Here is a 57671-nt window from a genome sequence, read left to right as displayed (position 1 = left end):
CAACGGACCGGGATGCGGTTTGATTGCCGGTAAGGATTGACCGCCCAGCACTTCATCGAACAAGTCTTCAATGCCGAACGCCTTTAACACGGGACGGGTGTGTTGGGTCGGTTTATTGGTGACCACCGCCAAGCGGTAGCCTTTGGCTTTGAGTTTTTGCAGGGTGTCTTTGACGTTAGGAAATAAACGGCTACGGTTACAAATATTTTCGCCGTAAAACACATTAAAACGTTCTTTTAGCGTGGCAATCTGCGCTTCCGTCAAAGTTTTACCCGATTGCGCCGTCGCCCATTCCAAGGCGCGGGCGATTAAAATCTGCGCGCCATTGCCAATCCAGGTCAGCACCAACGCTTCCGGCGCTTGCGGCAAATCGAATTCCGCCAACGCCGAATTCACCGATAACGTCAAATCCGGCAGGCTGTCCACCAGCGTGCCGTCCAAATCAAAACCGATTAATTTAAATTGTCCTGTCATGCTTATTTCCCTACTGTGGCTAATTGTTGACGCATTTCATCAATGACTTTTTGATAATCCGGCTGGTCGAAAATCGCCGAACCGGCAACAAACATATCCGCCCCGGCGCGTGCCACCTCGGCGATGTTGGAGACTTTCACGCCGCCATCCACTTCCAAACGAATATCAAAGCCGCTGTCATCAATGCGTTTTCTCGCCTGTTTGAGTTTATCCAATGTCGCCGGAATGAAAGATTGTCCGCCAAAACCCGGGTTCACCGACATCAGCAGAATAATATCCACTTTATCCATCACATAATCCAAATAGCTTAACGGCGTGGCGGGGTTGAAAACCAAACCGGATTTGCAACCGCAGTCGCGAATGAGCTGTAAAGTGCGGTCGATATGTTCGGATGCTTCGGGGTGGAAAGTAATGTAGCTGGCGCCGGCTTTGGCGAAATCGGGAATAATGCGATCCACCGGTTTCACCATCAAATGCACATCAATGGGTGCTGTGATGCCGTAATCGCGTAAGGCTTTGCACACGGCGGGACCGAAGGTTAAATTCGGCACATAATGGTTATCCATCACATCAAAATGAATCACATCGCCACCGCACTTTAATACCTTTTCCACGTCTTCACCCAAGCGGGCAAGGTCGGCGGAAAGAATGGACGGCGCAATTAAATAGGGTTTCATGGTCTCACCTCTCAGGCTGTCAAAATTGCCTTATCTTACTACGATATAACCCAATTTTTAAGAAATTATTCCGCACCGGGCGGGCAATGTCGCATTTTGATACGATTCAAGGTAAACTAGGCGCAATTTTTTTTCGATTTAGCGGTTTTTTATGCGTTTATTTATTTCTCTTTTAATAGCGGTTTTATTGCTGTTTCAGTACGATTTTTGGTTCGGTAAGAATGGGTATACGGACTACAAAAACACCACCAAAGAAATCGCCGTACACCAGCAGGAAAATGAAAAACTTTCCCAGCGCAATCAAATTATTGCAGCGGAAATCAAAGATTTAAAAGAAGGTGTGGATGCCATCGAAGAGCGCGCCCGTCTGCAGCATGAAATGGTAAAACCGAACGAAACCTTTTATCACATCGTCAAAGAACACAAATAATGACCTCAACCCGCAAGATTATCGCCGTCGTTCCCGCCGCCGGCATCGGCAGTCGAATGCAGGCGGACAAACCGAAACAATATCTTCACATTCACGGACAGCCGATTTTACAGCACACCTTAAACGTACTGTTGGCTTATCCGCACATCAGCCGAATCGTGCTGGCGGTCGCCGCCGATGATCCTTATATTGACCAACTTAAGCTCAGCCAAAACCCGAAAATTCAGTTGGTGGAAGGCGGTGAAACCCGTGCCGATTCCGTACTCAACGGTTTAAATGCCGTGCAGGACGCGGGCGCCGACGTTTGGGTGATGGTGCACGACGCGGCGCGCCCTTGTTTAACTCACGGCGATTTAGAAAAATTACTTGAAATTCAAGATGATAACGGCGCTATTCTCGCCATTCCGGCAACGGACACCATTAAGCGCGCCCTGCCTTCGCAACAAATTGCCCACACGGAAGATCGTAGCCAATTATGGTTGGCACAAACCCCGCAGTTTTTCCGTGCAGATTTATTACGCGACGCTTTAACCCGCGCCAAACAGCAGCAGTTTGCCGTCACCGACGAAGCTTCCGCCATGGAACTCGCGGGATTTCGACCGCACTTGGTGGCGGGGCGTAGTGATAACATTAAAGTCACCCGCCCGGAAGATTTGGCGCTGGCGGAATTTTACTTAACGAGGAAGACAATATGATACGAATCGGCCATGGTTTTGACGTGCACGCTTTCGGCACCAACAACCCGCTCATTATCGGCGGTGTCACCATTCCCTTTGATAAAGGCTTTATCGCCCATTCCGACGGCGATGTGGCATTGCACGCGCTAACCGATGCGTTGCTCGGCGCGGCGGCATTGGGCGACATCGGCAAACTGTTCCCCGACACGGATATGCAATACAAAGGCGCGGACAGTCGCGTATTGTTGCGCGAAGCCTACCGTCAGGTTCAGGAAAAGGGCTATTGCGTAGGCAACGTAGATGTCACCATCATCGCCCAAGCGCCGAAAATGCGCCCACATATTGACGCCATGCGCGCGCTGATTGCGCAGGATTTGGCGTGCGATATAGAACAGGTGAATGTCAAAGCCACCACCACTGAAAAACTCGGGTTTACCGGTCGCGGTGAAGGCATTGCCTGCGAAGCGGTGGCGTTGCTGGTGCGTAAACCATGATGGAACTCGCCTATTTGCAAAAAACGCCGCCAAAACAGACCGCACTTTTAAAAGCGGAATGCGCGGATTTTGTCGTCAAAGAGCAACTGGGCTACGACATGAGCGGCGACGGCGAATTCGTGGCGGTGAAAATACGCAAAACCGATTGCAACACCTTGTTTGTAGGCGAGCAACTGGCGAAATTCGCCGGCATTTCGGCACGCAACATGAGTTATGCCGGTTTGAAAGATCGCAAAGCTGTCACCGAACAATGGTTCAGCCTGCAAATGCCCGGGCAACCGACGCCGGATTTCAGCCAATTTCACCTTGACGGCGTGGATATTCTTGAAGTGACCCGCCACCAACGCAAAATCCGTATCGGCAGCCTGCAAGGCAATCATTTTGAGATTTTGCTGCGCCACGCGGAAGAAACCGACGAGCTCAAAGTGCGGTTGGATTTTCTGGCAAAAAACGGCTTCCCCAATTATTTCACCGAACAGCGTTTCGGGCGCGACGGCAACAATCTCACCCAAGCCCTACGCTGGGCGGCGGGCGAAATCAAAGTGAAAGATCGCAACAAGCGCAGTTTCTATATTTCCGCCGCCCGCAGTGAGATTTTCAATTTAATCGTTGCCAAACGTATTGAACTCAGTCTGGCGCAGCAGGTCTTAAATGGAGACGTTTTGCAACTGAACGGTTCGCACAGTTGGTTTGTGGCGGACGCATCGGAAGATTTGACGCAACTGCAACAACGCTTGGCACAACGGGATATTTTGCTTACCGCACCGCTTATCGGCGAAGAGGACAAAAGTGCGGTGGATTTTGAGAATGAAATTTTTGTCGCGCACCAAGCCTTGTTCCATTTGATGCGGCAAGAACGCGTGAAAGCCGCCCGCCGTCCGATTTTAATGCAGGCGCAACAGTTTCAATGGCAATTTGAACCGAACGGTTTGCGCCTTAAATTTTATTTGCCGGCAGGCAGTTACGCCACGGCGTTGGTACGCGAGCTGGTGAATGTTGAAAACTGAAAAACGAGAAGAAAAACAGGAATAACAAGAACATGAATATTTTATTAAGTAACGATGACGGCATTCACGCGCCGGGCATTCGTGTGATGGCAGAAGCATTGCGTAAGATTGCCAATGTGACCATCGTCGCGCCGGACAGCAACCGCAGCGCCGCCTCCAGTTCCTTAACCTTGGTGAAGCCGTTGTATCCGTTACATTTGGAAAGCGGTGATTATTGCGTCAACGGCACGCCGGCGGATTGCGTGCATATTGCGCTGAACGGTTTTCTTTCCGGGCGCATCGATTTGGTGATTTCCGGCATCAACGCCGGGGCGAATCTGGGCGATGATGTGCTATATTCCGGCACGGTCGCGGCAGCATTTGAAGGGCGTCATCTGGGCTTGCCGTCTATTGCGGTATCGCTCGATGGTCGTCAACATTTTGAAACGGCGGCGCGCGTGGTATGCGATTTGGTGCCGAAATTACACGCCCAATTATTAGGCAAACACGAAATTCTGAATATTAACGTGCCCGATGTGCCTTACGAAGAACTGAAAGGCATTAAAGTGTGCCATTTGGGCTACCGTTCTTCCGCTTCTGAAGTGATTAAACAGCAAAGCCCGCGTGGCGAAGACATGTATTGGATCGGGCTCAGCGGCTTGCCGGAATATGAAAGCGAAGGCACCGATTTCCACGCGGTGAAAAACGGCTATGTTTCCATTACGCCGATTCAGGTGGACATGACCGCGCACCACTCAATCAACGCTTTACAACGTTGGTTAGAAAGTGAATAATGCAATCTTTTAGGACAGGAATGCAAGATGAAGCTATTTGGCGCCATGTACGACAAAACCATGCAATGGTCGAAACACCGTTTCGCGCCTTTCTGGTTGTCTTTCGTGAGTTTTATTGAGGCGATTTTCTTCCCAATTCCGCCGGATGTGATGTTAATTCCGATGTCCATGTCAAAACCGCAAAGTGCGGTGAAATTTGCCATGTTTACCGCCACAGCCTCCGTACTCGGCGGGATGATAGGTTACGCGTTAGGCTATTATGCTTTTAATTTGGTCGAACATTACATTACCCAATGGGGCTATCAGGCATCATGGCAAACCACCATTCACTGGTTTGAACGCTGGGGCATGTTGGTGGTGTTCGTGGCAGGCTTTTCGCCGATTCCGTACAAAGTGTTTACCATTTGCGCCGGCGTGATGCAAATGGCGTTTATACCATTCGTAATTACTGCGTTTATTTCCCGTACGGCGCGGTTCTTACTGGTCGCCAAATTAGCCGCCTGGGGTGGTGAAAAATTTGCCGCCAAATTACGTAAATCTATCGAATTCATCGGTTGGTCGGTGGTGGCATTAGCCGCCGTCGTGTATTTAATTTTACGTTAAATAAGGTCACGAAAATGAAGAAACTGATTCTGTTACTATCTATGTCGTTAACGTTAGCGGCTTGTTCTTCACATGATGAGATACCGAAAGACGAAAACGATCTGCCGCCGGGCATTATGCAACCGGTGGAAGGCACCGGCGCCATCGCAGGCGGCAGCTGGGTGCCTGAAATTCAACAACAAAGTATGCCAATCAATATGCAATAATTAAGGAATCCGACAAATGAAAAGCTCTTTTTTACTGTTACCGATCAGCATTGCCGTGTTAGCGGCCTGTACTTCGAATACACCGGCACCGGTGGAAAACGCCGACGGTACCTTATCCCCGGGACTCATGCAACCGGTGGACGGTTCAACCGATGGCGGCAATAGCACATGGGAACCGCAAATCCAACAAGGCAATGTACCCGCTTCGATGAACGGTCCGATTGCCCAGTCGAACAATCTACAGGCGACCGGCGCACAATCTACTCCGCAGCCGAATTTTCAACCGATGTATCAACAGTCTGCACTGCAAGCACAGCCGGTTCAGCAAACCCAACCTGCCGCGCAAAATCAACCGCAACAGGCATCCCAGGATTTCACCATTCCACGTAACCCGACCACTAACGCACCGGATTACAGCCAAATCAACAAAGGTTTCTACAAAGGTGAAACCTATACCGTACGCAAAGGTGACACCATGTTCCTTATCGCCTACATTTCTGGTTTGGATGTGAAAGAATTGGCGGCGTTGAATAATATGTCCGAACCTTACAGCTTAAGCGTCGGACAAACCTTAAAGGTGAGCCGCGGCACAACGGCTACGGTGCAAACGAAAGCTGCACCGCAAATGCAACCGACGGTCACCCAACCGGCTACGCAAGGTGGTGAACCGACCGTAACTTACACCCCGGGCGCAAACGGCACACAATATGGTTCCGACGGCACGATTACCGGCCCGATTAAAGCCGGCGTAGGTACTGCTGCACCGGCAACCAATCAGCCGATAACCCAAGCGGGCACCGCACCGGCAGTATCCAACGTGGCATGGCGCTGGCCGACCAACGGCAATGTGATTCAAGGTTTCTCTAACGCCGACGGCGGTAACAAAGGCATCGACATCAGTGGTTCTCGCAGACAAGCAGTCAATGCCGCCGCCGCAGGTCGAGTGGTTTACGCGGGTAACGCCTTACGCGGTTACGGCAACCTGATCATCATCAAACACAATGATGATTTCCTCAGCGCCTACGCCCACAACGACAGTATTTTGGTAAAAGACCAGCAGGAAATCAAAGCCGGTCAGCAAATCGCAAAAATGGGCAGCACCGGCACCAACGGCGTGAAACTGCACTTTGAAATTCGTTACAAAGGCAAATCCGTGGATCCGTTGCGTTATCTCCCACGTCGTTAATCGACAAAACACAACAAAAAGTGCGGTCAGAAATTTAGGTGTTTTTCGGACCGCACTTTGATCTGCCTCCCAAAAGTTGGACAGGTTAGTTAACTTAAGTATTGAGCTCGGTACTGTACCGGGCTCAATACTTTTAAATCGGGTTTAATTCGTTTTGGTTGTAATACACCAAATTTACCCGGCTGTAATCCTGCCCTGTTGATAATAAAAGGTTGAACTAGGTATTTCGGACACTTGCAGCAGGTCATTTAAGGCATGTTTTTCCTTTAACTTTTCGATGACTTTTCTTTTTCTGCCGTCGTTTTTGATTGTCTAATTCCACTAACTTTTTTAGATAATCAATCTCCTCTTTTGCAAGGGCAGGTTCCCGTTTCAGTTTTTTAAAGGCTTGTGGTGAAAAGTCGCTTGTTTCAAGCCACTTCAATCTGCGTTTTTTTCATTTTGGGTTTCAGAATTTTGGAGGTTTTAGGTTTGTGTAAGGTGATTTTACGCCATCAAGCCTTCTTTCACGAAAGGCTTTAACCACAATAAATGACTTGAGAATGAGGAATCTGATGAAGTTCAGCCACCTCACGGATACCAAAATCCTGCTAGGTGACCTGTTTGATAATTTCTAAACGAAATTGATAAGAGTAAGACATAATCTGCACCTCAAATTAGGTGTCCAGGTTTTGGGGTGCAGATCACTTTTTCACTCTATTTCCCTCTCGTCCGCACCCACAAATCCGCATATTTTATAAACGTTGAATGCGCCGAGAGAATTGCCAGCAGTAACCCTGCTTTGCCGTCTAAAAATCCCAATCGGATAAAATACATTTTCACAAAACAGCCGATGGCGTGGCTGATGCCCTGCCATAAGGTGGTTTTTTTACCGGATTTTTCCCGTTGTTCCGCCCAGGCTTTGGCGTAGCCGGCGGATTTCACTAAATAATGATGAATATCCTGATAAGTGTAGTGCAACAGATCTCCGTTTAATTTTTGAATGTCGGCATTGGCGGGCAATTCCACTTTTTCGTGGACCAGTTGATCGCCGTAGCGTGCGAAATCCGTGCGATACAGGCGAATGACATAATCGGGATACCAGCCGGAATGGCGAATTTGGCTGCCGAACACTTCACTTAAGCGCGGGATTTTGTATGCCGTATTCGGCGCGTCCTGCGCGATGGCATTTTGAATGGATTGACGCAATTCCGGCGTGACCCGTTCGTCCGCGTCCAGCCACAATACATAATCGCCGGTGACATAGCGTTGGGCTAATTGCCGTTGTTTGCCGAAGCCCGGCCAGTCGGTGTTTTGATAAAATTTGGCGTGATATTGTTCGGCGATGCGTTGCGTGTCGTCCGTGCTGCCGGAATCTAAAATGACGATTTCATCCACCCAATCTTTCACCGTATCCAGGCACGATGCGAGGTGGTGCGCCTCGTTTTTGACAATCATTGCAACGCTGATGGTAGGCATATTTTTATCCTTTGTGAATCTGCTGCAAACGCTTATACTAAGCGCTTGTTTATCATTATGAAATGTTCGCAATTCTAACATAAGCCGGCGTATTTTCTATGTTACGTTTTTTTTATACCTGTTTAATGTATCTTGTGCAGCCTTTTTTGTGGCTTTCGGTGCTGTTTCGAGGCTTCAAAGCGCCTAATTACCGCAAACGTTTAGGCGAACGTTACGCGTTTTACGGCGAATTGTCCACACCGAAACCCAACGGCGTGCTTATTCATGCCGCGTCTGTGGGCGAGGTGATCGCCGCTGTGCCGTTAATTAAACGTATTCAGCAAGATTACCCGCATTTGGCGATCACCGTGACGACCATGACGCCCACCGGCTCCGATCGTGTCAAGGCGGTTTTCGGCGAGAGCGTCACCCACGTTTATTTGCCTTATGATTTACCTGATGCTGTCGCCCGTTTTATTCGCTTTGTGCAACCACGCGTGGTACTCGTCATTGAAACGGAACTGTGGTTTAACCTGATTCATCACTTATCGCAAAGAAAAATTCCGTTTATTATCGTGAATGCCCGCTTATCGGCGCGTTCTGCCAAGCGTTACGGCTGGTTTAAACATCAGCTAAAACCATTGTTGGATAACATCACCATGATTGCACCGCAAGATGACGTGAGTCTGGCGCGTTATGCCCAATTAGGCATTGCACCCGAACGTTTAACGCTGATGGGCAATATTAAATATGATTTAAATTTAACGGACGATTTGCTGAATAACATCACTGCGTTAAAAGTGCAATGGAATACCCGACGCCCTATTTGGATTGCCGCCAGTACTCATGAAGGTGAAGATGAAATCATCTTAAAAAGTCACCGCACTTTATTGGTGCATTATCCCGATTTATTGCTGATTCTGGTGCCGCGCCACCCCGAGCGTTTTAATTCGGTGGCGCAGCTCATTGAACAGCAGGGCTTTCATTATATTCGGCGTAGTAGCCATGCCGTGCCACAGGCGGAAACGCAAGTGTTGCTTGGCGATACCATGGGCGAGTTGATGTTGTTATATGGTATGGCGAACGTGGCATTGGTGGGCGGCAGTTTGGTGGCGCACGGCGGGCATAACCCGTTGGAACCCCTGGCATTTAAATTGCCGGTGATCAGCGGCAAACATGCCTTTAATTTCCCTGAAGTTTTCGGCAAATTAATTGAACGCCAAGGTGTCGTGATAACGGAAGATAGCCCGCAGGCAGTGGCGGAGGCGGTGGCGCAGTTTTTATCATCGCCGACATTGGGCGAATGCTACGGCAATGCCGGTTATGCGGTATTAAATGAGAATCGCGGCGCATTGCAACGCGTCATGGATTTGTTAAAACCTTATTTAGACGAGGCGAATTAGATGATCACGGTAATTTATCCCGGCACTTTTGACCCGTTAACCAACGGGCATTTGAACATTATCGAACGAAGTGCGGTGCTTTTTCCGCGCGTTTTAGTGGCGGTGGCGGAAAGCCCGAGCAAAAAGCCGTTATTCAGCTTGACGGAACGGGTGGAACTGGTGCGCCAAGCCGCTGCCCATTTGCCGAACGTGGAAGTCATCGGTTTCGATAATTTACTGGCGCACACCATCGCCCAATATGACGTTAAAGCCATTATTCGCGGCGTGCGCAGCACCACGGACTTTGAATACGAAGTTCAGTTAGCCCATCTTAACCGCCTGCTCACCCACGGCGTCGAAAGCCTGTTTTTCCCGCCGGTAGAACAATGGTCGTACGTCTCCTCCACTATGATCCGCGAAATTTATCTACACAACGGCGACATGAGCCAACTGGTTCCGCCTGCGGTATTGAAGGCGTTGCAGGCAAAGCGTGAGTTGCGTGGGGAGGGTACGTAAATTTTAATGAGATGAGTAGGGTGCGTGTAAACGCACCATTTGGCGCCTTTACCCCGAATACCCCTCCAACAAATCCTGCCAATTCTGCTCGGTAAAGTGAATGTGCATACGCGCCGCTTCTTTGTTGAATGAGCGATGTAGCCGTTGCAGGTTGGCTTCCTTCCAAAAATGCCCGGATTTTTCACCGCACTTATCGAAGTCAATAAGCCAGAATGGATTGCCGTTGTCTGTTTGTTGGCACAGAATATTGTGAGCGTTGAGATCCGTGTGGCAGATTTGTAAATCGTGCAAGCGGCGGATTAGCGCGCCGATTTGTCGCCATTGGGTTGATTCAAGGTTTTGTGTTTGTAAAAGTGCGGTCAGATCGCGGGCATTTTCGACTTTTTCGCTTAATAAATCCGCCTGATAACACATGCCTAAATTGCCTTTGCACACCCGCGCGCCGATAGGTCTGGGAACCGGTAAGCCTGCCTGATACAATTGATTTAACAAATTAAATTCGGCAACACTACGGGTGTTTTTCAGTTCGCTGAAAGGATAACGATCTTTGTTGATTTTGCCCCACAAGCCGCCGCGATAATAATGACGTAGCGCCGTGTTCACGCCGAATAAATCCGCCGTTTGCAGAAACCACGTGGTGCCACGACCTTTTGCCGAGCCGATAACGCGGTTTTGTTGCTGCCAGAAAGCCACCTCGAAAAATTGCACTTGGTTTGCCAAAGGTTGGTCGAAATTAAACAGAAAAAAATCGTTTTTGAGTTGAAATTCAAGCATTTTGAGTGATGAAAATGAGATAGCGAATAGGCGCATTCTACTTTAAAATACGCCAATTCCCAAATTTAACCGAAATCAGCGGAAACCCATGGCTCTTTTCACTCAAGCTCCAAAATCCCTTTGCATTCTGCGTTTATCCGCCATCGGCGATGTTTGCCATGCGTTGGCGGCGGTGCAACATATTCAACGCTATTGGAAAGACACGAAAATTACCTGGATTATCGGCAAAACCGAAGCACAATTGTTGCGCACTGTGCCGGGCATTGAGTTTATCGTGTATGACAAAAAGTGCGGTTGGCGTGGCGTGTGGAATTTATGGCGGCAGCTGAAACATCGCCGATTTGATGCGCTGCTCAATATGCAAACGGCGTTTCGCGCATCGATTTTGTCCCTCGGGATTCATGCCGACTATCGTATCGGTTTCGGTAAACAGCGGGCGCGTGAAGGGCAGTGGCTGTTTACGAATCGTCGAATTCAGGATCCGACCAACCCGCATGTGCTGGACGGTTTTATGGCATTTGCCGATGAGCTCGGTGTACCACCTGCGCCGGCGCAATGGGATTTGTCGGTGACGGAAGCGGATCTGGCGACAGTGCTGTGCTACCTTGATCCGAATCGCAAAAATTTGCTGATTTCCCCGTGTTCCAGCAAAAAAGAAAAAGATTGGCTGGCGGAACGTTATGCCGAAGTCGCAAATATTGCCCACCAACATGATGTGAACGTGATTTTATGCAGTTCGCCCGCACTACGCGAATTGGCGATGATTGAGGAAATCAAAGCGCTATGTGATTTTGAACCGACAGATGCGTCGGGCAAGTTAACCTTGACCAAACTTACCGCTTTAATTCGCGAAGTGGATTTGGTGATTTCGCCGGATTCCGGCCCTGCGCACATCGCTACCACACAAGACACGCCAATTATCGGTTTATACGCCTATCACAACCCGCTGCGTACCGGCCCTTACCGTAACCTCGCCAACGTGGTTTCCGTGTATGAACAAAATGTGCAACAAGAATATGGTAAGCCGTCCTCCCAACTGCCGTGGGCGACGAAGCTGAAAGGGAAGAATCTGATGGCGCAAATTGACGTGCAGGATGTGATCGCGCAGATGAAAGCGTTGAATTTACTGTAAAAGTGCGGTTAAAAAATCCGGTGGATCCTGACGACATTTTCCATAAAAAATCGGCACCGAAAAGGTGCCGACTGTATTTGATCTTAACTAAATCAATTAGTCTTTTTGTGTATTGTAAGCTTCTAATGCGCGTAATGAATAAGTGTAAGCGGCGCCTGCGTTTAACGCGATGGACATAGCAAGTGCGGCGGCGACCTCTTCTTCCGTTGCGCCGGCTTTGACCGCTTCGGCGGCGTGTACGCCGATACAGCTTTCACAGCGGGTGGTAACTGCCACGGCGAGGGCAATTAATTCACGGGTTTTAGCATCTAACACATTGCCTTCACCGGCAGCTGCGTCTAATGCACCGTAGGCTTGTAACATTTTCGGATAATTTTTACCTAATTCGCCGAATGATTTTTTCACATGGGCAACATCATTTTTCCAATCTGCAAACATAATTTTCTCCTTGAATATGTGTTTAAATTTCGAGACAAATTATAGGCAAATTCTTGTATCATACTTGCCAATTCGTCTTAACTTTTATATTTAAAATCTCATTATGGATTGCTTAGATAAACTTATTCAATTAGCGCAGGTGAGCGGTGAAGTGAATATTCGCTGTTTGTTTCAAGGCGAGTGGCAGGTGCGACATGATGCCGACGAAAACCAATATGTGGGCGCTTTTCACTTAATTGAACAAGGTGATTGCTGGCTGACCTTAGAAAATCAACAGATTCATTTACAAGCCGGCGAGCTCTTTTTTCTCCCGCAAAATCGACCGCACTTTATTGCCAGTAAGGCGCAGGACAATGTTATTCAAACCCGAATTACGCCGTCTGATGCACAGGAAGATCAGCAGGATTTATTTAAGGTTTACCATATCGGTCAGAATTCGCCGGATTTAAAGATGTTCTGTGGGATGCTGTACTACAACAAACCATCACTGTTAATTGATGCATTGCCGTCGTATTTGCATTTATCTTTGCGCGATACGCCGTTGTTGCCACTTATTCAGGTGTTACAACAGGAAGCGGATAAAACGCGTAGTGGCGCGAAATCCTTGATTGATTCGCTGGTCACTGTGTTATTTATTTATATTCTGCGTCATGGATTGCAAAACGAACAACTAAATCAAGGCGTACTCGCCGGTTTTCAGGATAAGCGTTTGAACCCGGTGTTGACACAATTGTTAAACGCACCGCAACAGGCGTGGAATATGGACACCTTGGCGGCACTGGCGGCAATGTCACGAGCGAATTTTATGCGCGTATTTCAACACACTATCGGCATGGCACCGGGCAAGTTTCTGACTCAACTGCGTTTGCAGCAGGCAGCATTATTATTAAATAAAACGCAGAAAAGCATATTGGCGATTGCGCTGGAGGTGGGCTATCAATCGGAGGCGCATTTCAGTAAGGCTTTTAAAATTGCTTACGGTATGACGCCAAGTCAATATCGAAAGCGAGAAGCCCTTTAGTATCTGTTAGGGGGAAATTACGTTATAATGCGTTGCAATCTGCAAGGCAACAAATTGGTTGTCTTTTGTGTTTAGGGAAAGAAAGAGATGTTTGAAAAAATTTTTAGTTGGTTTGAAAATCGACTGAATCCGTATCCCGACCAAGCACCGAAAACGCCGGAGAAAGGCTTATTCCACTTTATTTGGTCCGGTATCGACGGCATGAAACGATGGATTTTACTTTTGGCGATACTCACCATCGGCGGCGGCATTATGGAAGCGTTGCTATTCCAATTTATGGGCTTGCTGGTTGATTGGCTAACGGCTTACACGCCGGCAACTTTATGGCAGGAAAAAGGAGATTTGCTCATGGGAATGGCGGGCTTGCTGATCCTCAGCATTCTCTTGCTGTTTTTAGCCACTGCCGTGCGCCTGCAAACCCTACAGGGAGTATTTCCGATGCGCTTGCGTTGGAATTTCCACCGCTTAATGTTGGGACAGAGTCTGAGTTTCTATCAGGATGAATTTGCCGGACGGGTGTCCGCCAAAGTGATGCAAACTGCCCTTGCCGTACGCGATACTGTGCTGACCATCGCTGATGTTTTAGTGTATGTAGTAGTGTATTTCGTCACATCAGGTCTGGTTCTTGCTTCATTAGATAGTTGGTTCCTCCTGCCTTTTATCGTCTGGATTGTGTTGTTCGTCACGATTTTGCGTTTATTGATCCCGCGCCTTGCCAAAACAGCAGAACGGCAGGCAGATGCGCGCTCGCTTATGACCGGACGCATCACCGACGCGTATTCCAACATTGCCACGGTGAAACTGTTCTCCCATGGTTCCCGTGAAGCAGGTTATGCCAAGCGTTCTATGGAAGAATTTATGGTAACGGTACACGACCAGATGCGTTTGGCGACCTCGCTGGATACCTTGACCTATATTACCAATGTGATGCTTATTTTAAGTACCGCCGTCATCGGCGTATTGTTATGGCAACAAGGGCTGGTGGGTGTCGGTGCCATTGCCACCGCTACCGCCATGGCGTTGCGCGTACATGGATTATCACGCTGGATTATGTGGGAGTCTGCACGCCTGTTTGAAAATATCGGTACGGTGAATGACGGCATGAATACGTTAACCAAACAGCAAACCATTTTGGATAAGCCGAATTGTCCGCCGTTAAAGGTTACCTATGGTGAAATTAAATTCGACGACGTGAGCTTTGCCTATGATCCGGTTAAACCGTTGTTGACGCACTTTAATTTAACCATTAAACCGGGCGAAAAAGTGGGCTTAATCGGACGTTCCGGCGCCGGTAAATCCACTATTGTGAATTTGCTTTTGCGCTTCTACGAAGCCCAGCAGGGCGCCATTACTATTGACGGGCAAAATATCATCGACGTGCAACAGGAAAGTTTGCGCAGTCAAATTGGCTTGGTGACGCAGGATACGTCATTGTTGCATCGTTCCGTGCGCGATAACATTGTGTACGGCAGACCAACCGCCACCGAGCAGGAAATGTTGGATGCGGCGGAACGTGCCGAAGCGGCGGATTTCATTCCGTATCTGAGCGACGCACAAGGCCGTCATGGCTACGACGCCCACGTGGGCGAGCGCGGGGTGAAATTGTCCGGCGGACAACGGCAAAGAATTGCCATCGCCCGCGTGATGCTCAAAGATGCGCCAATTCTGTTATTGGACGAAGCCACCAGCGCACTGGATTCCGAAGTGGAAGCGGCAATTCAGGAAAGCCTGGATAAAATGATGGAAAATAAAACCGTGATTGCCATCGCTCACCGTTTGTCCACCATCGCCGCCATGGATCGTCTGATTGTGCTGGATCACGGACAAATCGTGGAACAAGGCACCCACGCCGAATTGCTGGCACAAAACGGCTTATACGCTAAATTATGGCAACACCAAAGCGGCGGTTTCCTGAGTGAACACGTGGATTAAAAAACGTTTTTTAAAATGACCGCACTTTTATCGGATTTAACTAATTTTCCTCGTGCTCCTTTTCTTCCGCTTTGGTCACGGCGCCGTTGATGGTTAAGCAAATTTCGGTGGAAATGAGATGAGTGAGAATGTCCGCCAATTCCTGTAATTTTTCCGTGTTGGCTGTGCCGCTTTCGTTGAAATAACCCTGTTCTTTCAAGCTGTTGGTAAACGCAGAGAAAACGGCTTTATCAAAAAATTCCGGTGCATTAATGCCGTGTAGGACGGAAAGGCGTTGTGCCACAGATTGACTTTCTTTTTCCAGATTCGCACGGGAAATCAATGGGTTATTTTGCAGTAAATTCACGGTGATGTAATAGCGCTGTAGGATTTCACGCACACCTGCCGACCAAAGTTGCAACATCCGAATGTTCGGTTTATTAATCGCCAACATATTTTCACTGCACTTGATGATATTTTGACGTTGTAATTCGGCAATAATGTGCTCTACCCGTTCCGCCAGCTGTTCTTGGGTAAAATGCAGGAACAGCTCGCTACGCAGGAATGGATAAATTTTCAGCATTGCTATCAACACCAAATTTTTCTGAATGGCTTCATAATGCAACACGATATTAGCCACGAGCGACGGCAGTACAAATAAATGCTGAATATTGTTGCGGTAATAGGTCATCAACACCGCAGAAGAACGCTCTAAACGAACGATTTCGCCGAAATTGTCTTTTTCTGGCAAAATGCCCACGCGATCCAAGCTCAACACATGGTCGAGCATAATTTCCGCTTTTTCCGTCGGCACCACCACATCATTGGAATAAGGCACGTTTTGCAGGAATTGTTGATAACTGGAAAGTTGCTCCAACAGTTGCTCGCGGGATAAAGCACGTTGGCGGGAGGACAATAACGCCGTGCCGGTTAAGTTCATGGCGTTCACGGCGGCGGCTTTGTTAATATTCACCATCACCTGATTGGAAACGGCATCCACCGCTTTGTTAAACCATTGCGGACGGTCTTCCAAAGGCTCTTTCCATTCCGGGAAATGCTGATTTAAATAGTTGCTCAAAGTAATCGGCTCGCCGAAGTTCACATAGCCTTTGCCTAAGTTGCGCAATTTTTTAATCACGCGCAGTACCAAGCCGGCATTCTCTTTTTCTTTTGCCGCACCACGCAATTCTTTCGCGTAAGTATCTACTTCCAACACGTGTTCATAACCCACATACACCGGCACAACGGTAATCGAACGGCTTTGTTGCTGTTGTAACGCCTGTAAGGTCATGGACATCATGCCGGTTTTCGGTGCAAGCAATCTACCGGTACGGGAACGTCCGCCCTCAATAAAATATTCCACGGAATAACCACGATGGAACAATTCCGCCAGATATTCGCGGAAAATGGTGGAATACAGACGATTGCCTTTAAACGTGCGACGGATAAAAAACGCCCCGCCACGGCGGAACATACCGCCCACCGGCCAGAAATTCAGGTTAATCCCTGCGGCGATATGAGGCGGCACTAAGCCTTGATGGTACAAAACATAGGAAAGCAATAAATAGTCGATATGGCTGCGATGGCAAGGCACATAGACGATTTCATGTCCTTCCAACGCCAGTTTACGCACACGATCGGCATTTTCCACTTCGATGCCCTGATACAATTTATTCCACAACCAACGTAGGAAACGATCTGCCACGCGCAAACCTTCGTAACTGACGTTTGCGGCAATTTCATCAAGAATTTTTTCCGCTTCTTTGCGCGCTTTCTCCACGCTGATACTTTTGCTTTTCGCCTCGTCTTCAATAGCGGCTAGAATCACCGGCTGTTGTAATAATTTATTAAACATTGCCTGACGATTCGGCAGGCGCGGGCCCGTGGCGGAGATACGCTGTTTGGCAAAGTGCATTTTTGCTACGCGGGCTAATTTTTGTGCGATTTTCTGGTCAAAACCATGTTCACGCGCCATATAACGCAACGATACCGCCTGTGAAAAACGCACGAAGGTGTCCCGCCCGAACCATAAGGCGGCAATGGTTTTTTGCAGCCCGTTTAACAAACGTAAATTCGGCAGGCCCGATTTATCTTCACGCCCCGGTGCACGCCCCCACAACACGGAAACAGGGATCAGTTGCACATCTAACTGAGGAGAAGTGCGGTGCAATTCCAGGTATTTATTGAAAATCGCTGTAGTTTCTTTTTTCGCGCCTTTGGATTTAAAAAAGCGCCGACCCTCATCCAGAAACACAAAGCGCGGTAAGAAATTGCCGTTGATTTCATTTTGCTCTAACGGATCCGGCAGTCCTATACTTAAACAATTTTTTCGGAAAATCAAAAAGTCGGTTTCAGAGGTGTAAGGCAAGACATAAACGATAGGTTGGGAGGTATTCAGTTCCAATTCTTCAATGGGATTATGGGGAATCGGATTGTTCTTTACTAAGATCGATAACGGCAACTCAAGCAATTTTCGATAAGCATTCAGAAAAGCAGCCATAATAAATTTCCTTTTATATCGTTATTTCGCTGACTACGGGTAAATTTTGCGCTATTTTAGCATAAAAATCCAGCCCAATTAGTGATAAGCCGCACAATTCTGAGAGAAAGGAAAGTTCGTGTTATATTTTAACAAAAGAAAAGTTGCACCCTATTGGTTTCTGTATATAATACCAGTTATTTATGTATAAAATAACAGGTTAATTTTATGAAACCACTTACAGCACGACAACAAGAAGTCTATGATTTTCTTAAACACCATCTTGAAACCACCGGTATGCCGCCAACCCGTGCGGAAATTTCCAAAGAGCTGGGATTCCGCTCTCCTAATGCGGCAGAAGAACACCTAAAAGCCCTGGCAAAAAAAGGTGTCATTGAAATCGTTTCCGGCACCTCGCGCGGCATTCGTTTATTGCTGGAAGATCATTCACAAGAAGAAGCCGGTTTGCCATTAATCGGACGCGTTGCAGCGGGTGAACCGATTTTAGCCGAACAGCATATTGAGGGCACTTATCATGTGGATCCCAATATGTTTAAACCGCAAGCAGATTTTCTGCTGAAAGTGTATGGTCAATCCATGAAAGATGTCGGCATTCTGGACGGTGACTTGTTGGCGGTGCACAGCACCAAAGACGTGCGTAACGGGCAAATTGTGGTAGCGCGCATTGAAGATGAAGTGACGGTAAAACGTTTGGAACGTAAAGGTTCCGTGGTTTATTTGCACGCAGAAAACGAAGAATTTTCCCCGATTGTCGTGGATCTCACCCAACCGACGCATTTTGAAATTGAGGGCATTGCCGTGGGGATTATTCGCAATAACGCGTGGATGTAAAAACATCGGAAAAATCCACCGCACTTTTATTGCAAACGCCCTGATTCAGTGTATAATTTGCGCCCTCAGTCACATCCGAATTAGTTCCTTGCTTCCACAAGATTGGTGACTGGTCTTACGTTGGAGGCTGATTAACCCGTAAGGAGCAGTAATGCGTCACTACGAAATCGTGTTTATGGTTCATCCGGACCAAAGCGAGCAAGTACCGGGCATGATTGAACGTTACACCGGTTCTGTAAAAGAAGCCGGCGGTCAAGTTCATCGCCTAGAAGATTGGGGTCGCCGTCAATTAGCATACCCAATTAACAAATTACATAAAGCACACTATGTGCTTATGAATGTAGAAGCGCCTCAACAAGTAATCGACGAGCTAGAAAAGACTTTCCGTTATAACGATGCTGTGTTGCGCAGCCTTGTTATTCACACTAAGCACGCCGTAACCGAAGCGTCCCCAATGGTTAAAGCAAAAGACGATCGTAAAGCTTTAACTGAAGTTGAATCCAACGATTTTGAGGATGCTGAAGAGTAATTTAAACATTGATAACCGTTTATCCATTATCGGTATCGTTGCCGGTAATCTTAAACGGCGCAGAAGCCCGAGCGGAATCGAGCATTGCCAATTTTTATTGGAACATCGTTCAAACCGGGTAGAAGCGAATTTAACGCGGCAAGCCTGGTGTAAAATTCCGATTCAGGTGAGCGGCAATCAATTAGTAGAAAGAACTCAAGGCATTACGGTCGGCAGTAAAGTATTAATTCAAGGTTTTTTAACCACCCATCAGTTAAATAATGGGTCAGTACAATTAGTTTTACACGCCGAGCAAATCGAATTTATAGATTAGGAGACCAGCCAAATGGCACGTTATTTCCGTCGTCGTAAGTTCTGCCGTTTTACAGCGGAAAATGTTGTTGAAATCGATTACAAAGATATCGCTACATTAAAGAACTACATTTCAGAAAGCGGCAAAATTGTACCAAGCCGCATTACCGGTACTCGTGCGAAGTACCAACGCCAATTAGCCCGCGCAATCAAACGCGCACGTTATTTAGCGTTATTACCTTACTCTGACACGCATCATCACTAAGAAGGGGAAGGTCAAATGCAAGTAATTCTTTTAGATAAAATTGCACACTTAGGTAAAGTGGGCGATCAAGTAAATGTTAAATCCGGCTATGCCCGTAACTACTTAATCCCACAAGGAAAAGCGGTTATGGCAACCAAGGCTAACATTGAACACTTCGAAGCACGTCGTGCCGAATTAGAAGAAAAAGCAGCCAAAGTATTAGCCGCCGCTGTTGACCGCGCAGAACGTTTAGAAGCCTTAGGTTCCGTAACCATCGCCTCTAAAGCCGGTGATGAAGGTCGTTTATTCGGTTCTATCGGTACCCGAGACATCGCTGATGCAATCACTGCAAAAGGCGTTGAAGTGGCGAAAAGTGAAGTTCGTTTACCAAACGGTTTAATCCGTACTTTAGGCGAACATGAAGTAACTTTCCAATTCCATGGCGAAGTTCTCTCTCACTTAAACGTGATTATCGTTGCCGAATAATTCCATTCTCGACGAAAAGCCCGGTCATCGCACCGGGTTTTTTATTTGCCGAGGAAAGTGCGGTCGTTTTATAGTGCGTTTTTAATCCTCATCTCACCACCGATATTTCTTTCTATTTTTTTACTAAATTACGATCCGGATCACAAATTCCACCTTTATTTCTTCAGTTTCTTTTTTCTCTGCCTATAATTGCCCCTTTAAAAAAGAGCAAGGAAAAATATGAACAAACATTTAGCACTTTTACTGCGCCTATTACAAATTCCCAAACTGGGTCCTACCACAATTCATAAAATCCTTGCGCAAATCAATTTATTCGAATTGCAATATTACGACGCGGCTGCATTTACGCAAATGGGCTGGAACGCACAGCAAATTCAAGCATGGTTTCATCCGGAACAGCGCTACATTGAACCGGCACTCTTGTGGGGAGAAAAAGAAGGGAATCATATTCTTGATTATTTTCACCCTGATTATCCCGAATTATTAAAACAAATCGAAAGCGCACCGCCGGTATTATTCGTCAAAGGTACGACAAGTGTGCTATCACAGCAACAAATCGCTATTGTCGGCAGCCGTCAATGTTCAAGTTACGGTGAATATTGGGCGAAATATTTTGCCACGGAATTAACCACCAACGGCTTCATCATTACCAGCGGGTTGGCGTTAGGCATTGATGGTTTCTGTCATCAGGCTGCGGTCGATTTAAAACAACCGACCATCGCCGTTTTAGGCAGCGGATTGGAAGAAGTGTATCCCGCCAAACATAGCAAATTAGCGCAGAATATTATTGAACATGGCGGTGCGTTGGTTTCTGAATTTTTTCCGTTACAACCACCGATTGCCGAAAATTTTCCTCGCCGCAATCGCATTATCAGTGGGTTATCATTAGCAACCTTAATTATTGAAGCCACCGAACGTAGCGGATCATTAATTACAGCACGCTATGCATTAGAACAAAACAGAGAAATTTTTGCACTACCAGGCAATATTCAAAGTCAGTTCAGCCAAGGTTGCCATAAGCTTATTAAACAGGGCGCAATGCTGGTCGAAAACGTGGAAGATATTTTAGAAAATCTTGAGCCACAAATGACATGGAAAAAACGCCCGCAAAATCGACCGCACTTTCCCGCTATAACGAAAACGACGTCCGCCTCATTACCACCCCCGGTCACACCGTCTCATCCTGAGTTATATAATTTGATCGGTTATAATCCGATAAGCGCGGATAACTTATCAACCACCCTTAATTTGTCTATTGATCAAATTCTCATTCAACTGTTGGAGCTGGAATTACAGGATTTGATTATCAGTGAGAACGGGTTATATCGGCGGGTTTGACAAAAAAAGAACGGATCATAACGCTCCGTTCTGCATATAACTATCCTGAAAACAATCTATTTTTGTTTTTTCAAAAATTGCACGCCGGTATCCGGAAAGTCGGTAAACACGCCGGTGGCGCCGGATTTATTCAACAACGCATCATACATTTGGTTCACATCGGTGAAGAAGTCTGGCAAGGCATCTTTACGCACGGTGTATGGGTGTAATTCAACCTTGTACTGCGCTAATTCTTTGACTAAAGGCGTATATTCGATTTTGCCCGGTTTGGATTTTTCTTTGTCGATCAACATATACCAACCCGGCCCCACACCATCGGCATATTTCACCACTTCCGCCATGGCGCCCGGTTTGAACATCCAATCGTAATCGTAGTTCACCCATTTGCCTTTGGCATCTTTTTCTTCGGTTTCATGCCAATCGGTGTATGCCACTAATTGAACCAATTTCAAATCCATGCCCATTTTTGGCAACAATTCGGTTTTAATGCGTTTTAACTCATTAAAGTCGAAAGTTTGCAAGTAAACCCTGTCGGTTTTCTTGTCATAACCGTATTTTTTCAACACTTTGAGCGTTTCAACAGCAATGTCTTTACCGTTTTTGTGGTGGAACCAAGGTGCTTTGATTTCAGGATAAATCCCCACTTTCTTACCGGTCGATTTTTCTAAACCTTGGATAAATTCAAGTTCATCTTCAAAGGTATGAATTTTGAAATGAGATTTCCAAAGCGGGAAACGTCCCGGATAAACGGCAACTTGTTTGCCATCTTTGGTTTCAAAATTTTCCGTCATATTCAAACTTTGAATTTCTTTCAGCGTGAAATCGATCACATAGTAACGACCATCTTTACGGTGACGATTCGGGAATTTTCTCGCCACATCGGTTAATCCGTCTAAGAAGTGATCATGAATCACTACTAAACGACCATCCTTCGTCATTGCCAAATCCTGCTCTAAATAATCCGCGTGTTGCGCGAAGGCAAGAGCTTTTGCTTCCAGTGTATGCTCCGGCAAATAGCCGCTGGCACCACGGTGAGCAATAATAATTTTATCCATATCATAACCTTTGTGATAATTTGCGCTACAACCGGCTAAAACGGTTGCTGCAATTAAGCTAAGGGTTAACGTTTTAAGTTTCATAAGCATTTCTCCTTGAAAGTGCGGTTGATTTTGGGCTTGTTTTTTATATCCCTCCCTCCGTTTACGGAGGGAAGTGTCGAAGGGGATGTGGTCCCCTTCCGGCGCTTCGCACCACCTTCCCCCGCAAGCAGGGGAAGGCAAGTTAATTTGGTAGGTTTAAGACTCCTGTAGTTGAATTTTAGTTACAAAAAAGGCGACCAAGCATGATCTGCCTGCCGCCTTTTTTACGCTAATTATTTGGTACCGTAAGTATCTCCTAATTTCGCTTTGTGTTTGCCTTCTTCAATCATCACGATGAAGAGCAAGATGACCGCTAAGATACCACCGCCGATCATCACGTAAAAACCGCCGTCCCAGCCGTAGTGTTGGGCTGCCCAACCGATAACTGCTGATGCAGACACGGTACCGCCTAAGTAACCGAATAAACCGGTGAAACCTGCTGCGGTACCTGCCGCTTTTTTCGGTGCAAGTTCAAGAGCGTGCAAGCCGATTAGCATCACAGGGCCGTAGATTAAGAAACCGATTAAGGTCATCAAAATAAAGTCGGTTAATTGGTATGGGTTTTCATACCATGCGCTGTAGTTTGCAAGCTCAGCTTCCGGTGTTGCAGGGTTCATCCAGTATGTGGCTACCGCTGCGGTGGTTAAAATCATAAAGATGAAACCGGTTAAGCCACGTTTACCTTTGAATACATGGTCAGATACCCAACCGCAAAGTAATGTACCCGGAACGGCCGCCAATTCATAAATGGTGTATGCCCATGCGGTACCTTTGATGTTGAAGTGTTTCACTTCACTCAAGTAAACCGGAGACCATTTCAATACGCCGTAGCGGATTAAGTAAACGAACACGTTAGCAATGGCGATGTACCATAATAATTTGTTTTTCAATACATAAGTTACGAAGATTTCTTTTGCGGTTAAGTCATTTTCGTAAGTTTTTTCGTTATAGTCATCCGGGTAGTCGTTACGCCATTTTTCGATGGAGGGTAAACCACAAGATTGTGGGGTATCACGCATCACGAAATATACCGGAATTGCACAGATCATGGCAGCAATACCAGGATAGTATAAGGATTGTTGCCATACGTCTTTGGCTTGCGCTTCCACACCGTGTGTACTGAAGAAAATCGCACTTGCCAATAACACCATCGCACCCGGCATCATACCGCCGATGTTGTGCGCAGTATTCCAAATGGATACGATAGTCCCGCGTTCAGATTTAGACCACCAGTGCACCATGGTACGACCACATGGAGGCCAGCCCATTCCTTGGAACCAACCGTTTAAGAAGATCATCACCCACATAATGGCGATGCCGGAAGTTGCCCATGGGAACAAGCCCATTAAGGTCATACATAAACCGGAAAGTAATAAACCGAACGGTAAGAACACGCGCGGGTTAGAACGGTCTGACATCCCCGCCATCACGAATTTTGATAAACCATAGGCTAAACCTGCCGCAGAACCGATAACACCCAACTCAGCTTTTGAATATAAACCGGCTTGAATTAAACCCGGCTGTGCCAAGTCGAAGTTTGCACGCACAAAATAATAAGCGGCATAACCGAAAAAGATCCCGGCAAATACCTGCCAACGAAGACGTTTATAGGTGGAATCAATTTTGTCTGCCGGCAGCTCCGCAATGTGTGGAGCCGGTTTAAATGGACCAAACATAAAATTCTCCAATGTTAATTAAGTCAAATTGTCTTTTATGAAGAGCACGGTGGAATAATAAAAGAAATCCAAAAACAGAAAAGAATATTTATGGGATTTTGTGAGAAGTATCACAAAAATACCTGTCATTTGATTGTATGCGAAATGATAAAGCGCAAAAACCCAAAAGAAATATTCCTTTTTGCGCATAAAAATGTAGGGGAATACGGGAATAAATAATTAGTTTTAGTTTTTTGGCAAAGAAAAAGTGCGGTTGTTTTTCAAGGTGTTTTTTGAGGAGAATATGAAACGATAAGACGAAAAGGTTTCCGTCTTATTCACGCTGGATGGCATTATTTTAAGCGCTGCCGCACGATTTCAAATAAACACACGCCGGTGGCAACGGAAACATTGAGAGAAGAAACGGAACCCATCATTGGAATGCTGATTAATTGGTCGCAGTGTTCGCGGGTTAAACGACGCATTCCCTCGCCTTCCGCGCCCATCACCAGGGCTAATGCGCCGGTCAGTTTGGTTTGATACAGCGTTTCCGTAGTTTCGCCCGCGGTGCCGACAACCCACACATTATGCCGTTTCTGCAATTCACGCAAGGTGCGGGCAAGGTTGGTCACGCGAATAAGCGGCACATTTTCCGCCGCACCGCATGCCACTTTACGCGCGGTGGAATTCAATTGCGCCGATTTATCTTTCGGCACAATCACCGCATTCACGCCCGCCGCATCGGCAGTACGCAAACAAGCGCCCAAGTTATGCGGATCCGTCACGCCGTCCAATACCAACAATAAAGGCGTATTTTGCTGTTCCAGCAAACGATCCAAATCATGCTCGTTTAATTCCGGTAAGGAATGCACGCGCGCAATAATACCTTGATGCACTTCGCCTTCGGCTTTTTTATCCAGCGTTTGGCGGTTTAAAAATTGAACGGAAATCCCCAAACGCTGAATTTCATTAATTAACGGTTGCAAACGTTGATCATCGCGTCCTTTTAGCGCCCAGACTTCAATTAAACGCTCCGGATAATGGGTCACAAACGCCTTAACGGCGTGGATGCCATAAATGGTTTCACTCATGCTTTGTTCTTCGCCTTCTTATTCTTAGCTGCGGCTTGCGGGTTCGTTTTAGAAACGCCATTATTTTTGACCGCACTTTTCTGTGGTTTCGTTTTTTTCTTTTCAACGGGTTGCTTTTTCGCTGACTTTTTAGAGGCTGCGGTTTCGGCTTTCTTCGCTTTGGTTCTCGCCGTTTTGCCACTGCGTCTTGGTTTACGTTCACTGTCAATCAGGGCAAAATCAATTTGTTTTTGTTCCAGATTCACCGCGTCCACCCGCACTTTCACCACATCGCCGATACGGAAGATCATGCCGCTATTTTCACCGATAAGACGCTGTTTCGGCATATCGAACAAATAATAATCGTTCTCCAGCTCGGAAATATGTACCAAGCCGTCAATAAATAAGTCGTTTAAGCGGACGAAAAAGCCAAAACCGGTGACGGAGGAAATCACGCCGTCAAATTCTTCACCCACATGATTCTGCATATATTCGCATTTCAGCCAATCCGCCACTTCCCGGGTGGCGTCATCGGCACGACGTTCCGTGGCGGAACAATGGACGCCGCAGACATCCATTTCGTCAAGCTGATAATGATAACCGCCGGTGTCGGTGGTTTTACGTTTGGAACCTTTCTTTTTCGCCAATAAATATTTGATACTGCGGTGTAAAGTTAAATCGGGATAACGGCGGATCGGCGACGTAAAATGTGCGTATTCGCTCAATGCCAAGCCGAAATGTCCGATATTATCGGCGCTATACACCGCCTGGCTCATGGAGCGCAATAACATGGTTTGAATTAATTCGCGATCGGGGCGCGTTTGGATTTGTTCCAGCAACGCGGCATAATCCATCGGCGTCGGTTTATTGCCACCGCCCAGCGTTAAGCCACATTCCGCCAAGAAACTGCGAAACGCCGTAAGTTTTTCTTCCCCCGGCAACGCATGAATGCGATACAGCGCCGGTTCCTGATTTTTCTCCATAAAATTGGCGGCGGCAATATTCGCCAGAATCATACATTCTTCAATGATTTTATGGGCATCGTTGCGCACTACCGGCTCGATACGTTCAATACGCCCCAACGCATTAAAAATAAATTTACTTTCGATGGTTTCAAATTCGATGGCGCCCCGCTGCTGACGGGCTTTCACCAGCGCCCGATACATATCGTGAAGTTCTTGTAAATGCGGTACTAAAGGCGCGTAACGCTCGTAAAGTGCGGTGTCTTTTTCTAGTATTTTTGCGACTTTGTTGTAGGTTAAACGGGCGTGTGAGTTCATCACCGCTTCGTAAAATCGGTAGTCCGTCATTTTGCCTTTAGCGGAAAGCGTCATTTCACACACCATGCACAGCCGATCCACCTGCGGATTTAAGGAACATAGCCCGTTGGAGAGCTTTTCCGGCAGCATCGGCACCACCCGATTCGGGAAATACACAGAGTTGCCTCGATTATACGCTTCCAAATCCAAGGCGCTTTTCGGTCGAACATAATAGCTCACATCGGCAATCGCCACCCACAGTTTCCAGCCTTTGCCTTGTTTTTGGCAGAATACGGCGTCGTCAAAATCGCGGGCATCTTCGCCATCAATGGTCACCAGCGGCAAATCACGCAAATCCACGCGCCCGCGTTTTGCCTCTTCCGGCACCTCTTCCTGCCATTTTTTAAGTTGTTTTTCCACCGCACTTGGGAACGCGTGAGGAATGTCATGCTTGCGAATGGCAATTTCCACTTCCATCCCTTTTGCCATGTTATCGCCGAGGATTTCGGTAATTTTACCGATCGGCTGGAAGAACGGGGCGGTGCGCGGGTTCAGTTCCACCACCACAACCTGCCCCATGCGCGCGCCAAGGCGGGCTTCGTCGGGGATTAAAATATCGCGTGTAATACGGCTGTCATCAGGCACCACATAACCGATGCCCTGTTCTAAGAAAAAGCGACCGACAATTTGCTTTTTGTTCGCCTCCAATAAACGCACGATGCGCACCTCAGGGCGACCTTTACGGTCAAATCCGTTGGCTTGCGCCAGTACGTAATCACCGTGCATAACTTTTTGCATTTGCACATTCGGAATGAAAAAATCCTCTTTTTTCCCTTCCACCTGCAAAAAGCCGAAACCCTCCCGATGCCCGATAACCATGCCTTTGAGCAAATCCAGTTTTTCCGGCAAAGCATAGCGTTTGCGCTTGGTAAACACCAACTGCCCGTCGTTTTCCATGGCGCGTAAACGGCGACGCATAGCTTCCTGCTGCTCTTCGTCGGAAATCGCGAGGGCTGCAAAAATCTCTTCTTTGCTCATAGGAGAGTTTTGCTTGCGGATAATTTGCAGGATAAATTCGCGGCTCGGAATCGGGTTGTCATATTTCGCCAATTCCTTTGCGTAATTCGGATCCTGCAAAGGGGATTTATTGTGTTTTTTCGCCATAATTTTTCATCAGTCAAATAAAGTGCGGTCAGTTTACACCCTGTTTTGACTAAAGCAAGGGAAATGATGTGGCAAACGCGTGCTGCTGACCTTTAAGAAACCTTGAACGTAAAGGTTTTGCACAGATTTTTTTACCTTATTTATACAAAATTTTCTGTTATAACCCTGCATTTTTTGGTACATTTAGTACAATTTTTTTGACGCTCAAATGTGAGCATTCTTTATTCAATTCAGCTAAACGGAATTCCTATGCTATTTAAAAAAATTCGCGGTCTGTTTTCTAACGATCTTTCCATCGACCTGGGTACGGCAAACACCCTTATTTATGTAAAAGGTCAGGGTATTGTCCTTGACGAACCTTCCGTAGTAGCCATTCGCCGCGATCGCAGTGGTTCTCTGAAAAGTATCGCTGCAGTCGGTAAAGAAGCGAAACAAATGTTAGGTCGTACGCCAAAAAGCATTGAAGCCATCCGCCCGATGAAAGACGGGGTTATCGCCGACTTCTTCGTCACCGAAAAAATGTTGCAGTATTTCATTAAACAAGTGCACAGCGGCAATTTCATGCGTCCGAGCCCACGCGTATTAATTTGCGTACCGGCAGGCGCCACCCAAGTAGAACGTCGCGCCATTAAAGAATCCGCAATCGGTGCCGGCGCCCGCGAAGTATATTTAATCGAAGAGCCGATGGCGGCGGCAATCGGTGCGAAATTGCCGGTTTCCACTGCAACCGGTTCCATGGTGATCGACATCGGCGGCGGTACCACCGAAGTGGCGATTATTTCCTTAAACGGTATCGTCTATTCTTCTTCCGTACGCATCGGAGGTGACCGTTTTGATGAAGCCATCGTGTCTTATATCCGCAAAACCTTCGGTTCCATTATCGGCGAACAAACCGCCGAACGAATTAAAAAAGAAATCGGTATCGCCTACATTCAGGAAGACGATGAAATCAAAGAAATGGAAATTCATGGCTCTAACATTGCTGAAGGGGCGCCACGTTCCATTACGCTAAGTTCCCGTGATGTGTTAGAAGCGATTCGTCAACCGCTTAGCGGCATCGTTGCCGCCGTACGCACGGCGCTTGAAGAATGCCAACCGGAACACGCCGCTGATATTTTTGAACGCGGCATGGTGCTAACCGGCGGCGGTGCGTTGTTACGCAACATCGATGTGTTATTAGCCAAAGAATCCGGCGTACCGACTATCGTTGCAGAAGAACCGTTAACCTGCGTGGCACGCGGTGGTGGTGAAGCACTGGATATGATCGATATGCACGGCGGCGATATTTTCAGTGATGAAATTTAATTTAAGCTAAACTCAACGAAAAGTGCGGTGAATTTTAACCGCACTTTTATTTAGCCCGGATTAAACAGAATGAAACCCATATTCGGTAAAACCCCTCCCTTAGGATTAAAACTTTTTTTTGCGGTCACCGCCTCTATCGGTTTAATCCTCTCCGACGGTCAAACCGCAGCCATGATTCAAACCCGTGGTTTTCTTGAAACGGCGGTGGGCGGGCTTTATTATTTAGCCAATACGCCGCGTACCGTACTGGACGGTGTGTCTGACAATTTGGTGGATACCAACAAGCTGCAAATCGAAAATAAAGTCTTAAAAACGCAGCTACGCGAAAAAAATGCCGATTTGTTATTGCTTGATCAGCTTAAAGTGGAAAACCAACGTTTACGTTTGTTACTCAATTCACCCCTACGCATTGACGAATATAAAAAAATTGCCGAAGTGCTTACCGCTGAAATGGACGTTTACCGCCAGCAGGTGGTGATTAATCAAGGGCAGAAAGACGGTGCTTATGTAGGACAACCTATCATTGATGAAAAAGGCGTGGTAGGACAAATTATTTCTGTCGGTGAAAATACCAGCCGCGTGCTGTTGGTTACCGATGTAACCCATGCCATTCCGGTACAGGTATTGCGTAACGATGTGCGTCTGATCGCCAGTGGAACCGGGCATAGCGACGAACTGACGCTGGATAACGTGCCCCGTTCGGTAGATATTGAAAAAGGTGATTTATTGGTAACGTCAGGGCTAGGTGGACGCTTTTTAGAGGGCTACCCTGTTGCCGTTGTAGAGTCAATCTCCCGCGACGGACAAAATTACTTCGCCACCGTCACGGCAAAGCCTTTGGCATCCATTGATAAATTACGCTATGTACTTTTACTCTGGCCAACGAATGAAGATATGCGTAAAGCGAAATCCATCACGCCGGAAGAGGTCCGCAAAGCAGTGCAGCAACGTTTAGAAAATCAAGGTAGCGAAGCCAATAAAGTGAAAAAAGCTGTGGTACCGACTGAGAATAATGAGACGCTAAATACGCCTACTGATACGCCGGAAGATCTCCAACCGGAAACAGCGCCCGATACTTCGGGAGAAAATAATGCACCTGCACCGGTTATTCCGAGCGAACAACCACAGAGAGAAGAAAATTAATGGAAGGTCGTTTTATTTTTCAATGTTTCGTATTAAGCACGATTTTTATCATCGCCTTGGTGATGGAAATTGCGCCTTGGCCTGTGGGTTTTCAAAGTTTTAAACCGACATGGATCGTGTTGGTTTTCACTTACTGGACATTATCTATTCCACATAGAGTCAACATCGGTCAGGCATTCATTATCGGTATCATTTGGGACATGGTACTTGGCTCAACCCTTGGCATTCACGCATTGGTTCTTTCCGTTTCTGCTTATTTAATCACTACCTACCACCTGATTCTGCGTAACCTTTCCTTATGGATGCAAAGTTTGTTAGTTGTCGCATTAGTGTTTGCCGTTCGTTTAAGTATTTTCTTTATCGAATCACTCCTGCACGACGCCAGCTTTAATTGGCAGGAAATTTTCGGTGCCTTAATCAGTGGCATGCTCTGGCCGTGGATGTTTTTATTATTAAGAAAGGTCCGCTACCGGTTGGGAATTGATTAACGAATTGAAATAACAATTCGGCGTTAAAACGCATTTTTTTATGGCCGCATTTTATGTAGCTATGTAACGAAAAAGGCTTGGAATTCCCAAGCCTTTTTTAGTTTGTAAATTATTCACCCAAACGTTCTTTGATACGGGCAGATTTGCCTGAACGTTCACGCAGGTAGTAAAGTTTCGCTTTACGCACAGCACCTTTACGTTTCACAACGATGCTGTCAACAGCCTGAGAGTGAGTTTGGAATACCCGTTCAACACCAACCCCGTTGGAAATTTTGCGTAAGGTAAATGCGGAATGCAAGCCACGGTTACGAACTGCAATAACCACGCCTTCGAACGCTTGCAAACGACGTTTGCTACCTTCAACAACCCATACTTTAACTTCTAATGTGTCACCCGGACGAAAGCTAGGCACGTTTTGTTTTAACTGTTCTTGTTCAAGTTGTTTAATGATGTTAGACATTTTTTGATCCTTTTTGATCCTAGATTTAACTGAGTTTACCGTTATATTCGGCTTGCGCCTGTTTTAACAGCTTACGTTGTTCGTCAGTCAGAGCTAGGCCTTCCAGTAGCTCAGGGCGTCGTAACCATGTTCTCAATAACGATTGTTTCAACCGCCATTTGCGAATTTCTTCATGGTGTCCTGACATCAGCACGGGAGGCACGGCCAATCCGTCAAGCACTTCAGGGCGCGTATAATGCGGACAATCAAGCAATCCCTCGGCAAAGGAATCTTCCTCCGCGGAAGCCTGTTTACCGAGTACACCAGGAATAAAACGGGCAACGGCATCAATTAACGTCATTGCCGGCAATTCACCACCGGTTAATACATAATCACCTACCGACCATTCTTCATCAACCACGGTTTCAATCAACCGTTCGTCAATGCCTTCATAGCGGCCGCATAACAAAATCAATTTCTGATTTTGGGCTAATCCCTCTACACCCGGCTGGTCAAGTTTGCGACCTTGCGGTGAGAGATAAATCACTTTTGCGCCTTCGCCTGCTACCTTTTTTGCTGCGTCGATGGCATCCTTTAACGGTTGCACCACCATCAGCATTCCGGGACCTCCGCCGTAAGGGCGGTCATCTACGGTTTTGTGCTTATCGTGCGTAAAATCCCTCGGATTCCAGCACCGCACTTGTAACAGATCTTGCTTAACAGCCCTGCCGGTTACCCCATATTCCGTAATTGCTTTAAACATTTCAGGGAACAGACTTATTACCCCAATCCACATAATTTAGCCTTAATTCATTGAGCCTTATGTTAATGTTACCGCAAAGCGCTACGGCATACCTGAGATTAGAAACCAGCGTCCCAATCCACTGTAATCGTCTTAGTGGCGAGATCGACTCTTTTAACTACTTGTTCATACAAAAACGGAATTAACCGTTCTTGTTTTCCGAAAGCATCTTTTACGTTGGCTTTGACCACCAACACATCATTGGATCCGGTTTCCATCATCTCGGTCACCGTTCCCATGGCATAACCCGCCAGATTCACCACCGTACAACCGATTAAATCATGCCAATAGTAGTCGCCTTCTTTCAACTGCGGAAATACCGATAAATCCACACCGATTTCCACATTTGCCAGAATTTGTGCCGCTTCACGATCATCCACGCCTTTTAATTTAACGATCAGTTCGTGATTATGATGACGCCAGTTTTCCGGTTCTGTCGGTTGCCATTGTCCCTTGATTTTTAAAAACCAAGGTTGATAGTCAAAAATGCTTTCAGCTTGTTCTGTGGATGAATAAATGCGTAACCAACCGCGAATACCATAAGTCGAACCTAATTTGCCGACAGTTTCGATTCTTTGTTGTTGCATCTTCATCACCTCTTAAAAAGTAAAATTAAGCGGCTTTTTGCACTTCTTTTACTAAACTCGCGACGCGATCGGATAATGAAGCACCTTGTCCAACCCAGTGGTTAACACGGTCTAAATCAATACGAACACGTTCTGCTTTACCTTGTGCGATTGGATTGAAGAAACCAACGCGCTCAATGAAACGACCGTCACGCGGTGAACGGCTGTCAGCAACAACGATTTGGTAAAATGGGCGTTTTTTAGCTCCGCCACGAGATAAACGAATGGTTACCATAACCTTCCTCTAATAATTTGATTACAAAAAAGAAAACCCTCAAATATCGAAAGTTAAATGAGAGTTAAACTTACTTTTTTCTCTGTATATATAGACAAAAAGCCTGTGGATTTTACTCTTTTTCGCATAAAAAGCAAGCTGAAATCCATGTTCAGGTTCGGTGAGAAGAGGATTTTTTGCAATGAATGCGGAAAAAGTGCGGTTGTTTTTCCGAGTGTTTTTTAAGGCGTCATTTCTACAGCCCTAACACCTGTTTAATCAGTTGCTCTTTTCGCAGCCCCATTTTATTCGTTGCCGACAAGCCAAGCCCGATGATCGCCACTGAATACCTGCATCAGTAACAACATTTTAGCCACTCCCACTTTGCCTTCGTAATAACGCAAATAACGATATTCACCGAAACCAAAGCCGGATTGTTAATATTGTGAAATTTCCTGTTCTAAAGGTAAAAACACCAATACGCATTCGGGCTGAAAACTTGAATTTTGGTTCAATTAAGCGCACGTGTCCGCCATCAGTTTTTCAATATCGGCAATTTCTTTCGGCGCAGCGGAAGTGAGGTTTTTGTTGCCGTAGTTGGTAATCAGTAAGTCGTCTTCAATGCGAATGCCGATGCCTTTGTATTGCTCCGGAATATCAGCGTCTTTGGATAAATACAAACCCGGTTCCACCGTAATCACCATGCCCGGTTCCAACGTGCGACTGCGGTTTTCGCCGTATTCGCCCACATCATGCACATCCAAGCCGAGCCAATGCCCTAAGCCGTGCATATAAAATTCACGATAGGCTTTTTGTTCGATCAATTCATCCACATCGCCTTTCAGAATACCTAAACGCACCAAACCTTCGGTTTTAATGCGAATTACTTCCTCGTTCACTTTCGCAATGGAGCTGCCGGGCACCAACAATTCAATGGCGCGTTTTTGCGCTTGCAGTACGATGTCATAAATGGCTTTTTGCGCCTCGCTGAATTTACCGTTCACGGGGAAAGTGCGGGTAATATCCCCCGCGTACATGGCGAATTCACAGCCTGCGTCAATCAGCACCAAATCGCCGTCGCGCAACGGCATATTGTTTTCCGAATAGTGCAAAATGCAGGCATTTTCGCCGCCCGCAACAATGCTGTTGTAAGCCGGATAACGCGCGCCGAAGCGGTTAAATTCGTGTAAAATGTCACTTTCCACTTCGTATTCCAAACGGTTCGGACGGGTTTGTTGCATGGCTTTAATGTGCGCCAACGCGCTGATTTGCCCCGCTTGTTGCATCAGCGCAATTTCATTTTCCGATTTGAACAGGCGCATTTCGCCCAGCATGTACTTCCAGTTAAAAACACCGGAAAATTCCACCGCACTTTGCTCCAGCAACGCATCGCCCCAAGGTTGTTGCTTCGGTGCGTAGTAGAGTGCGGTCTGTTTTTGCGCTAAATTTTTAAACTGCGAAATAAAGTCTTCAATAGCATAAGCACTATCCACTAGTAGCGTCTGCGGCGCATTTTCCATGCCAAGGCGGCGACCGTTCCAAATTTCCAGCAATTTATCGGACGGGCGTAAAAATATAATCGCTTGTTGTTCACCTTGGTGTTTACGCAATAATAAAGCGGCATTCGGCTCATTAAAGCCGGTTAAATACCAGAAATAGCTATCCTGACGGAACGGGTAATCGCAGCCATCGTTGCGACGACGCTCAATATCGGAAAACACCAAAAACAGGGAATTGTCCTGCATTTGCTCAAATACTTTAGCCCGGCGTTGCGCGAATTCTTCCGGCGGTAACGCAGCCATATACGCGAGATCCATAGTTTGTCCTTATATTAATGTAAAGTCGGTTGTTTTTCTTCAGTTTGATTAAAATGGGTGAAAAATAAGGTGGCGATGGTGCGCACATACTCCACGATTTCTTCCACCGCCTGCGCCAGTTCTTCCGGGTCATCTTCATCATCATAGCCTAATTGGCAAATGTCGCGTAAATCTTCCACCGCTTCGCCGATGTCGCCTTTTTCTTTGTCCAAATGCGGTTGCGCCAAGCCTAAACCGAGCAAAAAGTGGTTCGACCATTCCGCTAAACCGTCTGCCTGTTCGAACACGTTTTCCGTTTCCGGCAGGCAAAGCTCAAAATCAAAACTTTCATTGTCGGCTAATTGGCGACGAATTTGCTGATAAATGTCGCTAATTTGCTGCAAAAGTGCGATGGGATAGGCGTGATTATCATTGGTGAATTGGTAAAGCAACGGTTGCCAGCTTTGATCCTGAACACCGCCACAAATTAAACCGCTCAAAAAGCCGTGTAATTCGGCGGCGGAAAGCGGAATGGAAGCTTGACGGAGTTGTTGATTCAGATGTTGATAAAAAATTGTTGTCATTGAAATTATCCTTGTTGAAATTGCCCTTAGTTTATCACTCTTCACACAAGGCGACCAATACTCCGCAGGGATTTTCAAGAGAATTTGCGAACGCTCACAACCGGTTTAGAAATTGGCAAGCTTTTCCGCCTGTGGCATAATACGCGCAATTTTGATTAATGGATTTGGGGCAAAAAATGTCATCGACGAAAAGTATTGAAATCTCCGTATTAGGGCAGCTGTTACGTTTAAATTGCCCGGAAGAACAACATGACGCATTACGCAGCGCCGCCCGGGAATTGGATCAGCGCGTGTCGGAAATGAAAGAACGCACCGGCATTCTGCAAGTGGATAAAGTGCTCTCCATCGTTGCCCTGAATTTAAGTTTTGAACTCATGCAGGAACAGAAAAAAACGCATTTAATTGAGGATGTATTGAAAAATAAAATCCTGCGTCCGCTGGATCATTCTCTCGAAAATATCGGTGCGCCGAAGTTCAATTCCTGAGAATTTCACCGTGATTTCAGATAACTAAAAGTATTCTGAGAAAAAGAGTTTGTGCTAGTCATTAAACGTAATTTCGAGTAGTATTAAATAAAAGAATTTCCTGAGGTGTTCGCCAGTGGGTTACGTCCCTGAGCCGATACTTTTAATCTTATGAATTGGTTTCCTGTCATTGGTGTGCAGGCTTAGCTCGACTAAGAAGCCTAAAAATGATTTCAACTAATTCCCTTGAACCGTAGGGTTCAAGGACCGACCACCCGCAACGGCACCTCGGGGTCTCCTACCAAATAATACCTATGCAAGCACATCCTTCAACCGCCACAGTTCGTCAACAACTTCGTCAGCAAATGCGAAAAACGCGCAGAAAACTGACCGCACTTCAACAGCAACAAGTCGCTAAAAACATCACCGAACAGGCGTTAGCGCTCATTGAACAGCATCATGCGCAACATATCGGACTTTATCTTGCCTTTGACGGCGAAATTTCCACCCAACCGCTCATTGAACGATTATGGCAGCAAGGCAAAAATGTTTATTTACCGGTGTTACATCCGTTCTGTCGCGGGCATTTATTGTTTCTGCGCTATTTGCCGGACACCCCAATGAAACAAAATAAATTCGGCATTTTAGAACCGCATTTGAATGTGCAAAATGTGCTGCCGTTGGCGCAATTAGACATGATTTTCACCCCGCTGGTGGCGTTTGACAAACAGGGCAATCGCCTCGGCATGGGCGGCGGGTTTTATGATCGCACGTTACAACACCGACAACATCGTTTCATCGCCGTGGGTTTGGCGCATCAATGTCAGCAGGTAGAAACGTTGCCGGTAGAAAGCTGGGATGTGCCGTTAGAACACATTCTGGCGGGATAAAAAAGCAAAACCTCCGAAAATTCGGAGGTTTTTTGTTATTGTTGTGGCGCTTGAAGTTCCGGCTCTTTCGGTTTTTCCGGCTCGTCAAACTTCTTGCCTTCGTTCGCGGCAATTACCTTCGCCGTTTGATCCGCCAAATGCTTCAAGTTCATCTTTTCATAAGATTCCTTCATAAGCGGCAATGCGTCCAACGTAGCTTGTGTGTCCGGATACAGTTTTAACATCGACACCACGCGATTTGCCGTCGCCACATAGGCATCCCGTTTAAAATAGAACTTGGCAATTTCCAATTCATGACGGGCAAGACTGGCTTTAATGTAAGTCATACGCGCCAACGCGTCCGGCGTATAAGGGCTGTTCGGGAAATGATTAACTAAATTCTGAAAGTTGGCAAAGGCGGTTTTGATTGAGGTATTTTCACGGGTAGCGCGATCCACGCCGAAGAAATCCTGGAAGAAATTATCGCCCAAGGCGGAATTGGTTAAACCTGCCATGTAAAGGGCGTAATCCAAGTGACTGCTGTTCGGATAACGTTGAATGAAGCGGTCAATGGTTAGCAAGGTTTCGCTATAATCTTGAGATTTGTAGTACGCGTAAATTAAATTCAGTTGCACCTGTTCGCCGTAGGAACTGCCCGGGAAGCGGTTGCTTACCGCATTAAAATAACGAATGGCTTGGGAATAATCGCCATCCTGCAAATAGGTTTGACCGGTAGTATATAAGGTTTGCTCAGGGGCTTGTTCCACATCTTGTTTTGAACTTGAACATGCTGTTACCGCCAACGCCATGGCAGTAAGCAATGCAAAGGATTTAAGTTTACGCATTGGATAGAATCCTTATTTTTACGAAAAATGATAAATGGGTTACAATTGCCCGACATTGTATAGGACATTGCTAAATAAGCAAACTTGATTAACGGATTTTTTATTTATGGCACAAATTACTCTATCGGCGACCGTGCAATCGCATCAAATGGGACAACGTTTAGACCAAACCCTGGCGGAATTGTTCCCCGACTACTCCCGCTCCCGCTTAAAGACTTGGATCGAGGAAGATCTGGTGTTGGTTAACGGTGTTGTGCAAAATGTGCCGCGCAGTAAAGTTTACGGTGACGAGCAAATTGAAATTACCGTAGAAATTGAAGACGAAACCCGCTTCGAGCCGGAAAATATTCCGTTAAATATCGTGTATGAAGACGACGATATTTTGGTTATCAACAAGCCGAAAGATTTGGTGGTTCACCCGGGCGCCGGCAATCCGAGCGGCACGGTGCTGAATGCGTTGTTATACCATTACCCGCCCATCGCCGAAGTGCCGCGCGCCGGCATCGTTCACCGTTTAGACAAAGACACCACCGGCTTAATGGTGGTGGCGAAAACCATTCCCGCGCAAACCCAGTTGGTGCGCGACCTGCAAAAACGCAAAATCATCCGCGAATATGAAGCGGTTGCCTGCGGTATCATGACCAAAGGCGGCACGGTGGACGAACCCATGGCGCGCCACCCCACCAAACGCACGCACATGGCGGTACACCCGATGGGCAAACCGGCAGTGACCCACTATCGCATTATGGAGCGCTTCCGCGATTACACCCGTCTGCGCCTGCGTTTGGAAACCGGACGCACCCACCAAATTCGCGTACACATGGCACATATCGCCCACCCGTTACTCGGCGATCAAACTTACGGCGGTCGTCCTCGTCCACCGAAAAATGCAAGTGAGGAGCTGATGAGCGTATTACGCAACTTCAAACGCCAAGCGCTGCACGCCGTAATGTTACGCCTACAACACCCGATTAGTGGTGAAATGATGGAATGGTATGCGCCGCTGCCGGAGGATTTTGTGGAATTAATCACCGCCCTGAAAGCAGACTATGTGTTACACAAAGACGAACTGGATTATTAATATGCACGCAATCAACCCCAACTGGAACGCACCGCAGCAGATTCGGGCGTTCACCACCCTACGCCACAGCGGTGTGAGCCTTGCGCCTTATGATAGCTTCAATTTGGGCGATGATAAAAACGCCGTGAAAACCAACCGCACTTTATTGGTGGAAAAGTTTCACCTGCCGCAAATGCCCGTTTTCTTAAACCAAATTCACAGCACCAAGGTATTAAATCTGCCTTATCAGGGTGAAGATCTTAATGCCGACGCGGTTTACACCGACCAGCAGAACCAAGTCTGTTTAGTCATGACCGCCGATTGCCTACCCGTATTATTTACCAATCAAAACGGCACGGAAGTCGCCGCCGCCCATGCCGGTTGGCGCGGATTATGTGATGGCATATTAGAACAAACCGTCGCCCGATTCCGATGCCCGACCGATGAAATATTAGCCTGGTTAGGACCGGCAATCGGACCGACTGCGTTCCAAGTGGGGCAGGAGGTGATCGATCAATTCGTGGCGCAGGATCCCAACGCCAAACAGGCATTCATCGCCGATCCGAAAGAAAACGGCAAATTCCTCGGCAACTTATACCAAATCGCCACCCAACGTCTCAACGCCCTCGGCATCACCCAAATCAGTGGTGGAAAACATTGCACTTACCTTGAAGCGGATAAATTCTTTTCGTATCGACGGGATAACGCCACAGGTAGAATGGCGTCGGTGATTTGGATTGGGGAATAAAATCCTCATTTTGATCCAAGTGATGAGTTAGTCTGGATTAAGTAATCATTCTCCCTTAGAAAATTGAAAACAGCCCCAAAGGGGCTGAACCAAGCGTAACCGTGGGTAAATTTACCCACGGCAATTTCAAAATCCATCGCGAATTTCGACCGCACTTTTTATCTCCACATTAACGCTTTCCTTCCGTCTGTTTGATTTCCGGGGTGGTGTATAAGCGATGTTTGTACAAATAACTGCCTAACAGCGCGTGCGCCAAGGCTTCTTTCACCATGGCTGGCGGGACTTCCTCTTCCGTTAAGGTTTCAGTGCTTTTGTCATAGCGGTAGGTTTTGGCGCCCACTTTCGGGAACTGAAGCACCACGTCGTTGCCGCGCATGAGCGCCTGCACTTGGTCATACTGCATGATGGCGCGGTTCGGGTCGTTCGGTTTAGTGAGGTCGTAGCCGATCATCGGGTAATCGCCGCTGATGCCCGCCAAGGAAAGTAAAGTGGTCGGCATATCGAATTGGCTGACCAAACGGTCATCGCGGTGCGGTGCAATGCCGTCGCCCAGAATTAACGCCGGGATGTGGAAATGTTTAATCGGCATCAGGCTGGCGCCGGCAACGCGGGAGTCGTGGTCGGCAATCACCAAGAAAATGGTGTCTTTCCAGTAATTAGATTCCTTCGCCAATTTGAAGAAATGCCCGATGGCGTAATCGGCGTATTTTGCCGCATTGTTGCGGGTGGCTTTTGGCTGTTCGTAAAGCTCAATTTTGCCGTCTGGAAATTCAAACGGGTCATGGTTGCTGGAACTGAACACCAGACTGAAGAACGGCTTGCCTTCTTTTTGTAATTGGGTGAAGGTCTCGTTGGCTTTGGTGAACAGGTCTTCGTCGCTCACGCTCCAGGTGCCGGTAAAGGTCGGATTTTGATAATCCATTTGGTCGATAATGCGTTTGAAGCCGTTGCCGTAGAAAAAGCCCGCCATGTTGTCGAAGTGTTTTTCTCCGCCGTAAATAAAGGAAGTGTCATAGCCCCGTTGGCTTAATAATTGCGCTAAGGTGAAAAAGCCGTTTTGGCTGTTATTCAGTTTCACCACGGCGCGCGCCGGTGTTGGCGTGAAGCCTGCAGTCACCGCTTCAATGCCGCGTACGGAGCGGGTGCCGGTGGCGTATAAATTATCAAAAAGCCAGCCTTGCTGCGCCAGTTTGTCAAATGCCGGCGAAAGCGGCAAACCGCCTAAGGTGCCGATAAATTGCGCGCCGAAACTTTCTTCCAGAATAATCACGATATTTTTCGGTTTGCCCTGATAAGTGGCTTGATTACGGGTCAGCGTCGGAAATTCATCGGAAATATAAGCCTCCACCGGGCGGCTGCCGCTTTTCTTGATAATGTCCAGCATTTCCGCCGTTTCCATTTTGCCGTAAGATTCGGAAGACGTGCCTTCGTCTTTAAATTGCTGTGCCGCATAAATCACGGAATAGCCCGAATTCAGCACCAAGGAATTGACCATGGCGTCGGAAGAAAATGCCACCATCGCCGGGTTAATGCCGCGATGTTGCAGGCTGGAACGGGCGCCGAGAAAACTAACGGCAATCACCAATAACGCCACCAACGGGCGCCATTTCCAACTCATCGGCTGCATATCTCGCACCGCGCGACCGGCAAGCTTCCAATAAACCACCGCAGCAATTACCGTGAAAACGAGGCTCAAAATGACCGCACTTAAATGCCCTTCCATCAGCATGGTGAACACTTCTTTCGGGTAAATCAAATATTCGATGAACAGGCGGTTCGGGCGGTAATCGTAGGTATTGATGAAGGCGGGCGTGGAGAGTTCCATAAATAAAATGAACACGCTGCCGACAGTTAACCAGACGCGTAAAATGCCTTTCCAGATACGCCCTAAAGTGTTGTCATGATAGAACAATACGCTGAATAGTGCCGGCACACCGAACAGGTAGCACAAGGACACAATGTCCATACGTAAGCCTTGTAAAAACAGTTCGCCCCAGCCGTGGACGGCGTTGACGCGCTCTATTTGCCACAAAGACAGCCCAAGACGGGATAAGGTGAAAACAATCAGGTTAAGAAGACAAAAGAAAAAAATCGGATACAGCAAAGAATGCATTTTTTCCGTTTTAAACAGTTGACGTGACATGTCAATTCTCCAAATGCAAAAAATCCGCCCATGCGCTTTGGCGCAGGAACGGATTCATCATAATTTATTCGATCCAATGAACAATTTCATTAAGCGGTTTGCGTGCTTTCGGGCGTATGTCTTTGGCACGATAGCCGAATGTTGCCGCCACGGAAACCGCATATTTGTCCGCATTATAAGCGCCGGTTTGCGCCAGGATACGGTTTACTTCCGCATAGTTAAAGCCCTCAATCGGGCAGCTGTCGATGCCGATAAGTGCAGAGCCGGTCATCATGTTGGCAAGGGCAATATAGGTCTGTTTGCTTGCCCAGTCGAATAAAGTGCGGTCGTTTTCTAAGACGTTTATATCTTCTATTTGAAACTTTTTATAAATCGCCAACGCGTTTTGTAATTGTTCTTCATTTAAGCCGCGACGTAATAAATTGTTACGAAAATCTTCCGAATCATAACGGGCTTTTTTATTGGCTAAAATCACTACCACATGGCTGGCGTCGTCCAGTTGGGTTGCCATGCCCCAGCTCACCGGTTTTAAAGCTTGACGTAATTCAGGATTTTGAATCACTAAAAACTGCCAAGGTTCGGAGCCTACCGAGCTTGGCGACAAGCGACCGAGTTCTAAAATATAGTCGAAATCTTCTTTGCTGATTTTGCGGGCGGGATCGTAATAGCGCGTGGCGCAACGAAAATGGAACGCGTCTAATACTTGCTGTTTGGTCACGCTCATTGCAGTCTCCTTTCAATAACATAATGAGAAATAAGAATAAATTGTCATTCGGCTGCTTATTTTCCGCTTATTTCGTTTTCTGTCCAGTAAAAACGTTGTCATTTTTGACCGCACTTTTACGGCGTTAAGTAAGGTTCAATTTGCGGCGGAATGACTTTGGGACTAGGAATTAGAACCTGTTTATGGCGATTAAGTTCGCCTTTTTCCAATACAATGCTGCTTTTCGGTACTTTGAAAAGTTTACTGAGGAACTTGAGAAGATGGGCGTTTGCCTGCCCATCTACAGGCGGGGCGGTAATGCTGATTTTCAATTCGTCATCATGCAATCCGACAATCTGATCTTTGGCGGCTTTCGGTTGTAAGAAAATTCTCAGGCGCAAACCCGCGCCCTTTCGTTCCACTGCCGCCATGCTGTTGACCTTAGAAGTGATTGCCTTAAAACGCCGCGGCGACCCAAAGTCCGCCGAACATGTCGTATAACACGCGATTAAGCAGGTACAACACAAAAACTACCACCATCGGCGAAAAGTCGATCATGCCGGTATTCGGCAGGATTTTACGAACCGGGCGTAACACCGGTTCGCTTAATTGATACAAAAGATATTGGGTTTGACCGGCGCCACGATTAAACCAGCTTAGAATAGCGCCCACCAACAACACATAAAAAATCGCTTCGCCGATACTATGCACCACGCTTAACACGCCGATAATGGCATATTCAAACAGGGACGCGGCTCCGATGGTGCCGAACAGATTCAACAACGGGAATTTCACCAATCCCAAAATAAAACACGCTAATAAAGCGGCGGTGTTCACGCCCTTGACCGTCGGCGCCAATTTGCTTAACGGCACCACCACCGGCTGAGTGGCTTTGACTAAGGCTTGCGATAACGGATTATAAAAATCCACGCCCGCCAGTTGAAACCAAGTGCGTAAAATTAAAATGAAGCTATATACGCTAATTGCCGTCGCAATAAGAAATTGAATTGAATTCATGCTGTTTCCTTAAAATTATAACCAGCCTTTACGTTTGAAATACCAATACGGCGCAAACGCCGCCAGTGCCATTAAACCCAATGCCATCGGATAACCAAATTTCAGTCCCAGCTCCGGCATATCGCTGAAGTTCATGCCGTAGTTGGATGCCACCAATGTCGGCGGTAGAAAAATTACCGACACAACGGAGAAGATTTTAATAATGCGGTTCTGCTCAATATTAATGAAACCCATCGCGGCTTGCAGTAGGAAGTTCACTTTTTGGAACAGGGATTCATTATGCGGTTGTAAGGACTCAATGTCTCGTAAAATTTCACGCGCCTGCTCCAACTGGTTCGCCGGTAAGCGGGTTTTGCGCACCAAAAAACTTAACGCACGTTGCGTATCCATCAAACACAAACGCACTTTGGAACTGGTGTCTTCTTGTTCCGTTAAGGTTGCCAGGGCTTCGTCGAAGGCTTCCCCTTGGGTGCCGTCCAACACCACACGGCTTAATTTTTCCAAATCCGCGTACACGTTTTCAATCACATCCGCCAGCTGCTCGATTTTAGTTTCAAACAAATCCAGCAATAATTCATAGGAATTACATTCAATTAAACGCTGATTACGGGAACGCATACGATATAAACGGAACGCCGGTAATTCGCGATCACGCAGGGTAAACAAACGCCCGTCGCGAATGGTGAACGCCACACTGGCTAAATCCGCATAATCGTTTTCATCTTCACAATAAAAGAACGAGTGCAGGTGCAAACCGTCTTCGTCTTCAAAAAAACGTGCAGATGCCTCGATGTCTTCTAATTCCAGAAAGGATGCCAAACTCTGACCCAAACTTTCCTGCAACATGTCACGCTCTTCCACGGTCGGTTCCAGTAAATCGATCCAAATGGCGGTATTTAACGGCTCGGTGGTTTCGTCAATGCGAACCAGACGAGCATCTTCAAGGGCAAAGGCATTTATCATTTTGTCATACTCCCGATTGGATAATGCACAACGCGATGAACAACGATCAAACGAATAAATTACAGACAACAACGAAAGGGCGGTCGTTTTTACGCGTGTTTTTTAACGACAAAAAGCTAACGACAAAAAAGTGAGCTGTAATAGATGAATCTTTTGCAAATTTTCGTTTGGCGAAAAAGATGCCGAAAAAGAGAAAGGTAAAAGATACTTACCCGCGAAACTATCGCCGATAAGTGAGACGGGCGATAGTTACAGTGAAAACTCCGTTCGGTATCGACTGTGACTGTCCAAAGTGTGTGTCCTCTTGTTACTAAATCGCGCGCAATGTTACGCCTGAACGCCTGATTCGTCAAGGCGTTATGCTTTGAAAAATCAAATTGGCTTCTCTACAACAAGCCCTCCTAACGAAACCTTTCAGACATAGGACAATACTATGGAATTTAATGCACAACCACCAAAGCCGGCACGCTATTTTTTGTACGGACTTTAGACAGGTTGAATTGAATTTTCGAAATAAGCATAAGGTGGGTTTGATAATCCTCTAAAAAACACCGGAAAAACCGACTGCACAACAAGCAACGCTTTTAAACGTCGGCTATGCCGACGGCCCAAAAGGGGAACAACCAAGCCGGCCTTGATTATGAGCACTTTTTTATTCCACCTTCCACCAAATCAGTGCCCATTTGTGTTGTCCGTGCGCAATGGGTTCGTTGTTCTGTTGTTTTTGACGATAAAACGCCGCCAGCCCCTGTTTTTCTTTTTCACTCAACTGTCCTAACGAAAATTCGACGGAGTTGAGTAAATCCTCGTAGGTCTCGCCCATAAAACGACCGGATTCCGTTTCGATGAAATTCAGATTGGCTTGAATGCCTTTTTGGTAAAGCCGATTAAGCAAATAAATGTAACTCGGAAAGCCGATGTCTTCGCGCCCGATGGCGCTGAAAACCCCTTCATCTAAAAAATGCCGTTGTGTGATAGACGTAAGATAAACGCGTTTTTTCGCTTTGGTGCGAAGTTTGTCGATCATATCGTCCAAATCATCCACCAAAGTGGAACGCGACGCTAAAACCACATCCGCCTGCGGCACATCTGCCCAATCCTCCACCCAGGAACGGTGAATTAAGGTGACATTTTCCAGTTGCAGCTTTTGCTTATAATCCGCCAGCACATCAAGCATCCCCACGCTGTAATCCAACGCGTAAACCTGTCGGCATTGTTGCGCCAAAGGAAGGGCAAAGGTGCCCGGTCCGCAACCGATGTCGAGCACGGTTTCATGCGACTGCACCTGTATGGTTTGCAGCAATTGCTGATTGTAACGACTGGTTTTGCCTACCGGATTTTCCGCCATTTTCGTCGCCTTTTTATCCCATTTTTCCGATGGCAAATTGTAATGATGGCAGGCGATAAGATGTTGTTTATAGAGTTCGTTAAAATCAATGTCGTCAATAGTCATGTTTTTTCCTACTCCTAAAAGTGCGGTCGTCTTCGAGAATGAATTTTACTGCAATGCTATATGCTTTTAAATATAACGTGAGCAGGATTTACGCTATAAAAAAACCGCACTTTGATTGCTCAAAAGTGCGGTCGGTTCTACAAACAATTCTGGTTAATGATTTATCTCACCTTCAATCGGTTTGATGTTTTCATCAAATTCCGGTAGCGGTTTGTGTTCGCTTGCGATGTAAGAATAAATCACCGGCAACACGAACAAGGTGAACAGCGTACCGATTGCCAAACCGGCAACGATGACGATACCGATACTGAAACGGGACACCGCGCCGGCACCGGTTGCGTAAAGCAACGGAATAAGACCGGCAATCATCGCAGCGGTAGTCATCAGAATCGGACGCAACCGCACTTTCGCCGCCTCGGTAATGGCTTCAATACGGGTTTTACCGTGGTTTAACTGTTCTTCTTTCGCCACTTCACACATCAAAATACCGTGTTTGGTGATCAAGCCCACCAGCGTAATCAAGCCCACCTGCGAATAAATGTTCAGGGTACTGCCCGCCACGCCAATAAAGCCGAAGAAGTTGAGTGCCAACAACGCACCACTAATTGCCAGCGGTACGGAAATCATGATCACCAATGGGTCACGAATGGATTCAAACTGAATCGCCAGCACCAAGAAGATGATAACCACCGCCAACACGAAGGTCACCGCTAAGGCATTGCCCTCTTGTACCAACTGACGCGCTTCGCCTTTAAAATCGTAGTTATAGCCTTGTGGTAATAACTCTTGGGCGTTGTCTTGCAACCATTGGATGGCATCCCCGATGGAAGAACCCGGCATTGGCACAGCACTGATTACAGCAGAGTTCAACTGGCTGAAACGTGGTAATGAGCTTGGCTGCGGTTCTAATGACATAGTAACCAGGCTACTTAACGGTACAGATTTGCCGTTGGCTGCGCTGACATAATAATTTTTCCAGCTTTCCGGCGATAAACGATTTTCACGTTTTACCTGTGAAATAATTTTATAGGCGCGACCGTCAATATCTACCCGCTCAACCGTTGCTGCAGAAAGAAAACTACCCAATGTGGCACTGATTTGTTGCATGGTGATGCCGTAAGTACCGGCTTTTTCACGGTCTATTTTAATGTGCATTTGTGCCGTATCAAATTTCAAATCCAAGTTCGTGTAAACGAATTTACCTGATTTTTGCATCGCTTCCAAAAATTTACCGGCAACACTTGCCAAATCATTATAACCTTGTGATGTACTAATGATAAAACCAATTGGTGGTCCTTGTTCTCCGGTGTTAATTTCCGGGAAAGCGAAGCCACTGACGGACACTTCCGGAATGGATTTCGCTTTGTTGTTCAATTCTTCCAATACTTGCGCCTGACTCTTGGAACGTTCGCTCCAGTCTTTTAAGGTCACTACGTTAAGAGATTGGTTGGAACTCGGCACACCGGAAATGGTCATGGCGAACTGCACTTCAGGCGTGTTGGTCAGAATTTCCTGGTACGGTGCCATGGCAGCTTGCACATAATCCACGTTCACGTTAGAAGGTGCAGAACCGATTGCCAAGAATGCGCCCTTATCTTCCGCCGGCGTCAACTCGCTGGATAGCGATTTAAACAACACCGGCAGGGTCGCAAAAATAATAGCAGCGAACACCAACATACATTTACGGTTTTGCATCACTAAATCCAAAATGTATGCGTAAATATTGTTAACCCTCGTTAAAGTGCGGTTCACACGTTCTTCCAATTTACTTGGTTGATCGTGTGCTTTCAGTAATTTACTGGTCATCATCGGCGACAGAGTTAATGCCACGATACCGGAAATGAACACCGCACCGGCAAGGGTTAAAGCAAACTCTTTAAATAACGTACCGGTAATCCCGCCCATCAATGCCATCGGAGAATACACCGCAATCAAAGCGATAGTCATAGAAATCACCGGCACGGCAATTTCACGGGTCCCGATAATCGCTGCGCGGAATGGGGTTTCGCCCAGTTTAATGTGACGGTCAACGTTTTCCAATACCACAATGGCATCATCCACCACCAACCCAATCGCCAAAATCAAGGCAAGCAAGGTCATCAGGTTAATGGAGAAATCCAAGGTTTGCAGCATCATGATTACTCCGATAAGGGAAATCGGAATGGTAATCACCGGAATCAAAATCGCACGGAAGGAACCGATAAACATGGTAATCACCACTAACACGATAATGGTCGCTTCAATGATGGTTTTCACCACTTCATCAATGGAGTTATTGATAGCAATAGTGCGGTCATACAAAATGTCGGTTTGAATGGCATCCGGCAGGTTATTTTTAATGTTTTCATACAACGGCAGAATTTTTTCTGCTACGGTTAACGGGTTTGCGGAAGAGGTCGGATTAATCGCCAACACCACCGAATCGGCACCATTCGCCACCGCACGGGCGGTATCGCTGGATTTATTCAATTCAATATCCGCAATATCACGTAAGCGAACCAATTTATCGCCACTGGAATACACAATAAGTTTGCTTAATTCATACACGGATTTCGTGGTGGTATCCACTTTGTTTTTATATACCACATAAAAACCGTTATCGTTACCTGCCGCCGTTTGCACGTTATTTGCCGACAAGGCGGACATCACTTGTGTCGCGGAAAGATTTTGCGCCGCCATTTTTTGCGGATCCAACCAAATACGCAGCGCATATTCGGAGGCCCCGAAAATTTGCACGCTCGCCACCCCTTCAACGGTGAAGAACTGCGGTTTTACCACACGTTCAATGTAGTCGGTCACCTGGCTGGCATCTAATTTACCGGAGCGGAAGCTAATATACATAATCCCCGAACCACCGGTTGATGAGCTCACTGTCGGGTCTTCTATCCCCTTTGGCAACTCGGAACGTACCGAGTTCACCTTCGCCAACACATCGGCAAGTGATGCGTTCGGGTCAGTATTTAATTTCATTTTTACCGTAATGGTAGAGCTGCTCGGGCTACTAGAGGAAGACATATAATCCACGTTATCTGCCTGCGTCACCGCTTCCTCCAGCTTCGAAGTTACAAATGCCTGGATCAAGTTGGCATCTGCACCGGGATACACTGTGGAAACCTGAATTACGGTTGTGGTCATTTTAGGGTATTCACGCACCGTCAATTTGGAAATCGCCTGCAACCCAAGAATGATAATTAACAGGCTGATTGAAACCGCAAGTACCGGGCGTCGAATAAATATATCGGTAAATTTCATTCGCTGGTCCTAATTAGAGGTTAGTTTTACTTGCCGGTTGAGTGGTACCCACGCCTTGTTTATCCACAACAATCACTAACGAGCCGTTGCTTAAACTTTGCTGACCGCCGGTAATGATTTTATCGCCGATTTTCACTTCATCGCCTTTTAATTGAGAATAGATGCCTTGGCGATCTTTGGTAAATACGGTGATTTGATGGGCGCGGTACATTTTGTTTACATCGCCTTTTGAGGCGAATTTTTCTTCATCAGAAAGTGCGGTCAAAATATAAAGTGATTCGCCATACATGTTGTAGCTCACCGCCACTTGCGGCACCACGATTTGATCGTATTCCGTCTGCAATGCCACGTTTAAACGGGTAAACATACCGGATAATAATTTCACTCCATCCTCCGGCTCGAATGTGGCTTGCACATCAACTAAACCGGTAGAAGAACTGATTGCCGGTTCGATAGCAGTCACTTTCGCAGCAAAGGTTTCCCCTAAGCGGGCATCGGCAGTGGCAGTCACTTTTTGACCAAGACGTAATTCATCCAACAAATTTTGTGCAATGGAAAAATCCACTTTCATGGAACTGCGGTCTTCCACACGCACGATTTCGGTGCCGTTTGATACATATTGCCCCACATTCACTTTCACAATACCCGCCTTGCCGTCAAACGGTGCAAGGATTTGGCGACGCTCAACGGTGGCTTTTAAAGATTCCACATTGGCAACCTGCGCATCATACGCTGCTTTGGCGTTATCCAATTCCTGGCGGGAAACGCCACCGCTTTTTGCCAGATTCGCATAACGTTGATAGGTTTGACGCAACGAAATCACTTGCGCTTCGGCAGCCCGTAAACCGGCGCGTTCAACGGAACTATCTAATTCCACCAACACATCACCTTTCTTGACGTTTTGTCCGTTCTCCACTAAAACTTTTGAAATCGTACCCGCACTTTGTGCACTTAATATAGCCCCTTGGTTCGGACGCACCAGACCGGTGGTTTCAATAACCGGTGTCCACTGTTGCGAAGTAACAGTCATTGCTGTCACCGGTGACGGGGATTCGCCTTGATTGGCAAGGAAATCCGCAATGCCTTTTGATTTCATATAATTCATCACAATCATTGCGGCAAAAAGTAATACGAATACACCCAAAGCCAGTTTCAAAAAGAACACATGGGAACGCTTTGGTCTGTTGATTTGAGCTGAACTCATAAAAACTCCGTAACTATTTCTTGAATTAATTTTTAATAGCAAGCCAAGTCCGTTCAATGACGGCCTCCAGCATTTCCATTGAAACCTGCGCGCAAAAATGTCGGCATTTAAAGGCGATATTGAAAGCACTTTCCAATGAAATCGCAAATAAAATAGGAGGAGGCACATCAGCCAGTTCTCCCGCCGCCTTTGCTTTGACGCAAAAATGATACCAGATGCTGTCACTTTCCCATTTTTGACAAATATCGGAAAAGCCCGGCAAAGACTCGTATTGCCCCATATTCGCCATGATAGTAGGTTCCGCTTCTAAGAAATGCCAAATATTCCACCACATTTTTCGATATTGCTGAAAAAACGGCTGCCTCTCATCATAGCCTTCCTTCAACACATCCTGGAAATTTTGAAAAATATATCGGGCAAACTGGGTCAGCAATTCCTCTTTATTTTTAAAATAAATATAAATCGTCCCCGGCGAGATTTTTGCTTCTCTGGCAATCTTGTGCATAGACAAGTTTGGCAGCCCCACCGTTGCCATTAATGCATCGGTGGCAGTAAAAATCCGCTCGATCATATCCGTTTCAGATTGATTCATAGTAAATTAATAAATTGAGTTAATCGTTAGAAGTGCGGTGAAAATTTTTTTCAAATCGCACATTTAGGTAGGTTACAAACAGTCAATACATTGCGCTGAATGAACGTTCGTTCATTTTATTGATTTTTTCTTGTTTGGCAAGCTGAAAATAAAAAAAGTGCGGTGATTTTTTACCGCACTTTCTCATTCATCTTGACGATTACATCCCGATAACTACGCAACTAATCACGCTTTTGGCTTTTTCCTGCATCTTCACCGCGGCATTACGATCACCTGCCGGACCAACCACCACGCGGTTCCAATCGGCACTTTCATTCACCCTCGCCGGCAAGCCGAGTATCGCCAGACGCGCCTGTAAATTTTCTGCTTGCCCTTTGTTTTTGAAAGCACCGCATTGTAAACCGTATTTTCGCTCGCCGCCATTGGATGCCGGGGTTTGCGGTGGCGCAGGTTGCGGTTCAGGTTTCTTTGTTGATTCGGCTTTCACCGTTTGCTCCGCTTTTTTCTCTTCTCTCGGTGGTGTAGCTTTCTTCGCTTCTACCACTTGAGGCTGCGGTTTTGGTTGTTGTTGCGGCGGTTGCTGCGCTGTAAATTGACCAGACTGTTGTGCCGCTTGTTGTTGAGCTTCTGCCGCTTTGGTTTTCGCCAGCTCTGCCTGTTTCTGTTCTTTTTCCATTGCCTGTAAAATCTTGCGTTGTTCTTCCGTTAAACGCATATTTTTATCTAACGATTTCGGGTTGTCATCAATAGGCACAGTGCGGGTTTCCAAGGCTTTAATATAGCTCCACACTTCTTCCGGACGATTCGGTAACACGCTTTTCGGTTGCGTTTTTTCTATGGTTTCTACCGGTTGCACCACCGGTTCCGGCGCTTTTTCTTTTAATAAATAAAGACCGAATGCAAACGCCGCCACAATCACGCCGGCAATGACAAATAATAGGGGTTTATTACTTTTTTTCTGTTTCTTCTTTTTCTTCGCGCCATTGCGGGCGGCGTAATCACGTTGTGCCACAATAAAACCTGTCTCAATAAAACCAAATGAACAATGAAATCACAATGATAAAAAACGCCGATAATTCTACGCAAAAATTGTGCCATTGACTACCGCAATCGCGAATAAACTAACTCAGATCCAACGGATCCACGTCTAAAATCCACCGCACTTTTGTGGGTTGATCGCCCTGATAACGCCAAAATTCCGTCAACACCTGCTGCAACGCCGCTCTGGAAGGATGCTGCAACAATAGCTGCCAACGATATTGCCCCGCTTTTTTACTGAACGGCGCCGGCATCGGGCCGAGAATTTGCAACTCGGGCGCCGTGTTTCGCTTAATCTGTTGTAAATATTCGACAAACTGCGCCAGCAATTGTTCAGCTTCTTCGCTATAACGGCTTTGCGCTTTGAATAATGCCTGCGAACCGAAAGGCGGCAAGCCTATACTTTTACGCAACGCCAAGGCATTTTGCGCAAATTGGCTATAGCCTTTTTGTAACAGACTTTGCAGTAACGGGTGTTCGGGGTAATGGGTTTGTAATAACACTTCCCCTTGTTGCGAACCGCGCCCTGCACGTCCCGCCACCTGCATATAAAGCTGTGCCAATCGTTCTTCCGCACGAAAATCCAATGAAAACAAAGCACTATCCACATTCACCAATGCCACTAAGGTGACATTCGGGAAATGATGCCCTTTCGCCAGCATTTGGGTGCCGATAAGAATTTGGCTTTTGCCTTGGTTAATATCTTCCAAATAGTCTTCCAGCTTGCCTTTACGTGCCGTTGTGTCGCGGTCGATACGGGCAATGCCGTAGTTAGGGAACGCCTCTTTTAACGTCGCTTCCAGTTGTTCCGTGCCTAAGCCCGTGGTGATTAATTGGGTGGAACCGCAATTGCCGCATTGGCGTGGAATCGGCTTTTGTGAAGCACAATGATGGCAGCGCAACACATGATGTTGCTGATGATAAGTGTAAGGTTTATCGCAGTGGCGACATTCCGCCATCCAGCCGCATTCGTGGCACAACAGTACCGGCGCAAAACCGCGCCGATTCAGAAATAGCAACACCTGATTGCCTTTTTCCAAATGCGCCTGCATACGTTTTAACAACACATCGGACAGCCCATTGTGAATAGGTTGACGTTTTAAATCGATAATCTGCTGTTTAAGTGCGGTGGAATTATTGGCTTTTTCCGACAACGACAAATGGCGATATTTACCGCTTTGCACGTTATTCAGACTTTCCAAACTTGGCGTTGCCGATCCCATTAAAATCGGGATATTCAGCTGTTTCGCATACACAATCGCCAAATCGCGCGCGTGATAACGCCAGCCGTCCTGCTGTTTGAAAGAGGCATCATGTTCTTCATCAATAATAATCGCGCCCAACTCGGCGAATTGCGTGAACAACGCAGATCGGGTGCCGATAACGACCGCACTTTGCCCATTGCGCGCCCGCTGCCACACCTGCAAACGCTGAGTATCGTTCAAATTGGAATGCAGCACGTCAATGACCACATTAAAACGCGCCTGAAAACGCCGTACCGTTTGTGGCGTTAAACCGATTTCCGGCACCAACACCAGCACCTGCTTGCCCTGCTGCAAAATATCTTCGATAAATTGCAAATAGATTTCTGTTTTGCCGGAACCCGTCACGCCGTCCAACAACCACGGGACAAAACCCTGAGTAAATTTCAACTGACTGAACACTAACGCTTGCGGCTTGTTTAACGTTAAACGATCCGCCTTATTCACAAGCGGCTTATCGCCTAATTGTTGCTGCCAGGTTTGGATTTCCGTTTCCAGAATAACTTCCGTGACGTAATCTTTGGCTTTCAGCGCCGACCAAATCGCCGCACTAAAAGGGTTATTGCCTTTTTCCGGCAAATCATTCGCCGCCTGCAACGCTTCAAGCTGCTTCTTCGCGCGTTTCAATAAACCCTGCGTCAATGCCTGCTCACCAAGTGCGGTCGGTTTCCAAAAAACACTTGGTTTTTCCACCGCACTTTCGCCCTGCCGCAATTTCACCGGCAACGCCTGCGACAACACTTCCCCCAAGGGCGCGTGATAATACCCCGCTGCCCACTGCAAAAACTGCCAACTTTGCGGGGAAAATAAGGAAACCTCATCAAGATAAGCCTGAACCGGTTTCAACTGCTCCATAGACACATCCGACTGCTCCGCCACCTCAACCACCACGCCAACACGTTTCTGCGTCCCAAACGGCACCCACACCCGCGCCCCCACGACAACATTCAGCGACGTCGGCAGGATATAATCAAAATAGCGATGTAACGGCACAGGAAGCGCAATTCGGGCAAATGACATGGACGGAAATTCAGTGAATAAAATGGGTTCGGAATATAGCATTTTGGGGGATTGTTGTCTATTTGGGGGAGAATAGCTCTGTTGTTTGGGGTTTAATTTCACTTGGATAAGGGATAAAATACCGTCAAATTTAAGGAGCAAGAAATGCGTACGGGATGAATGAAAAAGCATCTTAGCTAAGAAGCAAATATGAAAATTTATATTTCCCTCTTTTGAGTATCAATCCATGAAAAATCACAATGAAAATCAATCAATTACAATAGTAACAGCATTCTTTGATATTGGTAGGGGTAACCTCCAATCAAAAGAAGAATTTCCTAGTTACCTCACCAGAACAAATGATACCTATTTTGAATATTTTACCAAACTGGCAACTTTAGATAATCCAATGGTAGTTTTTACAAGTTACGAGCATATTGAGAGAGTAAAGAATATCAGAGGAACCAAACCTACAACAATTATCCCGTTTGATATTAATAAATTTCGTAAAACCTTAGATTCAATTAAAAATATTCAAAAAAGTGAAAGCTTTACTTCTAAAATCAATCCAGAAGTGATCAAGAACCTTGAGTATTGGCTTCCAGAATATGTCTTAATAAATAACTTAAAACCATACTTTTTATATAAGGCAATAAAGTCAAAACTAGTTAAAACCGAACTTGTAGCATGGGTAGATTTTGGATATGTAAGAAACGATGAAACGCTGAATAATATCAAAGAATGGCAGTATAATTTTGAACTAAATAAAGTAAACTTTTTTACAATAAGAAAAAATTATAAACTAAAATCAAAAGAAGATGTTTATCATGCAATGTTTAATAATATTATATATGTTATTGGTAGCGTAATAGTCAGTTCAAGAGAACAATGGAAAATTTTCTTTAAAGATATTTTATCCACACAAAAGAGGTTACTTAGAACACAAATAGTAGATGATGACCAAGGTGTTTATCTAATGTGCATTTTTAATAAAAAGGATAATTATAAACTAAATTACTTAGGAAAAGACAATTGGTTTCATATATTTAGAAAATATGATAAAACCAGTAAAATATCATTAAAAGAAAAAATAAAAGATATATTTATCTAACTTAATCTACTGGTATTTATTTTTTAAATACGCATAAAAACTACCTGTCTCACACTTTGCTAAATAAGTTAGTTTATGCTGATTACATTTTGCTGTAATCTTATCTAACTTATTTCTATCAAAAGGATTATTCAACTCAGAAAATAATAAATGTGGCAAAGTATCATCAACCAATTCAAACTCTTCAATCAAATTTTCTTTTTTTAGCTTATCGAAGAGGATTTGAAAAAAGAAGTAGTGAGGAATATTCTCCTGTGTTTTCCAAAAAAATAATAGCAACTGAAGTAAGATATGTATTGTTACATTTCCTTTTTTAGAGATAATAAAGCTATTTAAAATATTTACCCGACTTTCTTTATCCCATAAAAAATACTCTCTATTTAGATTCTTCCACATTGCCTTATTAGTTGCTTTAGGGCTTCGAGAAAACATGAAAAAATCTGAACTGCCTAATTGTTTTGTAATAGGTGCTGTAAATAAAATTGTTGCATCAACCCATATTCCACCATAGCATTCCAACAAAGCTAACCTAAGCAGGTCTGAGAAAAATGCATGACGAAAATTAGGATTCTTTCTTTTTTCAGAAACGAAATCAGGAAATTCAATATATTCAATCAAATTTTTATCATCCAGATAGATGACCTCATAATCACCTTTATTTTCTTGAACTGAACGACGACAGATTTTAACAATATCAGGCAATTCTTCACTTTCCCAACCCTGTCCCCAATATTGCCAAATGATTTTCTTATTCCCTAAATCCTTTTTAGGCTTAACCATAATTTCATCTAATTCACCATTAAGATAAAGGGAAATGACCTCTTTCCAACAATTTGCAACATGATTTTGTTGAGATAAATTAGCTTTTTTGGCGAGCCATCTACGAATCGGTTTTGGAATCAAACCGGTATAGAATATTTTATAAGGTTTATTGCTTATTCTATGAATAACATTAAAAAATGTTGCATTAGATGAAAACAAAGTTGAGAGTGAGGAATATTCTTTTTTCATAATATCATCTACATAAAACGAACTATTTCTTTACCTAGTATTTCCCTAATGCGTTGCTGTTCTTTCCATTTTTCTTTATTTATTGCCCGTATAATATTCTCTTTTATTCGGGATAGGCGTTGTTTTAATGTTTTCTTTTTTCGTATTTTAGGTTTATTTTTTCTTTCTTGTTCCAAATTGCTCACTAATAAGCTTGCCTCTTGATTTAATTGTAATTCCTGAACACAAATTGCTGGATTCAATTGATATACCCGATAGTCGGTAGCGTTAATCTGTTGATTAAACATTATTTCATCAATCGGTTTAATTTCTTCTGTGGTAAGCTTTTCAAACAACGCAATGAGATATTTAGCCGCGCCTTGAGATATTACATATCCTGCCGTGCCAAAATGCTTGGACGTTAAAATATCAATATCACGTTGCTGAAAAGGAGGAATCTGCGCTTGTTTTTCAAGCTGAACAGGCATGAGAAAGGTTTCCAAACGCAGGACAAAAATCTCTTGAAAATTGAACCGCACTTTTAGCCACTCATCTTCGGCAAGAAACTTATTGGCATTTTCACCAAGCAAAATATCATCTTCAAAAAGCGTAACGTAGTCTAAGTTTTCATCAATACATTTCTTCCACAGCATGAAGTGGCTCATTAAACAGCCTTTTTCTCCCATGGTGAGCTGAGCGGCGTTCGCAACATTCGGAAGATAGCGCTGCAAATGATCGGTCAATTTATCGGATGGCGTAAAAGCATCAAAAAATTCAAAGGGAATATTTTGATGAGTAAATTGTTCAATAATGTGGTTTCTGCGTTGTTCAGCCGTCGAAATGCTGATAACAAAATTTTTATTTTCCGTGGAATTCATAGAGATACATGAAATTGTGCCTTAGGTTAGGCGCTATCTTACTATCTTAAGACAATGAAATGAATAGCTCTGCTCATAAAAAGATAACCTCGCAGCCACATGGTGCTGCTTGAATTGCGCTTTTTTTTTCTGTAAAATTCGCAGCCTTACACACAAACGTGCCATTTTAGAATGGCGTAATATTAATCTCGTGCGGTGTCAGGGATTGCTTCTGCGATTGGCTTGATAGCGGCATGGCTTCAAATTTGAGGTTTTCTATGAAACAAGGTATTCATCCTGAATATAAAGAGGTTACTGCGACCTGTTCTTGCGGTAACGTGATCAAAACCCGTTCAACCTTAGGCAAAGACATTAACCTTGATGTGTGCGGTAAATGTCACCCATTCTACACAGGAAAACAACGTGTTGTTGACACCGGTGGCCGCGTTGAACGCTTTAACAGCCGTTTTAAAATTCCAGGTACAAAATAATCTGAATTTTAGCCCTCGCGATTGCGGGGGTTATTTCCATTCGACCTTAAGGTAATGTGTTTATGGATAGCGCATACAATCTTCCCCCAATCTTCGTTATCAGCTTAAAAAACTCTCACCGTCGTGAATTTATAGCAAAGCGTTTAAATGGGCTTGGCTTGCAATTTGAATTTTTTTATGCGGTTTATGGGAAAGCGTTGAGCGAAGAAGAGCTTACCAAGGTGGATTATCAGTATTATCAGGATTTCGATAATAAACGTCTGACACTGGGTGAAATCGGATGTGCCTTAAGTCATATTCAAGTATATGAACACATCAAAAAAAATAATATTGCTGAAGCCATCATTTTAGAAGACGATGCAATTGTTTCGACCCACTTTAAAGCGATTTTGCAGGCGGCTATTGAGAAACTGCCTTCGCGTTACGAGATTCTCTTTTTCGATCATGGCAAAGCCAAATCTTACCCGTTAATTAAAAAGTGCCTGCCTGAAGGTTATAAACTGGTTCGTTATCGCTACCCTTCAAAAAATTCCCGTCGCTCAATCATGAAAGCAACCGCTTATATGGTG

General features: G+C 45.9%; 59 protein-coding genes, 1 other RNA gene and 1 pseudogene (2 of these 61 running past the window's edge). 30 read left to right on the top strand and 31 right to left on the bottom strand.

The annotated features are described in order from the left end of the window. Both A3CS_RS0102020 and rpe read right to left on the bottom strand, forming a co-directional pair. Positions 1-474, bottom strand: partial view of a phosphoglycolate phosphatase gene (locus tag A3CS_RS0102020; RefSeq protein ID WP_005544838.1) — the 5' portion only. It extends 201 nt beyond the left edge of the window; the window shows 474 of its 675 coding nt (coding positions 1-474); the start codon lies at positions 472-474; its stop codon lies off the left edge, out of view. 2 nt (positions 475-476) lie between these two features. Continuing rightward, positions 477-1151, bottom strand: coding sequence for a ribulose-phosphate 3-epimerase (gene rpe / locus A3CS_RS0102015; protein WP_005544839.1), 675 nt, complete (start codon positions 1149-1151; stop codon positions 477-479). 151 nt (positions 1152-1302) lie between these two features. On the opposite strand from rpe, the gene ftsB reads away from it, so the two are divergent. The 8 genes from ftsB to nlpD are packed head-to-tail and all read left to right on the top strand — an operon-like array spanning position 1303 to position 6527. After that, the gene (gene ftsB, locus A3CS_RS0102010; RefSeq protein ID WP_005550726.1) at positions 1303-1581 is read left to right on the top strand and encodes a cell division protein FtsB; all 279 of its coding nucleotides are present in this window, start codon (positions 1303-1305) and stop codon (positions 1579-1581) included. Further along, entirely contained in the window at positions 1581-2276 is a 696-nt protein-coding gene (gene ispD / locus A3CS_RS0102005; protein ID WP_005544843.1) for a 2-C-methyl-D-erythritol 4-phosphate cytidylyltransferase, read from the top strand. Before ftsB ends, ispD begins: the two co-directional genes overlap by 1 nt. Beyond that, a complete protein-coding gene (gene ispF, locus A3CS_RS0102000) occupies positions 2273-2752 on the top strand; it encodes a 2-C-methyl-D-erythritol 2,4-cyclodiphosphate synthase (RefSeq protein WP_005570135.1) in 480 nt (159 codons plus the stop codon). Before ispD ends, ispF begins: the two co-directional genes overlap by 4 nt. Then, entirely contained in the window at positions 2749-3759 is a 1011-nt protein-coding gene (gene truD / locus A3CS_RS0101995) for a tRNA pseudouridine(13) synthase TruD (RefSeq protein WP_005567122.1), read from the top strand. Before ispF ends, truD begins: the two co-directional genes overlap by 4 nt. A gap of 32 nt (positions 3760-3791) precedes the next feature. Further along, on the top strand, positions 3792-4532 hold the full coding sequence (gene surE, locus A3CS_RS0101990; RefSeq protein ID WP_005544850.1) for a 5'/3'-nucleotidase SurE: 741 nt from the start codon (positions 3792-3794) through the stop codon (positions 4530-4532). 27 nt (positions 4533-4559) lie between these two features. Next, positions 4560-5135 carry a YqaA family protein gene (locus A3CS_RS0101985; protein ID WP_019518186.1) on the top strand — a complete coding sequence of 192 codons (576 nt, stop codon included), beginning with the start codon at positions 4560-4562 and terminating at the stop codon, positions 5133-5135. 14 nt (positions 5136-5149) lie between these two features. Next, entirely contained in the window at positions 5150-5341 is a 192-nt protein-coding gene (locus A3CS_RS0101980) for a membrane protein (RefSeq protein WP_005544854.1), read from the top strand. A gap of 16 nt (positions 5342-5357) precedes the next feature. Continuing rightward, positions 5358-6527, top strand: a complete 1170-nt coding sequence (gene nlpD / locus A3CS_RS0101975; RefSeq protein WP_005544855.1) for a murein hydrolase activator NlpD — start codon at positions 5358-5360, stop codon at positions 6525-6527. Between the two features lie 244 nt (positions 6528-6771). Here the strand turns inward: nlpD and A3CS_RS1000000112170 are convergent. Beyond that, positions 6772-7168 (bottom strand): annotated as a pseudogene (locus A3CS_RS1000000112170) (transposase). A 55-nt stretch (positions 7169-7223) separates the two neighbouring features. Continuing rightward, entirely contained in the window at positions 7224-7985 is a 762-nt protein-coding gene (locus tag A3CS_RS0101965; RefSeq protein ID WP_005544857.1) for a glycosyltransferase family 2 protein, read from the bottom strand. A 98-nt stretch (positions 7986-8083) separates the two neighbouring features. On the opposite strand from A3CS_RS0101965, the gene waaA reads away from it, so the two are divergent. Both waaA and coaD read left to right on the top strand, forming a co-directional pair. Next, a complete protein-coding gene (gene waaA / locus A3CS_RS0101960; protein WP_019518185.1) occupies positions 8084-9367 on the top strand; it encodes a lipid IV(A) 3-deoxy-D-manno-octulosonic acid transferase in 1284 nt (427 codons plus the stop codon). Then, positions 9368-9862 carry a pantetheine-phosphate adenylyltransferase gene (coaD, locus tag A3CS_RS0101955; protein ID WP_005544861.1) on the top strand — a complete coding sequence of 165 codons (495 nt, stop codon included), beginning with the start codon at positions 9368-9370 and terminating at the stop codon, positions 9860-9862. A gap of 48 nt (positions 9863-9910) precedes the next feature. Here the strand turns inward: coaD and A3CS_RS0101950 are convergent, their stop codons facing one another. Further along, entirely contained in the window at positions 9911-10636 is a 726-nt protein-coding gene (locus tag A3CS_RS0101950) for a 3-deoxy-D-manno-octulosonic acid kinase (protein WP_005544863.1), read from the bottom strand. Between the two features lie 88 nt (positions 10637-10724). Between A3CS_RS0101950 and A3CS_RS0101945 the strand changes: the two genes are divergently transcribed. Next, entirely contained in the window at positions 10725-11768 is a 1044-nt protein-coding gene (locus tag A3CS_RS0101945; protein WP_005544864.1) for a glycosyltransferase family 9 protein, read from the top strand. A 96-nt stretch (positions 11769-11864) separates the two neighbouring features. On the opposite strand, the gene A3CS_RS0101940 is transcribed toward A3CS_RS0101945, so the two are convergent. Further along, on the bottom strand, positions 11865-12206 hold the full coding sequence (locus A3CS_RS0101940; protein WP_005544867.1) for a carboxymuconolactone decarboxylase family protein: 342 nt from the start codon (positions 12204-12206) through the stop codon (positions 11865-11867). A 103-nt stretch (positions 12207-12309) separates the two neighbouring features. Between A3CS_RS0101940 and A3CS_RS0101935 the strand changes: the two genes are divergently transcribed. Next, on the top strand, positions 12310-13227 hold the full coding sequence (locus A3CS_RS0101935; RefSeq protein WP_005541277.1) for a cupin domain-containing protein: 918 nt from the start codon (positions 12310-12312) through the stop codon (positions 13225-13227). An 87-nt stretch (positions 13228-13314) separates the two neighbouring features. Continuing rightward, a complete protein-coding gene (locus tag A3CS_RS0101930) occupies positions 13315-15159 on the top strand; it encodes an ABC transporter ATP-binding protein (protein ID WP_005544869.1) in 1845 nt (614 codons plus the stop codon). A 40-nt stretch (positions 15160-15199) separates the two neighbouring features. On the opposite strand, the gene plsB is transcribed toward A3CS_RS0101930, so the two are convergent. Continuing rightward, on the bottom strand, positions 15200-17638 hold the full coding sequence (plsB, locus tag A3CS_RS0101925; protein WP_005544871.1) for a glycerol-3-phosphate 1-O-acyltransferase PlsB: 2439 nt from the start codon (positions 17636-17638) through the stop codon (positions 15200-15202). 207 nt (positions 17639-17845) lie between these two features. Here plsB and lexA point away from each other — a divergent pair, with 207 nt between their 5' ends. The 6 genes from lexA to dprA all read left to right on the top strand — a co-directional run bounded on the left by lexA (position 17846) and on the right by dprA (position 21357). Further along, entirely contained in the window at positions 17846-18469 is a 624-nt protein-coding gene (gene lexA, locus A3CS_RS0101920; RefSeq protein WP_005544873.1) for a transcriptional repressor LexA, read from the top strand. 151 nt (positions 18470-18620) lie between these two features. Then, a complete protein-coding gene (rpsF, locus tag A3CS_RS0101915) occupies positions 18621-18998 on the top strand; it encodes a 30S ribosomal protein S6 (protein WP_005541284.1) in 378 nt (125 codons plus the stop codon). Continuing rightward, a complete protein-coding gene (gene priB / locus A3CS_RS0101910) occupies positions 18985-19311 on the top strand; it encodes a primosomal replication protein N (RefSeq protein WP_005544874.1) in 327 nt (108 codons plus the stop codon). The genes rpsF and priB overlap by 14 nt, the downstream gene beginning before the upstream one ends. 12 nt (positions 19312-19323) lie before the next feature. Next, positions 19324-19554, top strand: a complete 231-nt coding sequence (gene rpsR, locus A3CS_RS0101905) for a 30S ribosomal protein S18 (protein WP_005541294.1) — start codon at positions 19324-19326, stop codon at positions 19552-19554. Between the two features lie 15 nt (positions 19555-19569). After that, positions 19570-20019 (top strand): 50S ribosomal protein L9, encoded by a 450-nt coding sequence (rplI, locus tag A3CS_RS0101900; RefSeq protein WP_005544876.1) that lies wholly within the window; start codon positions 19570-19572, stop codon positions 20017-20019. A gap of 219 nt (positions 20020-20238) precedes the next feature. Next, complete coding sequence (dprA, locus tag A3CS_RS0101895) at positions 20239-21357, top strand: DNA-processing protein DprA (RefSeq protein WP_019518184.1); 1119 nt, start codon at positions 20239-20241, stop codon at positions 21355-21357. Positions 21358-21413: 56 nt separating this feature from the next. Here the strand turns inward: dprA and glpQ are convergent, their stop codons facing one another. The 4 genes from glpQ to rnr form a co-directional block, all read right to left on the bottom strand. After that, complete coding sequence (glpQ, locus tag A3CS_RS0101890; protein WP_005544880.1) at positions 21414-22496, bottom strand: glycerophosphodiester phosphodiesterase; 1083 nt, start codon at positions 22494-22496, stop codon at positions 21414-21416. Positions 22497-22729: 233 nt separating this feature from the next. Next, positions 22730-24172 carry a glycerol-3-phosphate transporter gene (gene glpT / locus A3CS_RS0101885; protein WP_005544881.1) on the bottom strand — a complete coding sequence of 481 codons (1443 nt, stop codon included), beginning with the start codon at positions 24170-24172 and terminating at the stop codon, positions 22730-22732. Between the two features lie 332 nt (positions 24173-24504). Next, positions 24505-25242, bottom strand: a complete 738-nt coding sequence (rlmB, locus tag A3CS_RS0101880) for a 23S rRNA (guanosine(2251)-2'-O)-methyltransferase RlmB (RefSeq protein ID WP_005544885.1) — start codon at positions 25240-25242, stop codon at positions 24505-24507. Next, positions 25239-27644 (bottom strand): ribonuclease R, encoded by a 2406-nt coding sequence (gene rnr / locus A3CS_RS0101875; protein WP_012820853.1) that lies wholly within the window; start codon positions 27642-27644, stop codon positions 25239-25241. Before rnr ends, rlmB begins: the two co-directional genes overlap by 4 nt. 249 nt (positions 27645-27893) lie before the next feature. On the opposite strand from rnr, the gene A3CS_RS0101870 reads away from it, so the two are divergent. The 3 genes from A3CS_RS0101870 (at position 27894) to mreD (ending at position 30580) form a co-directional block, all read left to right on the top strand. Beyond that, positions 27894-28949: a rod shape-determining protein gene (locus A3CS_RS0101870; RefSeq protein WP_005540797.1), complete on the top strand. Its 1056-nt coding sequence runs from the start codon at positions 27894-27896 to the stop codon at positions 28947-28949. A 69-nt stretch (positions 28950-29018) separates the two neighbouring features. After that, positions 29019-30092 (top strand): rod shape-determining protein MreC, encoded by a 1074-nt coding sequence (gene mreC / locus A3CS_RS0101865; RefSeq protein WP_005544891.1) that lies wholly within the window; start codon positions 29019-29021, stop codon positions 30090-30092. Then, positions 30092-30580 carry a rod shape-determining protein MreD gene (gene mreD / locus A3CS_RS0101860; protein WP_005544893.1) on the top strand — a complete coding sequence of 163 codons (489 nt, stop codon included), beginning with the start codon at positions 30092-30094 and terminating at the stop codon, positions 30578-30580. The genes mreC and mreD overlap by 1 nt, the downstream gene beginning before the upstream one ends. 109 nt (positions 30581-30689) lie before the next feature. On the opposite strand, the gene rplS is transcribed toward mreD, so the two are convergent. From rplS to A3CS_RS0101830, 6 genes are all read right to left on the bottom strand, one after another. Beyond that, positions 30690-31040, bottom strand: coding sequence for a 50S ribosomal protein L19 (rplS, locus tag A3CS_RS0101855; RefSeq protein WP_019518183.1), 351 nt, complete (start codon positions 31038-31040; stop codon positions 30690-30692). Positions 31041-31065: 25 nt separating this feature from the next. Continuing rightward, entirely contained in the window at positions 31066-31815 is a 750-nt protein-coding gene (gene trmD, locus A3CS_RS0101850) for a tRNA (guanosine(37)-N1)-methyltransferase TrmD (protein ID WP_005544895.1), read from the bottom strand. Between the two features lie 65 nt (positions 31816-31880). Next, the gene (gene rimM / locus A3CS_RS0101845) at positions 31881-32408 is read right to left on the bottom strand and encodes a ribosome maturation factor RimM (protein WP_005544897.1); all 528 of its coding nucleotides are present in this window, start codon (positions 32406-32408) and stop codon (positions 31881-31883) included. A gap of 25 nt (positions 32409-32433) precedes the next feature. Beyond that, a complete protein-coding gene (gene rpsP, locus A3CS_RS0101840) occupies positions 32434-32682 on the bottom strand; it encodes a 30S ribosomal protein S16 (protein ID WP_005540791.1) in 249 nt (82 codons plus the stop codon). 494 nt (positions 32683-33176) lie between these two features. Then, entirely contained in the window at positions 33177-34478 is a 1302-nt protein-coding gene (gene pepP, locus A3CS_RS0101835) for a Xaa-Pro aminopeptidase (RefSeq protein ID WP_019518182.1), read from the bottom strand. A gap of 14 nt (positions 34479-34492) precedes the next feature. Then, positions 34493-35041 carry a YecA/YgfB family protein gene (locus A3CS_RS0101830; protein WP_005575001.1) on the bottom strand — a complete coding sequence of 183 codons (549 nt, stop codon included), beginning with the start codon at positions 35039-35041 and terminating at the stop codon, positions 34493-34495. A 176-nt stretch (positions 35042-35217) separates the two neighbouring features. On the opposite strand from A3CS_RS0101830, the gene A3CS_RS0101825 reads away from it, so the two are divergent. From A3CS_RS0101825 to A3CS_RS0101820, 3 genes are all read left to right on the top strand, one after another. Continuing rightward, on the top strand, positions 35218-35526 hold the full coding sequence (locus tag A3CS_RS0101825; RefSeq protein WP_005589964.1) for a cell division protein ZapA: 309 nt from the start codon (positions 35218-35220) through the stop codon (positions 35524-35526). A gap of 94 nt (positions 35527-35620) precedes the next feature. After that, a non-coding RNA gene (gene ssrS / locus A3CS_RS1000000111285) (6S RNA) lies at positions 35621-35804 on the top strand. A 15-nt stretch (positions 35805-35819) separates the two neighbouring features. Next, positions 35820-36395 carry a 5-formyltetrahydrofolate cyclo-ligase gene (locus A3CS_RS0101820; protein WP_005544906.1) on the top strand — a complete coding sequence of 192 codons (576 nt, stop codon included), beginning with the start codon at positions 35820-35822 and terminating at the stop codon, positions 36393-36395. A gap of 35 nt (positions 36396-36430) precedes the next feature. Here the strand turns inward: A3CS_RS0101820 and A3CS_RS0101815 are convergent, their stop codons facing one another. Beyond that, positions 36431-37219 carry an outer membrane protein assembly factor BamD gene (locus A3CS_RS0101815; RefSeq protein WP_005544908.1) on the bottom strand — a complete coding sequence of 263 codons (789 nt, stop codon included), beginning with the start codon at positions 37217-37219 and terminating at the stop codon, positions 36431-36433. A 106-nt stretch (positions 37220-37325) separates the two neighbouring features. On the opposite strand from A3CS_RS0101815, the gene rluD reads away from it, so the two are divergent. Continuing rightward, a complete protein-coding gene (gene rluD / locus A3CS_RS0101810) occupies positions 37326-38300 on the top strand; it encodes a 23S rRNA pseudouridine(1911/1915/1917) synthase RluD (RefSeq protein WP_005544910.1) in 975 nt (324 codons plus the stop codon). 1 nt (position 38301) lies between these two features. Then, positions 38302-39027 carry a peptidoglycan editing factor PgeF gene (gene pgeF, locus A3CS_RS0101805; protein WP_019518181.1) on the top strand — a complete coding sequence of 242 codons (726 nt, stop codon included), beginning with the start codon at positions 38302-38304 and terminating at the stop codon, positions 39025-39027. Positions 39028-39196: 169 nt separating this feature from the next. Here the strand turns inward: pgeF and A3CS_RS0101800 are convergent, their stop codons facing one another. From A3CS_RS0101800 to priA, 11 genes are all read right to left on the bottom strand, one after another. Further along, positions 39197-41170, bottom strand: a complete 1974-nt coding sequence (locus A3CS_RS0101800) for an LTA synthase family protein (RefSeq protein WP_019518180.1) — start codon at positions 41168-41170, stop codon at positions 39197-39199. A gap of 64 nt (positions 41171-41234) precedes the next feature. Beyond that, positions 41235-41894 (bottom strand): NAD(P)H-dependent oxidoreductase, encoded by a 660-nt coding sequence (locus tag A3CS_RS0101795; RefSeq protein ID WP_005544916.1) that lies wholly within the window; start codon positions 41892-41894, stop codon positions 41235-41237. 116 nt (positions 41895-42010) lie between these two features. Continuing rightward, positions 42011-42304, bottom strand: a complete 294-nt coding sequence (gene yggU / locus A3CS_RS0101790) for a DUF167 family protein YggU (protein ID WP_005544919.1) — start codon at positions 42302-42304, stop codon at positions 42011-42013. A 25-nt stretch (positions 42305-42329) separates the two neighbouring features. Then, positions 42330-42890, bottom strand: coding sequence for a YggT family protein (locus tag A3CS_RS0101785; protein WP_005540756.1), 561 nt, complete (start codon positions 42888-42890; stop codon positions 42330-42332). 15 nt (positions 42891-42905) lie between these two features. After that, entirely contained in the window at positions 42906-43853 is a 948-nt protein-coding gene (gene corA / locus A3CS_RS0101780) for a magnesium/cobalt transporter CorA (protein ID WP_005540755.1), read from the bottom strand. 652 nt (positions 43854-44505) lie between these two features. After that, positions 44506-45306 (bottom strand): class I SAM-dependent methyltransferase, encoded by an 801-nt coding sequence (locus A3CS_RS0101775; protein ID WP_005544922.1) that lies wholly within the window; start codon positions 45304-45306, stop codon positions 44506-44508. Between the two features lie 153 nt (positions 45307-45459). Then, positions 45460-48558: a multidrug efflux RND transporter permease subunit AcrB gene (gene acrB / locus A3CS_RS0101770; protein WP_019518179.1), complete on the bottom strand. Its 3099-nt coding sequence runs from the start codon at positions 48556-48558 to the stop codon at positions 45460-45462. 13 nt (positions 48559-48571) lie between these two features. After that, a complete protein-coding gene (gene acrA, locus A3CS_RS0101765; protein WP_005544926.1) occupies positions 48572-49762 on the bottom strand; it encodes a multidrug efflux RND transporter periplasmic adaptor subunit AcrA in 1191 nt (396 codons plus the stop codon). 25 nt (positions 49763-49787) lie between these two features. Next, complete coding sequence (locus tag A3CS_RS0101760; RefSeq protein WP_005544928.1) at positions 49788-50354, bottom strand: TetR/AcrR family transcriptional regulator; 567 nt, start codon at positions 50352-50354, stop codon at positions 49788-49790. A 199-nt stretch (positions 50355-50553) separates the two neighbouring features. Beyond that, positions 50554-51366 carry a cell division protein FtsN gene (ftsN, locus tag A3CS_RS0101755; RefSeq protein WP_019518178.1) on the bottom strand — a complete coding sequence of 271 codons (813 nt, stop codon included), beginning with the start codon at positions 51364-51366 and terminating at the stop codon, positions 50554-50556. Positions 51367-51475: 109 nt separating this feature from the next. After that, on the bottom strand, positions 51476-53674 hold the full coding sequence (gene priA / locus A3CS_RS0101750) for a primosomal protein N' (protein WP_169331096.1): 2199 nt from the start codon (positions 53672-53674) through the stop codon (positions 51476-51478). Between the two features lie 226 nt (positions 53675-53900). Here priA and yibB point away from each other — a divergent pair, with 226 nt between their 5' ends. Beyond that, entirely contained in the window at positions 53901-54764 is an 864-nt protein-coding gene (gene yibB, locus A3CS_RS0101745) for a protein YibB (RefSeq protein WP_005542853.1), read from the top strand. A gap of 6 nt (positions 54765-54770) precedes the next feature. On the opposite strand, the gene A3CS_RS0101740 is transcribed toward yibB, so the two are convergent. Then, complete coding sequence (locus A3CS_RS0101740) at positions 54771-55775, bottom strand: capsular polysaccharide synthesis protein (RefSeq protein WP_012820859.1); 1005 nt, start codon at positions 55773-55775, stop codon at positions 54771-54773. Positions 55776-55783: 8 nt separating this feature from the next. Then, positions 55784-56632, bottom strand: a complete 849-nt coding sequence (locus tag A3CS_RS0101735; RefSeq protein ID WP_005544937.1) for a glycosyltransferase family 25 protein — start codon at positions 56630-56632, stop codon at positions 55784-55786. A 257-nt stretch (positions 56633-56889) separates the two neighbouring features. Between A3CS_RS0101735 and rpmE the strand changes: the two genes are divergently transcribed. Together rpmE and A3CS_RS0101725 are read left to right on the top strand one after the other, a co-directional pair. Further along, a complete protein-coding gene (gene rpmE, locus A3CS_RS0101730; protein ID WP_005542845.1) occupies positions 56890-57102 on the top strand; it encodes a 50S ribosomal protein L31 in 213 nt (70 codons plus the stop codon). Between the two features lie 62 nt (positions 57103-57164). After that, positions 57165-57671, top strand: partial view of a glycosyltransferase family 25 protein gene (locus tag A3CS_RS0101725; RefSeq protein WP_005544941.1) — the 5' portion only. Its footprint extends 186 nt past the window's final position; only the first 507 of its 693 coding nucleotides appear in the window; its start codon is at positions 57165-57167; the stop codon falls past the right edge of the window.

The organism is Aggregatibacter actinomycetemcomitans DSM 8324, assembly GCF_000372365.1.
Taxonomy (GTDB): domain Bacteria; phylum Pseudomonadota; class Gammaproteobacteria; order Enterobacterales; family Pasteurellaceae; genus Aggregatibacter; species Aggregatibacter actinomycetemcomitans.
Note: the sequence above shows the minus strand (reverse complement) of the source record. Positions and strands in the feature narration are given on the sequence as shown.

Excerpts from the sequence above, each read along its gene's own strand:
- rpe (WP_005544839.1), bottom strand. The coding sequence starts at position 1,151 with ATGAAACCCTATTTAATTGCGCCGTCCATTCTTTCCGCCGACCTTGCC.
- ftsB (WP_005550726.1), top strand. The coding sequence starts at position 1,303 with ATGCGTTTATTTATTTCTCTTTTAATAGCGGTTTTATTGCTGTTTCAG.
- ispD (WP_005544843.1), top strand. The coding sequence starts at position 1,581 with ATGACCTCAACCCGCAAGATTATCGCCGTCGTTCCCGCCGCCGGCATC.
- ispF (WP_005570135.1), top strand. The coding sequence starts at position 2,273 with ATGATACGAATCGGCCATGGTTTTGACGTGCACGCTTTCGGCACCAAC.
- truD (WP_005567122.1), top strand. The coding sequence starts at position 2,749 with ATGATGGAACTCGCCTATTTGCAAAAAACGCCGCCAAAACAGACCGCA.
- surE (WP_005544850.1), top strand. The coding sequence starts at position 3,792 with ATGAATATTTTATTAAGTAACGATGACGGCATTCACGCGCCGGGCATT.
- A3CS_RS0101985 (WP_019518186.1), top strand. The coding sequence starts at position 4,560 with ATGAAGCTATTTGGCGCCATGTACGACAAAACCATGCAATGGTCGAAA.
- A3CS_RS0101980 (WP_005544854.1), top strand. The coding sequence starts at position 5,150 with ATGAAGAAACTGATTCTGTTACTATCTATGTCGTTAACGTTAGCGGCT.
- nlpD (WP_005544855.1), top strand. The coding sequence starts at position 5,358 with ATGAAAAGCTCTTTTTTACTGTTACCGATCAGCATTGCCGTGTTAGCG.
- A3CS_RS0101965 (WP_005544857.1), bottom strand. The coding sequence starts at position 7,985 with ATGCCTACCATCAGCGTTGCAATGATTGTCAAAAACGAGGCGCACCAC.
- waaA (WP_019518185.1), top strand. The coding sequence starts at position 8,084 with ATGTTACGTTTTTTTTATACCTGTTTAATGTATCTTGTGCAGCCTTTT.
- coaD (WP_005544861.1), top strand. The coding sequence starts at position 9,368 with ATGATCACGGTAATTTATCCCGGCACTTTTGACCCGTTAACCAACGGG.
- A3CS_RS0101950 (WP_005544863.1), bottom strand. The coding sequence starts at position 10,636 with ATGCTTGAATTTCAACTCAAAAACGATTTTTTTCTGTTTAATTTCGAC.
- A3CS_RS0101945 (WP_005544864.1), top strand. The coding sequence starts at position 10,725 with ATGGCTCTTTTCACTCAAGCTCCAAAATCCCTTTGCATTCTGCGTTTA.
- A3CS_RS0101940 (WP_005544867.1), bottom strand. The coding sequence starts at position 12,206 with ATGTTTGCAGATTGGAAAAATGATGTTGCCCATGTGAAAAAATCATTC.
- A3CS_RS0101935 (WP_005541277.1), top strand. The coding sequence starts at position 12,310 with ATGGATTGCTTAGATAAACTTATTCAATTAGCGCAGGTGAGCGGTGAA.
- A3CS_RS0101930 (WP_005544869.1), top strand. The coding sequence starts at position 13,315 with ATGTTTGAAAAAATTTTTAGTTGGTTTGAAAATCGACTGAATCCGTAT.
- plsB (WP_005544871.1), bottom strand. The coding sequence starts at position 17,638 with ATGGCTGCTTTTCTGAATGCTTATCGAAAATTGCTTGAGTTGCCGTTA.
- lexA (WP_005544873.1), top strand. The coding sequence starts at position 17,846 with ATGAAACCACTTACAGCACGACAACAAGAAGTCTATGATTTTCTTAAA.
- rpsF (WP_005541284.1), top strand. The coding sequence starts at position 18,621 with ATGCGTCACTACGAAATCGTGTTTATGGTTCATCCGGACCAAAGCGAG.
- priB (WP_005544874.1), top strand. The coding sequence starts at position 18,985 with ATGCTGAAGAGTAATTTAAACATTGATAACCGTTTATCCATTATCGGT.
- rpsR (WP_005541294.1), top strand. The coding sequence starts at position 19,324 with ATGGCACGTTATTTCCGTCGTCGTAAGTTCTGCCGTTTTACAGCGGAA.
- rplI (WP_005544876.1), top strand. The coding sequence starts at position 19,570 with ATGCAAGTAATTCTTTTAGATAAAATTGCACACTTAGGTAAAGTGGGC.
- dprA (WP_019518184.1), top strand. The coding sequence starts at position 20,239 with ATGAACAAACATTTAGCACTTTTACTGCGCCTATTACAAATTCCCAAA.
- glpQ (WP_005544880.1), bottom strand. The coding sequence starts at position 22,496 with ATGAAACTTAAAACGTTAACCCTTAGCTTAATTGCAGCAACCGTTTTA.
- glpT (WP_005544881.1), bottom strand. The coding sequence starts at position 24,172 with ATGTTTGGTCCATTTAAACCGGCTCCACACATTGCGGAGCTGCCGGCA.
- rlmB (WP_005544885.1), bottom strand. The coding sequence starts at position 25,242 with ATGAGTGAAACCATTTATGGCATCCACGCCGTTAAGGCGTTTGTGACC.
- rnr (WP_012820853.1), bottom strand. The coding sequence starts at position 27,644 with ATGGCGAAAAAACACAATAAATCCCCTTTGCAGGATCCGAATTACGCA.
- A3CS_RS0101870 (WP_005540797.1), top strand. The coding sequence starts at position 27,894 with ATGCTATTTAAAAAAATTCGCGGTCTGTTTTCTAACGATCTTTCCATC.
- mreC (WP_005544891.1), top strand. The coding sequence starts at position 29,019 with ATGAAACCCATATTCGGTAAAACCCCTCCCTTAGGATTAAAACTTTTT.
- mreD (WP_005544893.1), top strand. The coding sequence starts at position 30,092 with ATGGAAGGTCGTTTTATTTTTCAATGTTTCGTATTAAGCACGATTTTT.
- rplS (WP_019518183.1), bottom strand. The coding sequence starts at position 31,040 with ATGTCTAACATCATTAAACAACTTGAACAAGAACAGTTAAAACAAAAC.
- trmD (WP_005544895.1), bottom strand. The coding sequence starts at position 31,815 with ATGTGGATTGGGGTAATAAGTCTGTTCCCTGAAATGTTTAAAGCAATT.
- rimM (WP_005544897.1), bottom strand. The coding sequence starts at position 32,408 with ATGCAACAACAAAGAATCGAAACTGTCGGCAAATTAGGTTCGACTTAT.
- rpsP (WP_005540791.1), bottom strand. The coding sequence starts at position 32,682 with ATGGTAACCATTCGTTTATCTCGTGGCGGAGCTAAAAAACGCCCATTT.
- pepP (WP_019518182.1), bottom strand. The coding sequence starts at position 34,478 with ATGGATCTCGCGTATATGGCTGCGTTACCGCCGGAAGAATTCGCGCAA.
- A3CS_RS0101830 (WP_005575001.1), bottom strand. The coding sequence starts at position 35,041 with ATGACAACAATTTTTTATCAACATCTGAATCAACAACTCCGTCAAGCT.
- A3CS_RS0101825 (WP_005589964.1), top strand. The coding sequence starts at position 35,218 with ATGTCATCGACGAAAAGTATTGAAATCTCCGTATTAGGGCAGCTGTTA.
- A3CS_RS0101820 (WP_005544906.1), top strand. The coding sequence starts at position 35,820 with ATGCAAGCACATCCTTCAACCGCCACAGTTCGTCAACAACTTCGTCAG.
- A3CS_RS0101815 (WP_005544908.1), bottom strand. The coding sequence starts at position 37,219 with ATGCGTAAACTTAAATCCTTTGCATTGCTTACTGCCATGGCGTTGGCG.
- rluD (WP_005544910.1), top strand. The coding sequence starts at position 37,326 with ATGGCACAAATTACTCTATCGGCGACCGTGCAATCGCATCAAATGGGA.
- pgeF (WP_019518181.1), top strand. The coding sequence starts at position 38,302 with ATGCACGCAATCAACCCCAACTGGAACGCACCGCAGCAGATTCGGGCG.
- A3CS_RS0101800 (WP_019518180.1), bottom strand. The coding sequence starts at position 41,170 with ATGTCACGTCAACTGTTTAAAACGGAAAAAATGCATTCTTTGCTGTAT.
- A3CS_RS0101795 (WP_005544916.1), bottom strand. The coding sequence starts at position 41,894 with ATGAGCGTGACCAAACAGCAAGTATTAGACGCGTTCCATTTTCGTTGC.
- yggU (WP_005544919.1), bottom strand. The coding sequence starts at position 42,304 with ATGGCGGCAGTGGAACGAAAGGGCGCGGGTTTGCGCCTGAGAATTTTC.
- A3CS_RS0101785 (WP_005540756.1), bottom strand. The coding sequence starts at position 42,890 with ATGAATTCAATTCAATTTCTTATTGCGACGGCAATTAGCGTATATAGC.
- corA (WP_005540755.1), bottom strand. The coding sequence starts at position 43,853 with ATGATAAATGCCTTTGCCCTTGAAGATGCTCGTCTGGTTCGCATTGAC.
- A3CS_RS0101775 (WP_005544922.1), bottom strand. The coding sequence starts at position 45,306 with ATGACTATTGACGACATTGATTTTAACGAACTCTATAAACAACATCTT.
- acrB (WP_019518179.1), bottom strand. The coding sequence starts at position 48,558 with ATGAAATTTACCGATATATTTATTCGACGCCCGGTACTTGCGGTTTCA.
- acrA (WP_005544926.1), bottom strand. The coding sequence starts at position 49,762 with ATGAGTTCAGCTCAAATCAACAGACCAAAGCGTTCCCATGTGTTCTTT.
- A3CS_RS0101760 (WP_005544928.1), bottom strand. The coding sequence starts at position 50,354 with ATGAATCAATCTGAAACGGATATGATCGAGCGGATTTTTACTGCCACC.
- priA (WP_169331096.1), bottom strand. The coding sequence starts at position 53,674 with ATGTCATTTGCCCGAATTGCGCTTCCTGTGCCGTTACATCGCTATTTT.
- yibB (WP_005542853.1), top strand. The coding sequence starts at position 53,901 with ATGAAAAATCACAATGAAAATCAATCAATTACAATAGTAACAGCATTC.
- A3CS_RS0101740 (WP_012820859.1), bottom strand. The coding sequence starts at position 55,775 with ATGAAAAAAGAATATTCCTCACTCTCAACTTTGTTTTCATCTAATGCA.
- A3CS_RS0101735 (WP_005544937.1), bottom strand. The coding sequence starts at position 56,632 with ATGAATTCCACGGAAAATAAAAATTTTGTTATCAGCATTTCGACGGCT.
- rpmE (WP_005542845.1), top strand. The coding sequence starts at position 56,890 with ATGAAACAAGGTATTCATCCTGAATATAAAGAGGTTACTGCGACCTGT.